The sequence below is a fragment of the Actinokineospora cianjurensis genome, assembly GCF_003663795.1.
GTDB lineage: Bacteria > Actinomycetota > Actinomycetes > Mycobacteriales > Pseudonocardiaceae > Actinokineospora > Actinokineospora terrae.
This window is the reverse complement of record NZ_RCDD01000002.1, coordinates 978,166-1,035,836: the sequence shown is the minus strand read 5'-3', so window position 1 is coordinate 1,035,836 and position 57,671 is coordinate 978,166. Positions and strand designations below refer to the sequence as shown.

At 71.5% G+C, this 57,671-nt stretch carries 49 protein-coding genes and 2 pseudogenes (2 of these 51 only partly in view); 33 read left to right on the top strand and 18 right to left on the bottom strand.

From position 1 onward, the window contains the following. Positions 1-2,520: the 5' portion of an alpha/beta fold hydrolase gene (locus CLV68_RS19100; protein WP_170224443.1), read on the bottom strand. The gene continues 342 nt to the left of window position 1, outside the view; only the first 2,520 of its 2,862 coding nucleotides appear in the window; its start codon is at positions 2,518-2,520; the stop codon falls past the left edge of the window. Between the two features lie 359 nt (positions 2,521-2,879). Here CLV68_RS19100 and CLV68_RS19095 point away from each other — a divergent pair, with 359 nt between their 5' ends. After that, the gene (locus CLV68_RS19095) at positions 2,880-3,947 is read left to right on the top strand and encodes a TerC family protein (protein ID WP_092780545.1); all 1,068 of its coding nucleotides are present in this window, start codon (positions 2,880-2,882) and stop codon (positions 3,945-3,947) included. A gap of 134 nt (positions 3,948-4,081) precedes the next feature. Next, complete coding sequence (locus tag CLV68_RS19090) at positions 4,082-6,055, top strand: S9 family peptidase (protein ID WP_121392160.1); 1,974 nt, start codon at positions 4,082-4,084, stop codon at positions 6,053-6,055. Positions 6,056-6,213: 158 nt separating this feature from the next. Here CLV68_RS19090 and CLV68_RS19085 read toward each other — a convergent pair whose 3' ends face one another. Further along, positions 6,214-6,867: an RES family NAD+ phosphorylase gene (locus tag CLV68_RS19085; RefSeq protein WP_121392159.1), complete on the bottom strand. Its 654-nt coding sequence runs from the start codon at positions 6,865-6,867 to the stop codon at positions 6,214-6,216. Positions 6,868-6,890: 23 nt separating this feature from the next. Further along, entirely contained in the window at positions 6,891-7,475 is a 585-nt protein-coding gene (locus tag CLV68_RS19080) for a DNA-binding protein (RefSeq protein ID WP_092780536.1), read from the bottom strand. Positions 7,476-7,619: 144 nt separating this feature from the next. Between CLV68_RS19080 and CLV68_RS19075 the strand changes: the two genes are divergently transcribed. Beyond that, entirely contained in the window at positions 7,620-9,470 is a 1,851-nt protein-coding gene (locus tag CLV68_RS19075) for a beta-propeller domain-containing protein (protein ID WP_121392158.1), read from the top strand. A gap of 125 nt (positions 9,471-9,595) precedes the next feature. On the opposite strand, the gene CLV68_RS19070 is transcribed toward CLV68_RS19075, so the two are convergent. Both CLV68_RS19070 and CLV68_RS19065 read right to left on the bottom strand, forming a co-directional pair. Continuing rightward, positions 9,596-11,026, bottom strand: coding sequence for a nitric oxide synthase oxygenase (locus CLV68_RS19070; RefSeq protein WP_281274675.1), 1,431 nt, complete (start codon positions 11,024-11,026; stop codon positions 9,596-9,598). Between the two features lie 786 nt (positions 11,027-11,812). Beyond that, positions 11,813-12,205 (bottom strand): SSI family serine proteinase inhibitor, encoded by a 393-nt coding sequence (locus CLV68_RS19065; protein WP_121392157.1) that lies wholly within the window; start codon positions 12,203-12,205, stop codon positions 11,813-11,815. 278 nt (positions 12,206-12,483) lie between these two features. Here CLV68_RS19065 and CLV68_RS19060 point away from each other — a divergent pair, with 278 nt between their 5' ends. The 5 genes from CLV68_RS19060 to CLV68_RS19040 all read left to right on the top strand — a co-directional run bounded on the left by CLV68_RS19060 (position 12,484) and on the right by CLV68_RS19040 (position 17,973). Then, positions 12,484-13,521 (top strand): transposase domain-containing protein, encoded by a 1,038-nt coding sequence (locus CLV68_RS19060; protein WP_121392156.1) that lies wholly within the window; start codon positions 12,484-12,486, stop codon positions 13,519-13,521. Between the two features lie 18 nt (positions 13,522-13,539). Then, positions 13,540-14,595 (top strand): Gfo/Idh/MocA family oxidoreductase, encoded by a 1,056-nt coding sequence (locus tag CLV68_RS19055; protein ID WP_121392155.1) that lies wholly within the window; start codon positions 13,540-13,542, stop codon positions 14,593-14,595. Positions 14,596-15,277: 682 nt separating this feature from the next. Next, positions 15,278-16,630: an MFS transporter gene (locus CLV68_RS19050; RefSeq protein ID WP_121392409.1), complete on the top strand. Its 1,353-nt coding sequence runs from the start codon at positions 15,278-15,280 to the stop codon at positions 16,628-16,630. A 99-nt stretch (positions 16,631-16,729) separates the two neighbouring features. Beyond that, positions 16,730-17,263, top strand: coding sequence for a hypothetical protein (locus tag CLV68_RS19045; protein ID WP_121392154.1), 534 nt, complete (start codon positions 16,730-16,732; stop codon positions 17,261-17,263). A gap of 23 nt (positions 17,264-17,286) precedes the next feature. Continuing rightward, the gene (locus CLV68_RS19040; protein ID WP_246009971.1) at positions 17,287-17,973 is read left to right on the top strand and encodes an alpha/beta fold hydrolase; all 687 of its coding nucleotides are present in this window, start codon (positions 17,287-17,289) and stop codon (positions 17,971-17,973) included. A 60-nt stretch (positions 17,974-18,033) separates the two neighbouring features. Here the strand turns inward: CLV68_RS19040 and CLV68_RS19035 are convergent, their stop codons facing one another. Both CLV68_RS19035 and CLV68_RS19030 read right to left on the bottom strand, forming a co-directional pair. Further along, the gene (locus CLV68_RS19035) at positions 18,034-18,408 is read right to left on the bottom strand and encodes an FKBP-type peptidyl-prolyl cis-trans isomerase (RefSeq protein WP_211346634.1); all 375 of its coding nucleotides are present in this window, start codon (positions 18,406-18,408) and stop codon (positions 18,034-18,036) included. Between the two features lie 81 nt (positions 18,409-18,489). Continuing rightward, a complete protein-coding gene (locus CLV68_RS19030) occupies positions 18,490-19,197 on the bottom strand; it encodes a GAF and ANTAR domain-containing protein (protein WP_170224442.1) in 708 nt (235 codons plus the stop codon). A 154-nt stretch (positions 19,198-19,351) separates the two neighbouring features. Between CLV68_RS19030 and CLV68_RS19025 the strand changes: the two genes are divergently transcribed. The 4 genes and pseudogenes from CLV68_RS19025 (at position 19,352) to CLV68_RS34785 (ending at position 22,764) form a co-directional block, all read left to right on the top strand. Then, positions 19,352-20,059, top strand: coding sequence for a response regulator transcription factor (locus CLV68_RS19025; RefSeq protein WP_121392151.1), 708 nt, complete (start codon positions 19,352-19,354; stop codon positions 20,057-20,059). Then, a complete protein-coding gene (locus CLV68_RS19020) occupies positions 20,059-21,219 on the top strand; it encodes a sensor histidine kinase (protein WP_147460064.1) in 1,161 nt (386 codons plus the stop codon). The genes CLV68_RS19025 and CLV68_RS19020 overlap by 1 nt, the downstream gene beginning before the upstream one ends. A gap of 306 nt (positions 21,220-21,525) precedes the next feature. Next, positions 21,526-21,975: pseudogene (locus CLV68_RS35265) on the top strand (DUF6359 domain-containing protein); the annotation flags it as partial. Continuing rightward, positions 21,964-22,764, top strand: coding sequence for an endonuclease I family protein (locus tag CLV68_RS34785; protein ID WP_425454868.1), 801 nt, complete (start codon positions 21,964-21,966; stop codon positions 22,762-22,764). The pseudogene CLV68_RS35265 and the gene CLV68_RS34785, both read left to right, overlap by 12 nt. A 42-nt stretch (positions 22,765-22,806) precedes the next feature. Here the strand turns inward: CLV68_RS34785 and CLV68_RS19010 are convergent, their stop codons facing one another. Genes CLV68_RS19010 through CLV68_RS19000 form a run of 3 tightly spaced genes read right to left on the bottom strand, consistent with a single transcriptional unit; the run spans position 22,807 to position 24,051 of the window. Then, positions 22,807-23,160 carry a DUF4180 domain-containing protein gene (locus tag CLV68_RS19010; RefSeq protein WP_121392148.1) on the bottom strand — a complete coding sequence of 118 codons (354 nt, stop codon included), beginning with the start codon at positions 23,158-23,160 and terminating at the stop codon, positions 22,807-22,809. Then, positions 23,157-23,573: a helix-turn-helix domain-containing protein gene (locus CLV68_RS19005; RefSeq protein ID WP_121392147.1), complete on the bottom strand. Its 417-nt coding sequence runs from the start codon at positions 23,571-23,573 to the stop codon at positions 23,157-23,159. The genes CLV68_RS19010 and CLV68_RS19005 overlap by 4 nt, the downstream gene beginning before the upstream one ends. A 40-nt stretch (positions 23,574-23,613) precedes the next feature. Further along, complete coding sequence (locus CLV68_RS19000) at positions 23,614-24,051, bottom strand: YdeI/OmpD-associated family protein (RefSeq protein WP_121392146.1); 438 nt, start codon at positions 24,049-24,051, stop codon at positions 23,614-23,616. 49 nt (positions 24,052-24,100) lie between these two features. Between CLV68_RS19000 and chrA the strand changes: the two genes are divergently transcribed. After that, the gene (gene chrA, locus CLV68_RS18995) at positions 24,101-25,213 is read left to right on the top strand and encodes a chromate efflux transporter (protein WP_121392145.1); all 1,113 of its coding nucleotides are present in this window, start codon (positions 24,101-24,103) and stop codon (positions 25,211-25,213) included. On the opposite strand, the gene CLV68_RS18990 is transcribed toward chrA, so the two are convergent. Continuing rightward, entirely contained in the window at positions 25,200-25,964 is a 765-nt protein-coding gene (locus tag CLV68_RS18990; RefSeq protein WP_121392144.1) for a TetR/AcrR family transcriptional regulator, read from the bottom strand. The genes chrA and CLV68_RS18990 overlap by 14 nt on opposite strands. Before the next feature lie 65 nt (positions 25,965-26,029). Here CLV68_RS18990 and CLV68_RS18985 point away from each other — a divergent pair, with 65 nt between their 5' ends. Then, positions 26,030-28,306 (top strand): excinuclease ABC subunit UvrA, encoded by a 2,277-nt coding sequence (locus CLV68_RS18985; protein WP_121392143.1) that lies wholly within the window; start codon positions 26,030-26,032, stop codon positions 28,304-28,306. A gap of 106 nt (positions 28,307-28,412) precedes the next feature. Continuing rightward, positions 28,413-29,450, top strand: a complete 1,038-nt coding sequence (locus CLV68_RS18980; protein WP_121392142.1) for a DUF4429 domain-containing protein — start codon at positions 28,413-28,415, stop codon at positions 29,448-29,450. Here CLV68_RS18980 and CLV68_RS18975 read toward each other — a convergent pair. From CLV68_RS18975 to CLV68_RS18965, 3 genes are all read right to left on the bottom strand, one after another. Further along, complete coding sequence (locus tag CLV68_RS18975; protein ID WP_246009970.1) at positions 29,416-30,687, bottom strand: alpha/beta fold hydrolase; 1,272 nt, start codon at positions 30,685-30,687, stop codon at positions 29,416-29,418. The genes CLV68_RS18980 and CLV68_RS18975 overlap by 35 nt on opposite strands. Beyond that, positions 30,663-31,439, bottom strand: a complete 777-nt coding sequence (locus tag CLV68_RS18970) for a DUF4262 domain-containing protein (RefSeq protein ID WP_281274680.1) — start codon at positions 31,437-31,439, stop codon at positions 30,663-30,665. Before CLV68_RS18970 ends, CLV68_RS18975 begins: the two co-directional genes overlap by 25 nt. 320 nt (positions 31,440-31,759) lie before the next feature. Further along, positions 31,760-32,437, bottom strand: a complete 678-nt coding sequence (locus CLV68_RS18965; RefSeq protein ID WP_121392140.1) for an MBL fold metallo-hydrolase — start codon at positions 32,435-32,437, stop codon at positions 31,760-31,762. 103 nt (positions 32,438-32,540) lie between these two features. Here CLV68_RS18965 and CLV68_RS18960 point away from each other — a divergent pair, with 103 nt between their 5' ends. After that, the gene (locus tag CLV68_RS18960) at positions 32,541-33,764 is read left to right on the top strand and encodes an acyltransferase family protein (protein WP_246009969.1); all 1,224 of its coding nucleotides are present in this window, start codon (positions 32,541-32,543) and stop codon (positions 33,762-33,764) included. On the opposite strand, the pseudogene CLV68_RS18955 reads toward CLV68_RS18960, so the two are convergent. Further along, positions 33,731-34,429: pseudogene (locus CLV68_RS18955) on the bottom strand (maleylpyruvate isomerase N-terminal domain-containing protein); the annotation flags it as partial. The gene CLV68_RS18960 and the pseudogene CLV68_RS18955 sit on opposite strands and share 34 nt — an antisense overlap. Positions 34,430-34,837: 408 nt before the next feature. Between CLV68_RS18955 and uvrA the strand changes: the two are divergent. The 4 genes from uvrA (at position 34,838) to CLV68_RS18935 (ending at position 41,696) form a co-directional block, all read left to right on the top strand. Next, on the top strand, positions 34,838-37,690 hold the full coding sequence (gene uvrA, locus CLV68_RS18950) for an excinuclease ABC subunit UvrA (protein ID WP_121392138.1): 2,853 nt from the start codon (positions 34,838-34,840) through the stop codon (positions 37,688-37,690). Between the two features lie 176 nt (positions 37,691-37,866). Then, positions 37,867-38,247 carry a hypothetical protein gene (locus CLV68_RS18945; RefSeq protein ID WP_121392137.1) on the top strand — a complete coding sequence of 127 codons (381 nt, stop codon included), beginning with the start codon at positions 37,867-37,869 and terminating at the stop codon, positions 38,245-38,247. Further along, the gene (locus tag CLV68_RS18940) at positions 38,237-40,342 is read left to right on the top strand and encodes a YcaO-like family protein (protein WP_121392136.1); all 2,106 of its coding nucleotides are present in this window, start codon (positions 38,237-38,239) and stop codon (positions 40,340-40,342) included. Before CLV68_RS18945 ends, CLV68_RS18940 begins: the two co-directional genes overlap by 11 nt. 112 nt (positions 40,343-40,454) lie before the next feature. Then, positions 40,455-41,696, top strand: coding sequence for a phytase (locus CLV68_RS18935; protein WP_121392135.1), 1,242 nt, complete (start codon positions 40,455-40,457; stop codon positions 41,694-41,696). On the opposite strand, the gene CLV68_RS18930 is transcribed toward CLV68_RS18935, so the two are convergent. From CLV68_RS18930 to CLV68_RS18920, 3 genes are all read right to left on the bottom strand, one after another. Then, the gene (locus CLV68_RS18930; protein ID WP_147460063.1) at positions 41,693-42,889 is read right to left on the bottom strand and encodes a hypothetical protein; all 1,197 of its coding nucleotides are present in this window, start codon (positions 42,887-42,889) and stop codon (positions 41,693-41,695) included. The genes CLV68_RS18935 and CLV68_RS18930 overlap by 4 nt on opposite strands. A gap of 116 nt (positions 42,890-43,005) precedes the next feature. Then, positions 43,006-44,430: a cation:dicarboxylate symporter family transporter gene (locus CLV68_RS18925; protein ID WP_246009968.1), complete on the bottom strand. Its 1,425-nt coding sequence runs from the start codon at positions 44,428-44,430 to the stop codon at positions 43,006-43,008. 81 nt (positions 44,431-44,511) lie between these two features. Next, positions 44,512-44,886 (bottom strand): DUF1844 domain-containing protein, encoded by a 375-nt coding sequence (locus CLV68_RS18920; RefSeq protein WP_092780448.1) that lies wholly within the window; start codon positions 44,884-44,886, stop codon positions 44,512-44,514. 365 nt (positions 44,887-45,251) lie between these two features. Between CLV68_RS18920 and infC the strand changes: the two genes are divergently transcribed. The 13 genes from infC to CLV68_RS18860 all read left to right on the top strand — a co-directional run. Then, the gene (gene infC / locus CLV68_RS18915) at positions 45,252-45,872 is read left to right on the top strand and encodes a translation initiation factor IF-3 (protein WP_281274679.1); all 621 of its coding nucleotides are present in this window, start codon (positions 45,252-45,254) and stop codon (positions 45,870-45,872) included. Positions 45,873-45,961: 89 nt separating this feature from the next. Further along, positions 45,962-46,156: a 50S ribosomal protein L35 gene (rpmI, locus tag CLV68_RS18910; RefSeq protein ID WP_092780442.1), complete on the top strand. Its 195-nt coding sequence runs from the start codon at positions 45,962-45,964 to the stop codon at positions 46,154-46,156. A gap of 63 nt (positions 46,157-46,219) precedes the next feature. Then, positions 46,220-46,597 carry a 50S ribosomal protein L20 gene (rplT, locus tag CLV68_RS18905; protein WP_121392133.1) on the top strand — a complete coding sequence of 126 codons (378 nt, stop codon included), beginning with the start codon at positions 46,220-46,222 and terminating at the stop codon, positions 46,595-46,597. Positions 46,598-46,623: 26 nt separating this feature from the next. Continuing rightward, entirely contained in the window at positions 46,624-47,424 is an 801-nt protein-coding gene (locus CLV68_RS18900; protein WP_246009966.1) for a TrmH family RNA methyltransferase, read from the top strand. Between the two features lie 385 nt (positions 47,425-47,809). Then, positions 47,810-49,054 (top strand): ATP-grasp domain-containing protein, encoded by a 1,245-nt coding sequence (locus tag CLV68_RS18895; RefSeq protein ID WP_121392132.1) that lies wholly within the window; start codon positions 47,810-47,812, stop codon positions 49,052-49,054. Continuing rightward, positions 49,051-49,845 carry a Rossmann-like domain-containing protein gene (locus CLV68_RS34780; RefSeq protein WP_211346632.1) on the top strand — a complete coding sequence of 265 codons (795 nt, stop codon included), beginning with the start codon at positions 49,051-49,053 and terminating at the stop codon, positions 49,843-49,845. The genes CLV68_RS18895 and CLV68_RS34780 overlap by 4 nt, the downstream gene beginning before the upstream one ends. Continuing rightward, the gene (locus CLV68_RS18890) at positions 49,842-50,882 is read left to right on the top strand and encodes a PLP-dependent cysteine synthase family protein (RefSeq protein ID WP_211346625.1); all 1,041 of its coding nucleotides are present in this window, start codon (positions 49,842-49,844) and stop codon (positions 50,880-50,882) included. The genes CLV68_RS34780 and CLV68_RS18890 overlap by 4 nt, the downstream gene beginning before the upstream one ends. Then, the gene (locus CLV68_RS18885; protein ID WP_121392130.1) at positions 50,879-51,865 is read left to right on the top strand and encodes an enolase C-terminal domain-like protein; all 987 of its coding nucleotides are present in this window, start codon (positions 50,879-50,881) and stop codon (positions 51,863-51,865) included. Before CLV68_RS18890 ends, CLV68_RS18885 begins: the two co-directional genes overlap by 4 nt. Continuing rightward, positions 51,862-53,037, top strand: a complete 1,176-nt coding sequence (locus CLV68_RS18880; RefSeq protein WP_121392129.1) for an MFS transporter — start codon at positions 51,862-51,864, stop codon at positions 53,035-53,037. The genes CLV68_RS18885 and CLV68_RS18880 overlap by 4 nt, the downstream gene beginning before the upstream one ends. Continuing rightward, a complete protein-coding gene (locus CLV68_RS18875; RefSeq protein WP_121392128.1) occupies positions 53,022-53,801 on the top strand; it encodes a class I SAM-dependent methyltransferase in 780 nt (259 codons plus the stop codon). The genes CLV68_RS18880 and CLV68_RS18875 overlap by 16 nt, the downstream gene beginning before the upstream one ends. Before the next feature lie 20 nt (positions 53,802-53,821). Then, positions 53,822-55,351: an ABC transporter substrate-binding protein gene (locus CLV68_RS18870; RefSeq protein ID WP_121392127.1), complete on the top strand. Its 1,530-nt coding sequence runs from the start codon at positions 53,822-53,824 to the stop codon at positions 55,349-55,351. Then, entirely contained in the window at positions 55,348-56,292 is a 945-nt protein-coding gene (locus CLV68_RS18865) for an ABC transporter permease (protein ID WP_121392403.1), read from the top strand. The genes CLV68_RS18870 and CLV68_RS18865 overlap by 4 nt, the downstream gene beginning before the upstream one ends. A 1,100-nt stretch (positions 56,293-57,392) precedes the next feature. After that, on the top strand, positions 57,393-57,671 hold the start of the coding sequence (locus tag CLV68_RS18860) for an ABC transporter permease subunit (RefSeq protein ID WP_246009965.1). The gene runs 459 nt beyond the window's last position; only the first 279 of its 738 coding nucleotides appear in the window; it begins with the start codon at positions 57,393-57,395; the stop codon falls past the right edge of the window.

The following is a 57,671-nucleotide window of genomic DNA, read 5'->3' as shown; positions in this document are numbered from 1 at the left end:
GCTCGACACCACCACGGTGCGCCCGGTCGCGGCGTAGCGGCGCAGCACCTCGCGCATCTGGTGGATCTGCGGCGGGTCGAGCCCGTTGGTCGGCTCGTCGAGCACCATCAGGTCCGGGAAGCCGAGCATCGCCTGCGCGATCGCCAGCCGCTGCCGCATGCCCTGGCTGTAGGTGCGGACCTTGCGCTCCACCGCGGTGCCGAGCCCGGCGATCTCCAACGCCTCGGCGAAGTGCGCGTGCTCCTGGGGCCGCCCGGTCGCGGCCCAGTACAGCTCCAGGTTCGCCCGCCCGGACAGGTGCGGCAGGAACCCCGCGCCCTCCACGAACGACCCGATCCGCGACAGCACCGGCGCGCCCGGGTGGATCTTGTGCCCGAACACCCTGATCGACCCCTCGGTCGGCTGGATCAGGCCCATCAGCATCCGCAGCGTGGTCGTCTTGCCCGCGCCGTTGGGGCCGAGCAGACCCAGCACCTGCCCGCTCTCCACCCGGAACGACAGCGTGTTCACCGCCTTGAGCCCACCGGGGTAGGACTTCGACAGCCCGTCGATCACCAGCGGCACGTCGGCGAGTGAGGCGTCCACGTCATCCTCGCGCCTGCGCCGCAGCAGACCCCACACCACGGCCAGCAGGACCACGCCCAACACGATGCCGATCCCGATCAGCGGACCCGCGGGCGGCGCGGAACTCGACCGCGACCCGGTCACCACCGGTACCGCCAACTCCGCGCCTGGCGCCAACGCGATCCGGTACGCGGCCGCCTCGACCGGCGTGGCGTATGCCTGGTCAGTGGTAGAGACAACGAGTTCCACGCGGTGGTCCGCCTCGACCGGTCGCACGATCGCAGGTAGCGACACCGAGAACTCCACCGCGGAGCCGTCCGCGGGAAGCGGGGGAGTGCGTAGTGCCGAGATCGCCGACCCCGGCAGCGTCCGCACCCCGTCCGGTCCGACGTCGTAGAGCTTCGCGAACAACACCGCGCCATCCGGGGCGCCACCGGTCGCGCTGGCAACCCGCAGACCGACGGTGCTCGCCCCCGCGATCAGCAACTGGCCCGTCATCGGCTCACTGCGGAACCGCGCCGCCTGACCCGGTAGGTCGATCGCGATCCGACCCGCCAGCCGCGACGAACTGCCCAGCACCGAACCCAACCCGGGCATGCTGCTGATCGACGCCGGGTTCCCACCCGGCGGGTTCACCACCGTCTGCTCCTGACCGGACAGCGCCAACTCGCGCCGTTCCGCCACCGCCGAGTCGCCAAGGCCGGGGTAAGAGCCGGTGCTGACAGTGCGCACAGACGGCGCTCCCTGTGCGCGCAACGCACCCTGCACCGCGTACTCGAAGCCGGTCCCGGGGTTCGTTCCCCGGCCGCGCAGGTGGAAGTCGAACCAGTCCGCGATCTCCCCGCGCAGCTCCGGGCCTGGCTTCCCGCCGTCGTGGCCACCGGTGTACCAGACGACCTTGACCGGGGCGCCCGCCGCGCTGACCTGGCGCGCCGTGGCGTCGGCCTGGTCGAGCCCGAACAGCGTGTCCTGCTCGCCCTGCACGATCATCGTCGGCTGGGTGACCTTCCCGGTCACCGACACCGGCGACACCCGGCGCAGCAGGTCCACCGTCGCCTGGTCGGCCCGCCCGGTCGTGGCCACCTGCGCATACGCCTCGCACACCTCGGCGGTGAACCGGCCGCACGGGTCGGCCGACCCGGACTGCGGCTGCCGCCCGCCCGACCCGCCGGACGGCTCCGGCACGGCCACGCCCGCGGTCGCCGAGTTCGACGCGTCGTCCTCGGTCCCCGGCTCCGACGCGTCACCGGTCGGGTCCGCCAACCCGGCCGCCCCCATGCCCGCGGCGAAGAAGATCCCCGCCCAGGACCGCTTGAACACCCCGTCCGCGCCGTACGGGTTCGCGGCCGCGGTCCGCGCCACCTGGCCGGTACCCGCCGAGTTCGGCAGCAGCGCCTGACCGAGGTCGTTGTAGGTGATGACCGGCGCGAGCGCGTCGACCCGCTTGTCCGACCCGGCGAGCAGCAACGACAGGGCGCCGCCGTAGGACCCGCCGGTCACCCCCACCTTCGGGTCGTCAGGACCGTCCTTGGTCACCTCTGGCAGCGTCGCCAGCCAGTCGACCAGCGCCCGCGCGTCGTTGACCTCGTAGTCCGGGTCGTTGAGCGCGATCTGACCCTCGCTGCGGCCGAACCCGCGCGCCGACCAGGCCAGCGCCACGAACCCGCGCTGGGCGAGTTCCCTGGCGTCGGAGTCGACGCTCTCCTTGCTGCCCCCGAAGCCGTGGGCGACGAGGACGGCGGGCGCGGGCGTGGTCTCCGGCAGGTACAGGGTCGTGTCGACCCGGACCGGCTCGGTCCGGTCGGGACCGCTCTGCAGCGTCAGGAAGGCGTCACGCGCGGTGACGTGCGGCGGCTCGTCCCCGGTGTTCAGCCAGACCAGGCCCCCGGCCGCCACGGCGACGACGACGAGGGCGGTGGCGATCTGGCGGGGCCGGGGCCGCGGGATGGAGGGCACGGACCGAACTTATTGGACTCTTCCTGAGAGTGCTCCCAGGGCGCCCCGGCGATCACCACCGGGTGACAGGGCCGCCGTGGGGTATCGCGTTCGGCCAGGTCAGGGCAGGCTGCCCCGGGGCGTCGGCGCCGAGGTCGGGGTGGTTGTGACCAATCCGACCTGGCCGGGGGCGTACCCCGACTGGTGCGCCGCGCCCGGACAGGGAAGAATCGGACACCGAATGTGTCGGAGGGGAGTATTCCTTCGCACCGGTGTCGTCAGCACGGACCCCAGCGTCCCGGGACCGGTGGCCGGACCATTTTCCGGCGGAAGAGACCTCCGGTTGTCGGCGCGCGCCCGTACACCGGAGGTTTGTTTACATGGTCGTCCCCACCTGGGCCTGGTTCGCCACGATCGGCGGGCTGCTCGTGCTGCTCGCGATCGACCTGTTCATCGTCGACCGCAAGCCGCACGAGGTCACCGTCGGCGAGGCCGGGCGGTGGGTCGCCTTCTACATCGGCTGCGCGATCGCCTTCGGCGGCGGGATCTGGGCGTTCTCCGGCGGCACCTACGCCGGTGAGTTCTTCGCCGGGTACATCACCGAGTACTCGCTGTCGGTGGACAACCTGTTCATCTTCCTGATCATCATGTCCGCGTTCTCGGTGCCCAGGATCCACCAGCACAAGGTGCTGCTGATCGGCATCGTGCTGGCGCTGGTCATGCGCGGGGCGTTCATCGCCGTCGGCGCGGTCGCGATCGCGAAGTTCAGCTGGGTGTTCTACCTGTTCGGCGCGTTCCTCATCTACACCGCGTGGAACCTCTCGCGCCAGGGCCTCGGCGAGGACGAGGAATACGAGGAGAACGCCCTCACCAAGGTCGCCCGCAAGATCTTCCCGGTGACCGACACCTACCACGGCGCGAACTCGTTCGTGCGCATCGACGGCAAGCGCTTCGTCACCCCGATGTTCATCGTGATGATCGCCATCGGCACCGCCGACCTGCTGTTCGCAGTGGACTCCATCCCGGCCATCTTCGGCCTGACCAAGGAACCATTCCTGGTCTTCACCGCCAACGCCTTCGCGCTCATGGGCCTGCGCCAGCTCTACTTCCTGCTCGGCGGGCTGCTCAAGAAGCTGGTCTACCTGTCCATCGGCCTCGCGGTGATCCTGGCCTTCATCGGCGTGAAGCTGGTGCTCGAGGCGCTGCACACCAACTCGCTGCCCTTCCTCAACGGCGGTGAGCCGCTGCCGGTGCCGGTGCCCAACATCGTGGTGTCGCTCGCGGTCATCGTCGGCGTACTGGCCATCACCACCATCGCCAGCCTGCTCAAGTCCAAGCGGGACGAAGCGCGGGTGATCGCCGGTGCCGCCGCCGATTCCCCGGTCGGGGAATCCCCCACCGGGGAATCCACCACCGAAACGGGTGAACCGGTCGACCACCGGCGCTGAACCAATCCCGGGCGGGCGCGCCGGGGCGAAGGGCGAAAAGCGGGCGTGCGAACCATGCACGTCCGCTTTTCTGTGGACGAGTGGGAATAATCGAGGGGTCCTGGGTTTAACGTGAACTCGGGTACGGTCGTCGCGTGCGCCCAGAGGACATCGAACTGGTGGCGGCGCCCGGCGCGCCCGCCCTCCGCGGGGACCTGCTGCTGGTCGGCCTCGCCACCCCTGATCTACCCACGAACTCCTACGCGGGCGGTCTGTACCGCGTGGGACTGGCGGGCGGCGAGGTGCGGGAGTTCACCAGGGGCCACCGCGACTCGGCGCCGGAGATCTCCCCGGACGGCACCCTGGTGGCGTTCCTGCGCACGGCGAAAGCGGGCGAACCGCCCCAACTGCACGTGATCCCGGTCGACGGCGGGGAGGCGCGCACCCTCACCGACCTGCCCCTCGGCGCGGGCGCCCCGGTCTGGTCGCCGGACTCGCGGCGGATCGCTTTCGTGGCACGGGTTCCCGAGCCCGGGCGCTACGGTGTGGCAGATGGCCGTGGCACTACGCCGGACGCCGGAGCCGAGGCACCGCGGGTGATCACCCGTCTGGAGTACCGGTTCGACGACATCGGGTTCCAGCACGACCGTCCACCCCAGTTGTTCGTCGTCGACGCCGCCGGTGTGACCGGTGTGGACAGTGCGGGGTCGGCGGATACAGCGAATTCGGGACCGCGCAGGCTCACCGAGGGCCTGGCCACCCCGTGCCACCCGGTGTGGACCCTGTCCGGTGAGCACGTCTTGGTCCGCGCCCAACGCGACTGGGGCGTCGAGGAAACACTGAACACCGACCTCTACGCGGTGCCCGCCGACGGTGGTGACCCCGTTCTCGTGGTCCGCAGCGCGGGCACCGTCGAGCACCCGGCGCCGCTGTCCGACGGCACGGTCGCGTTCCTGGGCGACGAATTCCCCGACACCCGTTGCGTCGCGCGCAACCTCGGCTTGTGGACGGTCCCGCTCGTGCTCGACGGCACCCCAGCCGAACCGCGCAGGCTCACCGACGCCGAGACCGTCGACGCCGAGATCACCGCCGGGCGGCCGGTGGAGACCGCGACCGGTGTCCTGGTGGCCGTGCGCAACCGGGGCGCGGTCGAACTGCGCAAGGTCCCGTTCACCGCTGACGGGGCCACCCTGGCCGAGCTCCCGCTGATCGCGGGCGACCAGGCCGCGGTCAAGGGCTTCGCCGCCAGCGGCGACCGGATCGTCTGCACCCTGTCCACATGGGACGCACCGGGCGAGGTGGTGCTGGTCGAGGACGAGACCACCACCCGGCTCACCGACTTCTCCGCCCGGCTGCGCGCCCGCGGTCTGCGCCAACCGGTCGAGGTCAAGGGTGTCGCACCCGACGGGTACGCCACGCACGGCTGGATCCTGCTGCCGGAAGGCGACGGGCCGCACCCGGTGCTGCTGTCGGTGCACGGCGGCCCGTTCATGTACTACGGCTGGGGTTTCAACGACGAGGCCCAGGCATACGCCGCGGCCGGGTACGCCGTCGTACTGCCCAACCCGCGTGGTTCGGCCGGGTACGGCGAGTCCCACGGTCGGTCCATCATCGGCGCAATGGGCACCGTCGACGTCGACGACGTGCTCTCGGTGCTCGACGCCGCCCTGGAGCGCCCGGACGTCGACGCCGACAACGTCGGTGTGATGGGCGGTTCCTACGGCGGCTGGATGACCGGCTGGCTCGCCGCCCACCACGGGCACCGGTTCCGCGCCGCGTGGAGCGAGCGCGCGGTGAACGCCTGGGACTCGTTCCTGGGCACCTCCGACATCGGCTGGTGGTTCGCCGAGGCGTACTGCGGCACCGACCCGGCCGACCTGGTGGCCAAGAGCCCGCTGACGCACGCGCACCGGATCACCATCCCGTTCGCGGTCGTCCACTCCGAACACGACTGGCGCTGCCCGGTCGAACAGGCGCAGCGGATGTACGTCGCGCTGCACCGCGCCGGGGTGGAGACCGAGCTCATCCTCTTCCCCGGCGAGGGTCACGAACTGACCCGCTCCGGCAAGCCCCGCCACCGCGAGCAACGTTTCCGCGAGGTATTGCGGTGGTGGTCACGGCACCTGTGAACCAGGTGCGGCCCGGGACGGCGTAGGGTCTCGGGCCGTTCGTAGCCGGTGGGCGAGGGCGTTCGCCCACCGGCTACGAACCGTGTGTCTCCTGCGCGATTCGCCGAATACCACTCGACGTGAGTTCTAGAGCTGAGTTCTGCTAGAGCCGAGTTCTGCTAGAGCAGGGTGTAGTTCAATTCCTCGCACACCCTGGCGAGCGGAAGATCGAGCCCCGGGTAGTCCAGCGGCAGCAGGACGTCCGGGGTTCGCGGTAACGCGCCACTGCCCGGCGGGTCCCACAGGCACACCGCGGGCTCGCCGCTGTCCATCGAGGACCGGTACCAGACGCCGTCGAGGTCGGGGTGCGCCTGGCGGATCGCCCGCGCCCAAGCCTGGGTGACGGCCTTGCTGCCGGTGCTCAACTCCTGCGATGCGCCTGCCCTGGTCGGCCACAAGCCGCACAGGTCGAGCAGCCGCAGCGTGCGCCGCGGCCGGAACACCACCATGTGCGGCTTGCGGGTGGTCCGGTCCACCACCGAGGTCTGCTGGTACACCTCGGCGATGCTGGTGCGCACGCTCAGTCCGAAGTAGAGCACGCCGTGCCCCGGCGCCGTCGCCGGTCCGCCGTCCTGGCCGAGCGGCTGCGGGTCGAACCGGGCGTGCGGGAGCGGACCGGTGTAGCGGAAGGAGTTCCACCGCTGGCGGTGCGCGCCCGCCGCGGCGAAGACCCGGACCAGGTGCGTGCCGCTGTGCAGCGCCACGACGTCCTCGTCGACGCGCAGCAGCGTTCGCAGATCGGCTGGGGCGGGCGGCTGGGGGAGCCGGGACATCTCGGTTCGTCGGCCTCGTCAGCTCAGGCCGGGGTGCCCAGCACCGCCGCCAGCGCGGCCACCCTGGCGGGCGAGCCGCCCGCGAGCAGCCACTGCCGGGGGGTGGCGGGCTGGTCGTCGACCCGCAGGTCCGGCTGGGGACTGGTCATGAACGCGGCCACCACCAGCGGCGGCTGGTCGTCGGGCACGGCGGCCAGCACGGCCTCCAGGCCGGGCAGCACCCCGGACGGGGCGAACTGCCAGGCGGGCAACCGCCACCCGCCGCGGTCCTTCCAGCCCGCGAGCCGACCGGCGGCCAACCGGTGCCGGATGCGGCTGGTGTCGACCCCGACCGCGTCCGCGGCGTCGGCCACGGTGAGCGCCGAGTCGCGCAGCACCGCCTGCGCGGCCACCGCGCGTGCCCGGGAGTCGACCTCGTCACCGCGCCGCGGCGTCAGGTCGAGCCCCACGTCGGTGAGCGCGTCGCGCTGGTCGGGGGAGAAGTAGTCAGCCGGGTCCGGGTTGGCCGGGGACAACCGCCGGGCCGCCTCCTCCACCAGCTCGAGGAACTCGACCGGGTTGACCCTCAGGCCCGCTTTCGCGAGCACGTGCTCCAACGCGACCGTCATGCGCCTAGGGTATCCCGGTTGTGCGGGTTCGTGCGCCTTTGTGGGAAAACTCACCTAGATCGACACGCACCGCACACGGTCAAACACCGACGGTTGTCCCACTGTAGTGCAACGGTTGGCCGGGGTTGGTACGTCCATCCGGGTATGAGAGCGAAGAGGCTCACCCTGGGGGCCGTGGTCGTGGCGAGTGCGTGCGTGGCGGGCGGCATCGTCTTCGCGCGGGAGCCGGTCGACGTCGCCGGTCCGGCGCCCTACGTGCCGTCCGTCCGGCTCGTCTCCTACGACTCCTGCGCCGACGTCGAGGCCGACCTGAAGAAGGCCGCGGCGGAGCGGGTGACCGAGTTCGGCCTGGACCCGCGGGTGTACGACGTCATCGCGATGCCCGCCGAGGGCGACGCCCCACCGGTCGCCCCGAAGGCGCCCACCCGCAACAGCTCCACCGCCAAGGACCACTCCAGCACCGGCGACCACTCCAGCACCAACAACCACGAGGCGGCCGCCGACGAACCGGACCTGGTCAAGACGGACGGGCGCCGGATCGTCACCGTCGCCGACGGCACCCTGCGGGTCGTCGACACCGCCACCCGCGAGCTGACCGCCAGCCTCGCCATGCCCGGCGGGGGGCTGGCCACGGCGCTGCTCCTCGACGGCGACCGGGCCCTGGTGGCGGTGCCGCGGTTCGACGCCGTGGACCGCGACGCGCGTTCCGGGGGGTCGATGACGACCTCGCTGGTCATGGTCGACCTCGCGGGCGGTGCCCGGGTGACCGGCACGCTGACGGTGGACGGGGACTACCTCGACGGCAGGCAGGTCGGGTCCGTCGCCAGGGTCGTGGCTCGGTCGCGGCCGCGCCTGGAGTTCCCCTACCCGTCGACGCTGCAACGGAACCGCGCGCTGATCGAGGACGCGCCGCTGGAGCGGTGGCTGCCGCGCGCGACCCTGGACCGCGACGGCTCGCGGGTCGAGTCGGCGGTCGGGTGCGGGTCGATCACCAGGCCGTCCGGCTACACGGGGACCGCGATGCTCACCGTGTACACGATCGACCTGCGCGCGCCGCTGGGATCCGGTGACCCGGTCTCGATCGCCGCGGACGGGGACACGCTCTACGGGACCGCGGGCAGCCTCTACATCGCCGACGACCAGTGGCAGCGCGCCGGGATCCTGCCCGCTGACGGACGGCCCGCGGCAGGCCACACGGACATCCACCAGTTCGACATCTCGGCGCCCGGCAAGCCGGTGTACGTGGCCTCGGGGTCGGTCGAGGGGTCGCTGGTCAACCAGTACGCGCTGTCGGAGTACGAGGGGAACCTGCGGGTCGCCACCACGACGGCCCAGGACAGCGCCGTCCACGTGCTGAACCGGCGCGGCCCCGGACTCGCCAGGATCGGCCGGGTCGGCGGGCTCGGGGTGGGGGAGCGCATCCAGTCGGTCCGCTACCTCGGTCCCACCGCGTACGTCGTCACCTTCCGCCGCACCGACCCGCTCTACACCGTCGACCTGAGCAACCCCACGGCCCCGCGCGTCACCGGCGAACTCAAGATCACCGGCTACTCGGCCTACCTGCACCCCCTGGGCGCAGGCCGCCTCCTCGGCGTCGGCCAGGAAGCCACCGAGCAGGGCCGGGCCACCGGCACCCAGGTCTCCCTCTTCGACACCACGACCACCCCCGTGCGCCGCCTCACCCAGTTCCACCTACCCGGCACCACCTCAGAAGCCGAGTTCGACGCCCACGCCTTCCTCTCCTGGCCCGACAAGAACCTCGTGGTGATCCCGATCGACACGGCCCGGGGCTCCGGCGCCGTCCTGGCCCTGCGCGTGACCGGCGACCAGATCACCGAACTCGCGACCCTGCGCCACCCCACCCCCTCGGTCACCGATACCCGGATCCGCCGATCCCTGGTAGCCGCCGACACCCTGTGGACCCTGTCGTCCGCCGGAATCCAAGCCACCACCCTCGACACCATGACCCCCACCGCCTGGATCCCGTTCGCCTGACCCGCGGCGCCGCCCTCGCCCGGCTTGGAACTGGTCGGGCGAGGGGTGGACGGCACACGTGTTCGGCCGTACCCCACAGCCCAGACCAGGCGCCTGCGTGGGGCGGACAGGTGGCCTTGCTCGGATCAGGTCGCGGGGGTGCGGGTGGCGCGGAGGTAGGACCACAGCGGCGGGCCCTGTTCGGGGCCCGTGGGCAGGACCGGCGGCGTGCCCTCAAGGGCGGCGCTGGTGGCCGACGGGTCGGAGTGGAACTCGGGGCGGAGGTGGTCTGTGTCGTAGTAGCGGTGGAAGACGGGGGTCTGGGCTGCGGACATCGGGGGGACTATCCAGCTCCAGTCGGCGGGGCAGGGGCGGCCCGCCTTGGTCTCGCGGTCGATGTGCTTGAGGAAGCGGGCCGACTCGGTGTGGTGGTCGCTGATCGTCATGCCCGCCTCGGCGAAGGAGTGCAGGACGGCGATGTTCAGCTCCACCAGCGCCCGGTCGCGCCACAGCGTGGTCTCGCGGGAGGTGTCGAGGCCGAGGCGCGCGGCCACCACCGGCAGCAGGTCGTAGCGGTCCTGGTCGGCGAGGTTGCGGGCGCCGATCTCGGTGCCCAGGTACCAGCCGTTGAACGGGGCAGCGGGGTAGTCGACGCCGCCGACCCGCAGGCGCATGGAGCTGATGGTGGGCACCGCGTGCCAGCGCAGGCCCAGGTCGGCGAACCACGGGTGCTCCGGGTGCGTCAGCTCGACCTCCGCGACCGCGTCCGGCGGCAGCGTGAACAGCCGCGGCCTGCCGTCCGGGCCGGACACCACCAGCGGCAGCACGTCGAACGGGCCCGGCCGCGCGGGCGGGCGCCACCCCAGCGCGGTGACCGCGGCGGTGAACCCGGCGTAGCGCGGATCACCGACCGGGCGACCACCGTCCGCCGCCGGGTAGCCCGCGTAGCGGATGAGCTGCTCGTTCCAGATCCGGGGACCGGGCCGCCCCGGCGCGTCCGGCGCGAAGACGGTGATCAACGGCCGGATTCGACCACCGTTGGTCGCCAGCCGCAGGTGTTGCTCACACTGCTGGGCGACCTCGACCGGGTGATGAACGGCCCGCATGTCCCGGACGCGCATGCTCCGCCAGTACAACCGCCCGATGCAGCGCGCGCTGTTGCGCCACGCGACCCGCGCCCCGTGCGCCAACTCCGCGCTCGTGTGCCGGTACGTGCCGGTCAGCTCGATCTCGGCCCGCACCCACGCGATCCGGTTCGCCGCCGGGCCCGCCTCGGGGTTCTCGGCGTGGAACAACTCCAGGAACTCCACCGCCTCGTCGACGTCGGCCACACCGTCCCCGACTCCCGCGACCACCTCGGCGGGCGGCGCCCAGGTCGGGGGCAGCGACGACTGGGTCGGCAGCACGGGGACCGGCAGTTGGGCGGGCAGCACGGGACACACCGGCGGCCTGAGCGCGGACTGACCGTGCGCGCCGACCACCGAGGGCAGCACGGGCGCCACCGCCTGCTCGCTCGTGCCGGACATCGCGGGCACGCGGTGCGCGGACAGCGCCGGAGGCTGGCTCGTGGCGGACATCGCGGGCTGGCCGAGACCGGGTCGACCCTGCGCGGACGGGGATGCGGACTGGCCGAACACAGGCGCCACCGGAGGTCGTCGCGGTGCCGCCGACCCGGGGGCGAGCGGCACGGAAGTCGGAACAGCGGACAAGACCGACGCGGCAGCCGGTACCGGGCCGTCGTCGGACGAGGTGGGCTGCGCGCCCGTGGCCGAGCCGGGCGATGTCTGTGGGTCCGCCGGGAGTGCCGCCGCCCGCGGATGTGCGGCAGGCTCGGGAGGCATCGCCGGGTGAGCGGCTGAGACCTGGGCGGACGACATCGCCCGAGTGGGGGGCGAAGCGGAGTGCACCGGCGGGCTGGTGGGTGCCGCGGAGGGCGCCGGCGGGTCGGTGGGTAGAGCGGAAGACGCCGTCGGGCGGGCTGGCGGTGCCCAGGTCGGACCGGTCACCCGGCAGAACCTACCCGTCCGCTCGGGTGACCCCGGCAAGTCTCACTCGATCGGGTCACAGGGTAAAGCCATAAGGCAGAATCGGGCGGCGTCGGTCCGGCGGCGTGGCCGCAATGCGTTCCGTGTGCGGGCCGCGCCGCCGAACCCACGGGCGGTAAGGCCATTCGGTCGAGCTGTGGTGGCGGTGGTCACCTCCGGGAATACCGGAGCGGACAGTAGGCAATTCCGGCACCACTCATTCGATCCCGTGCCACCCGATGAGGTGAATGATGACGGTTAGTGGAAGCCGCCGTGAACTACTCATCGGTCTGGTCCCGCATTGCCGGGCCGGGTGCGCGCGGTCCGGCGGTGGCGGTCTCAGATGGCGAACACGCTGCCGGTCGCCACGCGCAGCGCGCAGCCGTTGCCGAACACCTGGCGGTAGTGCACCGGCTTGCGGCCCCACCAGCCGTACGCGGTCACCGTCACCGGGTCGTACTCCAGCGTGCACATCGAGTCCGGCCGCACGTTGAGCTTCTCGAACCTGCCGTTGACCTGCGAGAGCTGCGCGCACGCGGTACGCGCCTCGAGGTGGGTGCCGCCGTCGGGCGCGCACTGCAGCACCGCGAGTCTGGGTAGTTCACCCGCGCGCTGGACGGTCAGTACGAAGCCTGCGCTGACCGGGGCTATGGTCGCGTCGGCGGTCGTCGCGGGAGCCAGCGCGGCCACCGCGGCGCACACAGCCGCGACAGCGAGGGACTTTGCGGACATGTCGGATCACTCCTTCTCGGCGGCCTGGTTAACCCGCCGAATGGGTGTAGGGAAAACGCGGCCCGGCCCGAGGTCGACGAACCGGGCGATTCCGAGGGTAGGTCTTCCGGAATTGTCTCGCGGTCCGGGGCCTCTGGCGCTCGGGTGCTCCCCGATGCTATTCATGTCGCCGCACTCGTCGACAAGATCGACTGGTCGTTACTTCCTTAAGTAGGCTTGGGTGAGGGGTCCTTTCTGTGGGCGGAATTACACGTGCGGCTAAGGCGTCGCGGGACCGTTTGTCCGACCGGGTCGCGATCGGCATGCTGCTCAAGGCGTTCCCGCCCGAGGAGGTCGACGCCGCGATCGACGCGGCAGGCGCGCGCGAACAGCGCTCCCGCGCCCTGCCCGCGCGGACAATGGTCTACTTCACCCTCGCCTTATGGCTGTTCGGCGGCGCCGGGTACGACGCGGTGCTGGCCAGGCTGACCGCGGGCATGCGGTGGGCGGGCGTGGCCACCGGCACCCGGTCGGCGCCGAGCACCGGGTCGATCACCAAGGCCCGCAAGCGGCTCGGCCCCGACGTGATGCGCAGGCTGTTCCTCGGCCGCGCCGCCGCCGACCGGGCCGAGGCGGCGCGCTGGCGCGGCATGCGGGTCTGCACCCTCGACGCGGGCGTCGTCGACATCCCCGACACCGCGGCCAACCTCGCCGCGTTCGACCACTCCAAGGTCCGGGTGTCGGTGCTGGCGGGCCACGACACCGGGTCGCTGCTCGACGTCGCCGTCGGCTCGCCGCGCGAGGAGCTCGGCGCGCGGGTGCTCGACACGATCAGCCCGGGCACGCTGGTGGTCGCGCACCGCAGCGCCGGCGAGCAGGACCTGTGGCGCGCGGCGGCCAACCGGGGCGCTGACCTGCTGTGGCGGGCGCGCGCGCCGATCACGTTGCCCCGGCTGCACGTGCTGCCGGACGGCTCGTTCCTGTCCAGGATGCTCGCCGACGGCGACCCGGTGACCGACTCGCTGGCGGTGCGCGTGCTCCAGTCACCGGACGCCGTATTGGTCACCACGCTGCTCGACCCCGACCAGGCGCCCGCCGCGGAGCTCGCGGCGCTGCACCGCACCAGGTGGCGGTTCGAGGCGCTGTTCGAATCGCTGGAGGCCGGGCCGGTCGCGCTGCGGTCGCAGGATCCGCACGGCGTGGCGCAAGAGCTGTGGGCGATGCTCTGCGTGTACCAAGCTGTGCACCCGTGGCGTCGTAAGGAAGCGGCCATGCGGGGTGTGTCGGCAGGCAGTGGCGGGTTTGGGATGCCCCCGCGGCGCGGTACCCACCAGTAACCGGCGGGAGGAACGCGGATGTCGACCGAGGCGAGGGTGGCCCTGATCGGGTACGGGTTGGCGGGCAGTGCGTTTCACGCCCCGTTCGTCGCCGCGGCGCCGGGCCTGCGGTTGGCGGCGGTAGTCACGGGGGACGAAGGCAGGGCTGCCGCCGTGAGGCAGCGCTACCCGGACACCGATGTGATCGAGTCGACGGATGACCTGTGGCAGCGGGCCGGCGACTACGACCTCGCGGTGGTCGCGTCACCGAACCGGTACCACTACGACCAGGCCACGACCGCGTTGACCGCCGGGCTCTCGGTCGTCGTCGACAAGCCCGCCGCCGCGACCGGTCAGCAGGTCCGGGACCTGGCCGCCACCGCGCGCCGCGTCGGCCGGGTGTTCACCACCTTCCAGAACCGGCGCTGGGACGGCGACTTCCGCACCGTCCGGCGGCTGGTCGAGTCCGGTGAGCTGGCCGGTGCGACCCGCTTCGAGTCCCGCTTCGAACGCGCGGCGGCCCCCGTGAAGTCCGGCTGGAAGGGCAGCGCCGACCCGGCCGACCTCGCCGACATCCGCTACGACCTGGGCAGCCACCTCGTCGACCAGGCCATCGTCCTGTTCGGCCGCCCCCACACCGTCTACGCCGACGTCCACGCGACCCGCCCGGGCGCGCCCGCCCCGGAGGACGCGACGATCCTGCTCACCCACCCCTCGGGCGTCCGCTCCTACCTGCGCGTCAGCAAGGCATCCGCCCCCGTCGGCCCCCGCTTCGCCGTCGCGACCCCGGACGCCGGCTACCACTGCTGGGGCCTGGACCCCCAGGAAGCGGCCTCCCGCGCAGGCCACGCCCCGACCGACCCCGGCTTCGGCGTGTACCCGGAGCCGCAGTGGGGCACCCTGACCACCGCCTCGGGCGACACCCGAATCCCCACCCTCGACGGCGACTACCTGGGCTTCTACACAGCCCTCGCCACCTGCCTCCACGGCGAGGGCCCCAACCCCGTCCCCCCAACCCACACCGCCGACGTAGCCGACGTCATCGAGGCCACCTTCGCCTCAGCCGAACGCGGCCTCCCGGTCCACCTGCCCTGAGCCCGCTGGCCCTTGTTCGGCCTGCCTGCCCCGATGCTTCCGCTCGGCCCGCCTGCCCCGCTCGGCCTGCCTGCTCTGAGGTTTCCGCCCGAGTCTGCCTGTTCTGGCCACCCCACCCGCCTCGGGCTCCCGCTCCCGCGCGGCCCCACCTGCCTCGGGCTCGCCGCCCGCCCGCTCCGGCTGCCTCGCTCGCCCCCAGATCACGACAGCGCCCCCACCTGCCGCTACCCCGCCACCCTCTAACCGCCGCCGAGCCCTCTAACCCCAGACCTGCCCTCAAACCGCCGCCCAGCCCTCTAGCAGCCGCCGAGCCCTCTAATCGCCCCTCGCGCACGCGGTCCCGACCCTGCCCAGCCCCCACCCACTCCGGGGGGCGTCCCTGTGCCAGTCTATCGGTACCCCCCGACAGGCGATCGTGGAACCAGCACCCCGAAGATCCACATGTGGATAACTTCTGTCCCTGAACCGGGTGAATGTCCCGGCGGCGCGCAACACAAAGCGCCTGGTCAAAGCCCCGCCAGCCCAAAGGCGACCCCGCCCAGGGCCCGCCACCAAGCAAGTCGCGCCAAACCAAGCGCAGGAGCGTTGTGCAGGGGCGACAAGAGAGGGGTAGGACGATGGGGTGACTGACCCCGATCCCCGGCGGTGGCGGGCGCTTGCGGTGACGCAGGCCGCTGGGTTCATGAGTTTGCTCGACGTGAGCATCGTCAATGTCGCGTTGCCGTCCATGCAGGCTGATCTCGGGGCGGGGGCGGGTGGGATCCAGTGGGTCGTCTCCGGCTACGCGCTGACCTTCGGGCTCTCCCTGGTCGCGGGCGGCAGGTTGGGTGACGCGTTGGGCAGGCGGCGGATGTTCTTGGTCGCGTTGTCGGTGTTCGTGCTGACCAGCGCGTTGGCGGGTGCGGCGCCGAACCTCACCTGGTTGGTGCTGGCGAGGCTCGCGCAGGGCCTCGCGGGTGGTCTGCTCACCCCGCAGAACTCCGGGCTCATCCAGGACCTCTTCCAAGGCGCCGAGCGCGGTAAGGCGTTCGGAGTGCTGGGCGCGACGATCGGCGTCTCCACCGCTGTGGGCCCTATCGCGGGCGGGTTGATCCTCGCCTGGTTCGGCGATCCCCAAGGCTGGCCCTGGGTGTTCTACGTCAACCTGCCCATCGGTGTCGTCGCCTTGGTCCTGGCCATGCGCCTGCTGCCCAAGGATCGCCCCACCGGCCGGGTCGACATCGATCTGGTGGGCGCCCTGCTCCTCGGCGCGACCGTCCTGGCCGTGCTCCTTCCCCTGGTCAGAGCGGACAGCGGCGGGCTGACCAGCCTGTGGTGGCTGTTCCCCCTCGCTGTCGCGCTGGGGTGGCTGTTCCTCCGCTGGGAGCGACACCTGGTGCGCCGCGGGAGGGCGCCGCTGCTCGACCTGAGGCTGTTCACCGAGACCCCCGGTTACGTCGCGGGCGCCGGGATCGGGCTCGCGTACTTCTGCGGGTTCTCCGGGATCTGGCTGGTGTTCGCCGTGTTCTTCCAGGCGGGGCTCGGGTACACGCCGCTGGAGTCCGGGCTGGCCGTCACGCCGTTCGCGATCGGGTCCGCGGTGGCCGCCGCCGTCGCGGGCCGGGTGGTGGACCGGTGGGGGCGGCTGATCACGGTGCTGGGGCTCACCGCGGTCGGGGTCGGGCTGGCGGCGGTGGCGGTCGTGCTGCTGGTGGTGCCCGGGAACGCGGCCGGGGCGTGGATCGCGGTCCCGATGGTGCTCGCGGGCGTCGGGGGAGGGGCGGTGATCTCCCCGAACACGACGCTGACGCTCACTTCGGTGCCCAACCGGCTGGCAGGCGTCGCGGGCGGGGTGCTGCAGACCGGTCAGCGGATCGGCACCGCGGTGGGCACGGCGACCCTCGCGGCGGTGTTCTACGCCGTCCTCGGCGGGACCGGCCGCTACCCGGCGGCGATCGCGGTGGCGCTGTTCGCCGCCGTTGCCCTCGTCGCCGTCGCGTTCGTGCTGGCGGTGCGCGACCTGCGGATGGCGGAACGGGTGCCGCAAGGCGGCTGAGTGGGAAAGTTTCCGTACACCTGCTGGGTTTTCCCGTCGGTGACTATTACGCTACCCGCTGGAGTTGATCATTCCCCAGTCCCCGGCGAAAGGTCCCCCATGCGCGTTCTCGCCCGTGCCGCCGCCGTCCTGGCCGCGACCGCCACCGCCCTGCTCCTGGCCACCACCGCGAGCGCCCAGCCCACCGCGGAGCACGACCCGATCTCGACGCCTGCCGCCGCGACCGCCTCGGCGCTGGTCACCAAGCTCTCGCACAGCGACGCCGCCTCCCGGCTGCGGTCGTCGAACATCACCTGGTCCTCCAGCGGTGGCTGCAGCGACCGGACCAGGCCGAACTGCACCTCGTTCGAGCAGGTCAACCTCGCCACCATCCAGGGCGCCCAGACCCTCAAGAGCGCCACCGGCTGCGCCCTCAACGTCACCGGCGGCACCGAGGTCGGCCACGCCAGCGGCACCTACAGCCACTACAACGGCTACAAGCTCGACTTCGCCCTGAGCGGCTGCCTCACCAACTACATCAAGGGCACCTTCACCTCGATCGGCGGCAACCAGTGGCGTTCGGGCAGCGGCAACGTCTACTTCTTGGAAAGCAATCACTGGGATGTCACCTTTTACAACTGCGGCGGTTGCTGATCCCGTAGGGCAAGATCGGGGCCGTGACTGAACACCCGACCCTGGTCCTGCTGCACGGCCTGGCGGGCAGCGGCGCGCTGTGGGACGGCCTGGACGCGGCCACCCAGTGGGACGGTCCGGTCGTCGCACCCGATCTCGCGGGTCACGGCGCGGCCGCCCCGCTGGAGCGCTACAGCTTCGGCGCGCTGGCCGCCCGCGTCGCCGCCGATCTCGACCCCGACCGGCCCGTCGCGGTGCTCGGTCACTCCCTGGGTGGAGTGGTTGCCCTGGCGCTGGCGTCGGGCTGGTTCGGGATCAGGGTGGAGTCGGTGGTCGCCCTCGGGGTGAAGCTCAGCTGGTCGCCGGACGATTTGGCCAAGGGCAGGGCGCTGGGCGGCAAACCGCCGAAGGTGTTCGAGACCCGCGCCGAGGCCGAGTCGTGGGCCGGGAAACTCGCCGGGCTCCCCGCGGGCCTCGCGGTCGAGGCGGGCGGCGGGTGGCGCGCGGCGGTTGACCAGCGGGCGTTCGCGGTCGGACGGCCGGACCTGCCCGGTCTGCTCGCGGCCGCGCGGGCGAGGGTCACGTTGGCGGCGGGGGAGCAGGACGCGATGTCGCCGGTCGAGCACCTGCGGACCCTCGTGCCCGACCCGGTGGTGCTGCCCGGCGTGGGGCACAACGCGCACGTGGAGGACCCGGCGGCGGTCGCGGTGCTGCTGGAGTACTTGCGCTAGCGGTGGATCCCCCGCCCGGCACCGGTGACGTCCCGGTGCCGGACGGGGAGGTGCTGGTGCTCAGCCGACGCCGAGCAGGTCCACCACGAAGATCAACGTCTCGCCCGGCTTGATCAGCGCGCCCGCGCCGCGGTCGCCGTAGCCCAGGTGCGGCGGGATGACCAGCCTGCGCCTGCCGCCCACGCGCATGCCCGCCACGCCCCGGTCCCAGCCCGCGATGACCCGGCCCGCGCCGAGCGGGAAGGCGAAGGTGTCGCCGCGGTTCCAGGACGCGTCGAACTCCTCGCCGGTGGAGTGGGCGACACCGACGTAGTGCACCGACACCAACTGGCCGGGGGTGGCCTCGGGGCCGTCACCGACGGTGATGTCGTGCACCTCCAGGTCGGCGGGTGCGGCACCCTCGATCGGGTCGACCTCGGGCTTCTGCAGAGCCATGCGTGCTCCTCGTCTTCGACGTGCTCGGTCCCGGTCATCCTCTCCTGACCGCTCACGCGCTGCGCGACGACCCCGTTCGGCTCAACCGCGGGCCGAGAGCCTGCTCAGCGCCGCGCTGCGCACGACCTCCTCGGCGACCTGGGCGATCTTGAGGTTGTGCGAGCGCGACAGCGACCGCAGCTCGCGGAACGACTCGGACACGTGCTGGTGGTGCCGCTCGGCGAGCACGCCCTTGGCCTGCTCGATCAGGACCCGGCTCGACAGCGCGGCCTGGAGCTGGTCGGCCAGGGTCTGCCGGTGCCGGACCGCGCGCTCGGCGTTGATCCCCACCGCGGCCATGTCGGCAGCGGCCTGCACGGCGGCGACCTCGTCGGCGTCGAACGGCCGGTCGGCCACCCGGTACAGGCACACCGCGCCCAGGGGCGCGCCGCGCAGCCGCATCGGGACGGCGTGCGCCTGCCGGAACCCGGCCGCGGTGGCGGCGCCTGCGAGCCCGGACCACCGGGTCACGGGACCGCCGGTGGCCGTCGCGGTGCCGAACGCGATCCCGCCCGGGCCGTGCGCGTGGTGCCGGTCGAACAGCTCGGCCAGCCGCTCGTCGCCCGTGTGGGGGTCCGTCGAGCGAAGGGCGCCGTCGCTGTCGGCGAGGAGCACCGCCGCGGTGTCGGCCACCCCGAGATCGGCGCAGTGGTCGGTGAGACGCCGCAGGTAGGACAGCAGGTCGAAATCCGACCCCAGCGTGTCGGAAAGGTCGATCAGCACATCGGCAAGCCGTGCTCGCGTAGCCATGGTTTCGCGCCTCGCTCGCATTTCTGGAAAGGATCTCAGGTTATGACCCGATCGGTTGTCACCCGAGGACTGCGTGGTGTGTTCTCCCAGTGATACCGTCCTGCCTTGGCCACGCTGTCTGCGGAAGTTCAACGTTTCGTCAACGGGGCGGGGAGTGGAATCCGAGACCCGATCCGACCGGCCCGCGGTCGTGCTCGTCGAGGACGAGCCCGATCTCGCCGCGATGGCCAGGGATTTCCTGGTCCGCGAGGGGTTCCTGGTGCTGCCCGCGGCCGATGTGCGCGCCGGGCTGCGGTTGCTGGAGACCGAGCACGTCGACTTGGTCGTCCTCGACCTCGGCTTACCCGACGGCAACGGGCTCGACCTGCTGCGCGCCGTGCGCGGGCGCGACAACCCGTTGCCGGTGATCGTGGTGACCGGCCGCGGCGAGGAGGCCGACCGGGTCGTCGGGCTCGAGCTCGGCGCCGACGACTACGTCGTGAAGCCCTACTCGCAACGGGAACTGGCCGCGAGGATCCGCGCCGTGCTGCGCCGCAGCACCGCACCGCCGCCCGCGGCGACCGCGATCAGGGTCGGCGGCCTGGTGATCGATACCGGGGCCAGGGAGGTCCGCCGCGCGGGCACCCCCATCGCTCTTACACCGCGCGAGTACGGGCTGGTGGAGTTCCTCGCGAGCGCCCCCGGCCACACCTTCTCCCGCGAACAGCTGCTCGACCACGTGTGGGGCTCGTCGTCGCGCTGGCAGGCACCGACCACAGTGGACGAACACGTCTACCGGGTGCGCCGCAAACTGCTCGCCGCCGGGGTCACCGAGCCCAGGATCACGACCGTGCGCGGTTTCGGCTACCGGCTGGACTCGTGATGGACTTCCGGCTGCTGTTCGAGAGCACGCCATCGCCGTATCTCGTGATCGGCCCCGACCTGGTCATCGTCGAGGTGAATCCCGCGTACCTGGCCGCGACCGCGAAGAAACGCGCGGAACTGGTCGGCACGCACATCTTCACCGCGTTCCCGGACAATCCCGACCTGCTCACCGCGGACGGCGTGCGCAACCTGCGGCGTTCGCTGGAAACGGTGCTCGCGACCGGGCAGCCCGACACCATGCCCATCCAGCGCTACGACATCCCGGTCGGCCCGGACGGCGCGTTCGAGGAACGGCACTGGAGTCCGGTCAACACGCCGGTGACCGGCCCGGACGGCGACATCCGCTGCATTCTGCACCGGGCCGAGGACGTCACCGAGCTGGTCGCCGCCCACCCGCCCGACGAGCGGCTGGAACGGCTGGAGGTCGACCTGTTCGTCCGCTCCCGCGAACTCAAGGCGGCCAACGACCGGCTCGCCGAGGCCGGGGCGGCGCTGCGGCGCGAGCACCAGGCCAAGGACCGGTTCTTCGCCGCGGTCGCGCACGACCTGCGCACGCCGTTGAGCGCGTTGCGCGCCGCGGCCGAGGTGCTGTCCCTCGACGTCGCCGAGCACAGGGCGCTCGGGGTGCTCGACCGCCAGGTCGCCGCGCTGACCCGGATGACCGACGACCTGCTCGACGCGGGTCGGGTGATCACCGGGAACCTGCGGGTCGACCCGCGGCCGCTGGACCTGCGCGAGGTCGTGGCCGACGCGGTGGGGCCGCCGGGGCTGCACGGCCGGGAGGTGCTGGTGTCCGTGCCCGACGAGCCCGTCGTGGTGCTCGGCGACCGGGTGCGGCTGGGCCAGGCCGTCGGCAACCTGCTGTCGAACGCGGTGCGGTACAGCTCGGCGGGGACCCCGGTGCGGGTGGGGCTGGTGGTGGCCGCGGGCACGGCCGAGGTGGCCGTGGTGGACAGCGGGATCGGCTTCGACCCGGCGCTCGCCGAGGTGTTGTTCCAGGACTTCACCCGGGTGGCCGATACCAGGACCGGCGGACTCGGGTTGGGCCTGGCCATCGCGCGTGGGGTGGTCTCGGCACACGGGGGCACGGTGACCGCGCACAGCGACGGAGCGGGCACCGGTGCCCGGTTCGCGCTGCGCCTTCCGCTGTTCGGGTGACACAGTCCATTGCGGAACGCGCTCGGTGTCGTCGCGTCCACACGAGTCGGTAACACCCACAGGGCCTGCGGCGACTACACCATCGCGGCCCTGTCACCCCCCGACGGCAGGGCCGCCTCTTCTTTTCCCGGGTCTGCCTGCCCCTGCTCGACCGGCGCCCGGCACGCGCACCGCCATCACGTCGCCATCGCGAGGCTCCACCACGTTCATGCTTTAGTTGGTTGAAACATGGCAGTCTTCACTCGAAAGTGAAACCAGAGTCACGCTCTGTCGACTTTGGTCACCGTCGGGGAGAGGACATCGCCCATGCGAGCCAGTCGCTGGTCCCTGTTAGCCCTCCTGGCCTCGGTCGCCACCGCCGTGGTGGTACCGCAGGTCGGGTCCGCCGCCGCCGCACCGAGCAGCACTGCCACCGCACCGCAGAGCGCCGCCGCACCGCAGAGCGCTGCCGCCTCGATCACCGTCGCGGCCGCCATCGGCGCCCAGAACGGGTCGTCGGCCACCGTCCGCGGTTACGTCGTCGGCCAGCCCACCGCGACCACCACCGTGGTCCGGTCGAACTACCCGTCCGACTACGCGCTGGCGCTCGCCGACTCCGCCGCCGAGACCAACCACACGCGCATGGTCTACGTGCAGATCACGACCTCGTTCCGGTCGGCCTACGGGCTCAAGACGAACCCGTCACTGCTGGGCGCCCAACTCGACGTCACCGGCTCGCTCAGCGCGTACTTCAGCCACGCGGGCCTGACCTCGACCACCGCCTTCTCGCGCGTCGACACGGTTCCGACCACCACCACTGCGCCGACGACGACCACGGTCCCGCCGACCACCACGGTGCCGCCGACGACCACCGCGCCGTCGGACGCCTACTACCAGGCGGCCATCGGCAAGACCGGCCCCCAGCTCAAGGCCGCGCTGAACCAGATCATCCGGGTCGGCGACAAGCTCAACTACGACCAGGTGTGGACCGCGCTCAAGGCCACCGACCAGGACCCGAACAACGCCAACAACGTCATCCTGCTCTACAGCGGACGTTCGCAGAGCAAGTCGACCAACGGCGGTGGCGCCAACGACTGGAACCGCGAGCACGTGTGGGCCAAGTCCCACGGTGACTTCGGCACCGCCACCGGCCCCGGCACCGACCTGCACCACCTGCGCCCCGAGGACGTCTCGGTCAACTCCAACCGCGGCAACAAGGACTTCGACACCGGCGGCTCGCCCGCGGCCGAGGCGCCGGGCAACTACACCGACGCCGACTCCTGGGAGCCCAGGGACGCGGTCAAGGGCGACGTCGCCCGGATGATCCTCTACATGGACGTCCGCTACGAGGGCGGCGACGGGTACGTCGACCTCGACGTCAACGACAGCGTCAACAACGGCACCCAGCCGCACCACGGCAAGCTGTCCACGCTGCTGCGCTGGCACGCCCAGGACCCGCCGGACGCCTTCGAGAAGCGCCGCAACCAGGTGATCTACGACAGCTACCAGCACAACCGCAACCCGTTCATCGACCACCCGGAGTGGGTGGCCTCGATCTGGGGCTAGGCGTCACCAGGGGCCGCCCGCGTGCCGGGCGGCCCCCGCGCGTCAGAACCTCGAGGCGACCTCGTCGGCGGTGTCGAGCAGCCAGAACTGCCTGCCCTGGTTGGTCTCCTGGCGGAACGCGCGCAGCGGCTCGCTGCGCTCCAGGTGCGCGGAGATGTCGCCGACCACGGCCAGCGGTATCCGGTAGTTCACGAACTTGGCCACGAACGCGCCGAGGAAGCCGCTGCTCAGCGCGAAGAAGCTCGGGTCGAGCCGCTCGGCGGGGAGCACCACCGCGCTCGCCTGCGCGCCCCACGCCTCCCCGATGATGTCGAGGGCGTCCTGCTCACCGGTGAGGACCGGGCCGTCTGCCGCGCAGTGCAGCACCGTCTCGGCGCCGATCCGGGTGACCGTCATTCGCTTGCCCCTCCCTGGTTGGTGACCGCGTCGACCAGCCGCAGCAGCTCGGCGGTGGTGATAAGACCACCGAGCAGCATCACGGTCAGGCTCCCGCGCTCTTCGTCGTAGGAGAGCTGCACCCGCACCCGGTCGCCTGCGGTCCCCGATCCAGCTGCGGCGGTGAGGAGGGTCGCGACCCGGTCCATGTCACCGCGACTGATCGCGTCAACTCGTACCGTTGTCGCTACCTCCACGTGCCGGTGTCTGCGCACGGGAGGCGCGCCTGTCACCGCGTCGAGGTCGGTCCGCGCGATCCGGTACTGCTTCCCGATGCGGACGGCCTTGAGCTTCCCGTCGCGCACGTAGTTGCGCACGGTCCGCACATGTAGTCCGAGCTCCTCGGCGACCTGCTCGACCGACAGCCACTCCATGTTCCCCAAAGTACCGTATGGAGCGGAGCGATAGGGAAGTTTACGGAGTAGTGAGCGCGGTAACGACCTTCTCGACGCGCCGTTGCCGGGTCGCGTCCGTCTTGGCGTCGGTCACCGACAGCACGTGGGCGCGCTGGTGGGAGTACGACAGCTTGTCGAACGCCGCCCGTCCGCCCGCCGCCGCCAACGCCGCCGCCAGGTCTTCCGGCACCTCGACCACGCGCGGCTCGTCGTCGACCTCGATGTCGACCGTCACCGCGTCCCCCGCGGCCACGCCCGCGGCCTTCCGGTTCTCGGCGCTGAGAGGCACGAAGTACCCGTCGCCGTACGGTCCTACCGTCGTCCGGTAGCTGTGACCGCCGACGGTGATCTTTACCGGCAGCCGCTTCTTGGTGCTCAGCGCGGCCACGACCTCCTCGGGCACTCTCAACCCGGTGGCGTTCTTGCCGCCCAACTCGACGCTCGTCTCGAATCGCATGCCGAGAGTATTAACCGGCCGGACGCCCTGGGCGTGGAGGATGCCCGGCATGGACAGCGTCGGACTCGGCACCATCGCCCGCGAGTGGGGCCGGATCGGGTGCATCGGATTCGGTGGCCCGCCCGCGCACATCGCGTTGCTGCGTGACCTGTGCGTCGTACGGCGCCGGTGGCTCAGCGACGCCGAGTTCGAGGACGGTGTCGCGGTCACGAACCTGCTGCCCGGGCCTGCCTCCACCCAGCTCGCCATCCTGTGCGCGTGGCGGCTGCGGGGCGCGGCGGGGGCGATCGTCGGCGGCGTGTGCTTCATCGTCCCGGGCCTGGTCCTGATCATCGCCCTGGCCGTGCTGCTGCTCTCCGAGCACGCGCCCGCGTGGGTGCTCGGCGCCGCCGCGGGCGCCGGGGCCGCGGTGCCCGCCGTTGCCGCGCACGCCGCGTACGGGCTCGTCCCCGGGAGTTGGAAACGGGTCGGCGCGGCGACCGCTGCCAGGGTCCGGTGGATCGCGTACCTGGTGCTCGGCGGGGTGGCGGCAGCGCTGACAGGGCCGTGGCTGGTGTTGGTGCTGGTCGCCGCCGGGGTGGTCGAGATGTCGGTGCGGGTGCCGTCGGACCGGCAGGTGGCGTGGCCGGTGCTCGCGGCGATGCCCGCCGGTGGGGGACTGGTGTGGGTGGCGGCCAAGGTCGGCGCACTGTCTTACGGCGGGGGGTTCGTGATCATCCCGCTGATGCGCGAGGACGCCGTCCACACCTACGGCTGGATGACCGACTCCGAGTTCCTCAACGCTGTCGCGCTCGGTCAGATCACCCCGGGTCCGGTTGTGCAGACCATCGCCGTTGTCGGCTACGCGGCCGCTGGTATCGCCGGAGCCCTCTTGGCCGCTGCCGCCGCGTTCGCCCCATCGTTCGCGTTCGTCCTGCTGGGCGGCCCACGCCTGGAACGCCTCCGCGACAACAAGCGCGCCCAGGCGTTCCTCACCGGAGCGGGCGCCGCCGCGATCGGCGCTATCGCGGGTTCGGTCGTCCCGCTCGCTCTAGCCCTGTCGCAATGGTGGCAGTTCGCGCTGCTCGCTGCCGCGGGCGTGTGGCTGCTCCTGCTGCGCCGAGGCGTTGTCGCCGCGTTGATCGGCTCGGGTGTGGTGGGGGCGTTGGTCAGCCTGCTCTGACGGCGATCCCGTCCAGCAGCACGCCGAGGCCGACCTCGAAGCTCACGCGCGCCTCGTGCTCCATGTACGGCACCGTCTCGTTCGGCTCCTTGTCCGTCTCCAGCCACGTGAGCAGTGGGTACCGGCCGTCGAACCTCGGCGCTACATCGGTCAGTTCCGCCGAGCGCGCGTACCACCACACATCGTCGGTTTGCCCTGTCTCACGGGCGGCCCGCCGGGAGTCGTTGACCATTGCCGCCGCGCCCTGCACGAGATAGGTCAGGCTGCTCACGACCCCCCGCGCTACCGGGGCGCTCAGACCGGCAGGCTTGAGCACGCGCAACAGCCGTTCGGTCGAGTCCAGCTCGTTAGGCCCCAGAACCGGTCGCGCCATCGACACGTGCAAGACCCACGGGTGGCGCAGGTAGAACTCCCACCGCTCCTCGGCCCAGGCCGTGATCCCGGCCCGCCAGTCGTCGACGACATCGGCGGTCAGCTCGCCGTGCACGTGGTCGTACATGAGGTCGAGCAGCTCGGCCTTGTCCGCGACGTAGGTGTAGAGCGCCATCGCGGTGCGGCCGAGGCGTTCGCCGACCGCGCGCATGGACAACCCGGCCATGCCCTCCTCGTCGGCGACCGCCACCGCGGCCTCGATGACCGCCTCCACGGTCAACGTCGGCCGCGGTCCAGGGCGCACCGGGGCGGCGGCCTGGCCGCGCCAGAGCAGGGCCATCGTCCGACGGGGATCGCCCTGTGCGGCGAACACCACCACGCACCATCTCCTTATAGCGTAAAGTGACCGGGCCGACCTTAGTTTACCGCGTAAGGAATCACCGCATGCAGCACGTTCACCCCGCGGACAGCCACGACGTCATCCAGGTCAGGGGGGCACGGGAGAACAACCTCGCCGACATCTCCCTCGACCTGCCCAAGCGCAGGCTCACCGTGTTCACCGGCGTGTCCGGCTCCGGCAAGTCGTCGCTGGTGTTCGGCACCATCGCCGCCGAGTCCCAGCGCATGATCAACGAGACCTACCCCGCGTTCGTCCAGTCGTTCATGCCCAGCCAGGGCAGGCCGGACGTGGACGCGCTGCACAACCTCAGCGCCGCGATCATCGTCGACCAGGAGCGGATGGGCGCCAACGCCCGCTCCACCGTCGGCACCGCCACCGACGCGTTCACCATGGTGCGGATCCTGTTCTCCCGCCTGGGCACCCCGCACATCGGCGGCGCGGGCGCGTTCAGCTTCAACGGGCCCGAGGGCATGTGCCCGGAGTGCGAGGGCCTCGGCCGGGTGTCCGCGATCGACATCGACGAGCTCGTCGACCGCGACCTGTCGCTCAACGAGGGCGCGATCACCGCGCCCAACTTCGCCGTCGACTCCTGGTACTGGCAGGCGTTCGTCCAGTCCGGCCTGCTCGACGCCGACAAGAAGGTCCGCGACTACACCGCGACCGAGCTGGCCGACTTCCTGCACAAGCCCGCCACGAAGATCAAGACCGGCACGATGAACCTCACCTACGAGGGCCTGGTCGTCAAGGTGCAGCGGCTCTACCTGAGCAAGGAACGCGACTCGATGCAGTCGCACATCCGCGCCTTCGTCGACCGCGCGGCCACCTTCGCCACCTGCGGGGCCTGCCACGGCGCCCGGCTCAACCCCGCCGCGCTCTCGGTCACCATCGACGGCCGCACCATCGCCGACTGCGCCGCGATGCAGATCAGCGACCTCGCCGCGTTCGTCGGCAAGGTCGAAGACCCGTCGGTCGGGCCGCTGCTCGCCGTGCTGCGCGGCACGCTCGACTCCCTTGTCGAGATCGGGTTGGGCTACCTGAGCCTGGATCGCGAATCGGGCACCCTCTCCGGCGGCGAGTCGCAGCGCGTGAAGATGGTGCGGCACCTCGGGTCCAGCCTCACCGACGTCACCTACGTGTTCGACGAGCCCACCGTGGGCCTGCACCCGCACGACATCGCCAGGATGAACGACCTGCTGCTGCGGTTGCGCGACAAGGGCAACACGGTGCTGGTCGTCGAGCACAAGCCCGAGGTCATCCGGATCGCCGACCACGTCGTCGACCTCGGCCCCGGCGCGGGCACCAACGGCGGCACCCTCTGCTACAGCGGCGACTTCGCGGGCCTGACCACCTCCGACACCCTCACCGGCCGCCACCTCGGGCACCGCGCGCGCCTGCGCCCGACCCCGCGTACCGCGACCGGCCAGATCCCGATCCGCGGCGCCAGTACGCACAACCTGGACAACGTCGACGTGGACGTCCCCCTCGGCGTGCTCACCGTCGTCACGGGTGTGGCCGGGTCCGGCAAGAGCTCGCTCATCCACGGCTCGCTGTCCAAGCGGCCCGGGGTGGTCGTGGTCGACCAGTCCGCCATCCGCGGCTCCCGGCGCAGCAACCCGGCCACCTACACCGGCCTGCTCGACCCGATCCGCACCGCGTTCGCCAAGGCCAACGGCGTCAAACCCGCCCTGTTCAGCGCCAACTCCGAGGGCGCGTGCCCGACCTGCAAGGGCATCGGGCTGGTGTACACCGACCTGGCGATGATGGCCGGGGTCGCCTCGGTGTGCGAGGACTGCGACGGCAGGCGGTTCACCCCGCAGGTGTTGGCGCACAAGCTCGACGGCCGCTCGATCAGCGACGTCCTGGCCATGTCCATCGCCGAGGCGCACGACTTCCTCACGGTGCCCGCGGGCCGCAGGATCCTGGACCGGCTCGTCGACGTCGGCCTCGGCTACCTCAGCCTCGGCCAACCGCTGACCACCCTGTCCGGCGGCGAGCGGCAGCGGCTCAAGCTCGCGATCCGCATGGCGGAGAAGGGATCCACCTACGTGCTCGACGAGCCGACCACCGGCCTGCACCTCGCCGACGTCGACCAACTGCTCGGGCTGCTCGACCGGCTGGTCGACGACGGCAACACGGTCGTGGTCATCGAGCACCACCAGGCGGTGATGGCGCACGCCGACTGGATCATCGACCTCGGGCCGGGCGCCGGGCACGACGGCGGCCGGGTCGTGTTCACCGGCACCCCCGCCCAGCTCGTCGACAGCGCGGACACGCTGACCGCCCGGCACCTGCGCGAGTACGTGACCACTGTGGCCTGCTGACCCGCACAGGCCCGCCAGCCCCTTACGGTGGACCGGTCAGGTGAGCCTGCCGGTGGCCTGGACCCGGTGCGTACCATGGGAAGGGGCCCAGGGCGAGGAGGCGCGCGTGGACGGCATCGGCATCTCCGTGACGCTCGACGGGGGCCACCTGTCGGTCACCCCGACCAACGCCGTCGGCAGGCTGGCGCTGGGCGGCGGGCCGCTCACCGTCGACCTGCGCGACATCGCGGCGGTCACCGTGCACGAGGCGGGGCCGCTGCGCAACGGTCGGCTCGACCTGCGGCTGCGCGACGGCCGCAGCTACCAGTTGGCGTTCACCCGGGCGCACCAGGACGATTTCGCCCGTCTGCAAGGCATCCTCGTCGCGCGACGGGGGCCGCAGGTTCCGTTGCCCCGTGCGGCGGACCTAGCGCCTCCGTTGCGCGGGCACGGTTTCTTCAACGTGCCGGTGTTAGAGGAGACCGCGGTGGTTCGCGCCCTCTGTGGTCCCGCGCCGACGGGGGAGAGGGCCTCCGAGGCGGAGCTGCGACTTCGGGACGACCACGTGCAGGTCTTGGTCGAGGGCTACGCGGTGGGAGTCCTGTCGACAGCGGCCGCTTATGCCTACCGGGTCCCGCTGGAGCGCGTCGGCGGCTCTGGTCGGTGCCGTGTTCGATTGTGGTGGACTCGGGAGCACCCCGAGTTCGCCTGTTCGGTGGCGCTCGACCTCGCCGAGCCGGAGTTCGCGCTGCCGCTCAACACCGTCGACCCGCTCGCGCCGCACCTGCCGCCCGGTCGGCCGTTCCAGCTGACCGGGGAGCGCGAGCACCTCGACGTGCTGGTGCCGCTGATGGACTCGGCCTACCTGCCCGGCAAGGCGCTGGTGGTCGCGAGCCTGCACCTGGTCGAGCGGGCCGGGCCGCGCTCGACCAGCGTGGTGGTGGCGCTGCGGGTGGACGGGCGCGACATCGGCGAGCTGGGCAGGCAGACCTCGGGGCGGTTCCGGCCGCTGGTCGGCCCGCTGGAGGAGGCGGGCCTGCCCTGCCACGCGGACGTGGTGCTCGTCGGCAACGCCATCGCGGTCGAGGGCAAGGCGCTGCTCACCCCGCCCGAGGAGCTGCCGGACGAGTTCATCCAGCGTGTCCGGGGCCTTCTTCGCGCCTGAGCATGGTGATCAACCGGTCCAGGACCGCGCCGTCGCTGACCCGCAGCCCGTCGTGCTCGTACTCGGCGGTGAGCCAGGACCGGGTGCCCGCGATCGTGCGCGCGGTGTCCAGCGACAGCTCACGCGCCACGTACATGTCGTCGTTGTAGACCGCGGCCGCGACCGGGACGGTGTTCGCCTTGAGCCGGTCGATGTCGTAGAGCTGCGGCCAGGTGTCTTCGGCCGCGACGAGGTGCGCGGCGTCGCGGAACGGCTCTAGCGCGGGATCGCTGTCGAACAGGGCCGGGTACACCATCTCGCCGGTGAACAGCAGCGGGTCGTCGTTGCCGAACTCGGGGAACTCTTGCCGTACCCGCTGCGCGGACCACTGTGTGGCGCCATGACCGCGGGCGTAAGAGGCTTCGTGCAGCAGGAAGTACAACGGTGCTGTGCTGGCCCAGGAGAGCTCGCGTTCGACATCGGTGAGGAACGCGTCCGCGAGGTGGTTGCCGTCGAAGGGTGCTTCCAGCAGGTAGTGCAGACGGCTGCTTCCCGTTGATGAGCCAAGGAGATTTCCCAGCCCCTGGAAGGCTTCTACCGTAAGAGGGCGCCCGGTGGGGAGGAGGACGGTGTTGTCCTTGAGGAAGCGTGCGACCGTGCTGGCTCGTTCGACGTCTTCGGGGAAGCGCTTGTAGTGCGCGATGTTCTTGCCTACGACTGTCTTGTAGAGCATGCGGTAGATCTCGTCCGCTGTGGACTCCAGTGGGGGGAGGCCACCGGTGATGAGGACTTCCGCGAGTGCCTCTGGCGCGAACGAGAGGTACGTGACGGCGCAGTAGCCGCCGAAGCTCTGGCCGAGGACACTCCACCGGTCGACCGCAAGCGCTTGCCGGATGGCTTCGGCGTCCTTGACGATGGAGTCGGCGCGGAAGTGCTTGAGGTAGTCGACCTGCTGCCTAGGGCTGCCTTGTAGCGCAAGGGAATGCCGGGTGACCGGAGTGGACCTACCGGTGCCGCGCTGGTCTAGCAGCAAGAGGCGGTACTCGGCCAAGGCCCGTGTGATCCAGCCTTCGCCGCCCAGCGGCCGCGGTGAGGGGAAGCCGGGGCCGCCGTTGAGGTAGAGAAGGTAAGGGAGGTCTGTGCGGCCTCTGATGACCTCTCGCGCGTAGAGCTCGATTGTGGGGCCGCTGGGGTTCGCGTGGTCTAGCGGGACCGTGAAGGTGCGGTCGATGTTCATGCCGTGCCCGCGCTCTGCCACGCGGCCACACTGGCGGCCGTCTGCTCGCGCGTTCGGCCTACCTTGGTCCAGCCGCTGTCTGTCGCTAGAGCCGCCTCGTCGTCGCCCAGGTCGGCGGCGCCGGTGAGAGCGGGGTAGCGGGTGGTGAGGTCGCCGAGGTAGGCGAGAACCAGGTCGTCCGCTTCGTAACCACGCTCGTCGAGGACGTCGTAGAGGCCCTCACCCCTGGCGACCACCAGCGGCGCGCGCCTGTTGTCCACAATGGACTGCGTGGTGAGCGTCCACGCGTCCGGGCTGACCGGGAACGGGTAGTCCGCCCCGAGTTCGCCGACCAGCCGCCAGGCCCCCGCGGGCTGCTCCCCGACCGGCGCCCACCCCCGCGGCTGCGACACCCGCACGTCCTCGTCGGCGCCCTCGTCCCACGGCCACCGCCCCTCGCCATCCGGCCACACCAACTGCGACACCGGCACCGTCTCCCCGTAGAAGTGCCGCGCCGCCCCGAACACCCCCGCGAACCACGACCCGTCCATCGCCCGCAACCGAGTGGGGACCCCATCGATCACCCCGCCGAACTCCCCCTCCGGCCACCCCCGCTCCAGCCCGAGCTCGACACACCGCCCCACCCACTCCAGCATGTCCTCCCCGTCGAGCCCGAACATCGCGACCTCGGCCACCCCCACACTGTGCCGAAGCCCCACCGTGTGCACGATGTCGAACTGAGCCCCCGAAACCCCGACAACCCCCCACCCAAACTCCTCGACGGCCGCCAACACCTCGGAGAACGACTCATCCCGTTCCCCCACGCACAACTGACACCGACACTCCACGCCCGGACTGTACCGACCCCCACCCCCACCGACCCCGTTCCCGCTTGCCAGTCCACCCCGGCAGCCCTGCGCACGCCCCAACTACGCTCGGTGCCCACGAAGGTCGTCAGCGCCTAGGACCTCCCCAGCACCCGCGCCGCGCCCGTTGTCTCAGGCATTCCCCATATCCCCGGAAGTGAGCCGAAGGCTGGTTCGAGCCCCTGGGGGACGCCGCGCGAATGCCGATGGGGCCGCCTGAGAAACTCGGGCGGCCCCATCGGGGATTTTCACCAGCCGCGCGAGCGCCACTCGGTCAGGTGTGGGCGTTGTTCGCCCAGTGTCGAGTCGTCGCCGTGGCCTGGGTAGAACCAGGTTGAGTCCGGGAGTTCGGCGAAGACGCGGGATTCTACGTCGTCGAGCAGTGAGGTGAAGTTCTCCGGGGTGGACGTCTTGCCGACGCCGCCTGGGAAGAGGGAGTCGCCGGTGAAGAGGTGGGCGGTGCCGGTTGGGTCGCGGTAGAGGAGGGCGATGGAGCCGGGGGTGTGGCCGCGGAGGTGGATGACCTCGAGGGTGACCTCGCCCACTGGAATCGTGTCGCCGTGTTCGACGAGGACGTCCGGTGGTACTGGCAGGGGGTCGGCGTCGAGGGGGTGAGCGATGGTGTTGGCTCCGAAAGCGCCCGCGGTGGCGCCGAGGCCCTGCCAGTGATCGGCGTGCTGGTGGGTGGTGACGATGGTGCGCAGCGTCGGGCGGTCCTGGCCGTAGCCGATCAGGTCCGACAGGCGTTGCGGGTCGTTGGCCGCGTCCACCAGGAGTGCCTCGCGCGTGGCGCGGCAGGTGAGGAGGTAGGCGTTGTTGTCCATCGGGCCGACCGAGAGCTTCGTGATGGTCAGCGCGGGGAGGGTGCGCCTGCTGGCTGCACCGCCGGGCTCGACGTGCCCGGTGTAGTCGTCGACGAGGTCCACGGGCGCCGACGGTACCTCCTCCGGCAGTCCCGGGTACCGCCCCTTATCCTGTTATCAGAGCGTGACCTGAAACCGACCCCTGTCGCCGGAAACCTGTGAGCTCGTGCTGACACCTGAGACAGCGAACCAGAAGCGGTCCCCGCGCAAGATCAGCTGGGACGTGCTGCGCGTGGTGGCCGTGTACACGGTCGTCGTCCAGCACATCACCCACCAGTCGCCGATCAACCACGCGGAACTCGGGCCGTACCCCTTCGTGCTCCCGTTGCAGTTCGGCGCGAGCACCCTGTTGGTGATCTCCGCGTTCTTCGTCTGCGTGACCGTACGCCGCGGGGCCACCAAGCGCTGGTTGTGGAACCGCGTCTCGCGTCTGCTCCCGGCCTACCTCGTCGCGGTAGTCATCACCTACGCCGTCTCCCGGGCTGTCGCCACCTCGTTCGGTTGGTACCTACCGACCCACACCGACCTGGTCGCGAACTTACTTCTTATCCAAGCCTGGGCACCGGATTTCCACTGGGTGGACGCCTCTTACTGGACGTTGCCCGTGCAGCTCATGTCGTTCCTGATCGCCGCGCTGCTGTGGCCGAGGGGCCTGATGCGCGGCAAGGCCATCCCGGTCACGTTGTGGTCGCTGGTCGTGGTCCCGCTCGTGATCCGCTTCGTGTGGCGCCACGACGACGCCGCGCAGTGGGTCAAGTCCCTGTTCGACGGGCTGGCGCTGCACCGGGTCGCGCTCTTCGGGGTCGGTGTGGCGATCTGGCTGTGGACCCGGCACCGGATGTCCGGCGCGCACCTCGCGGCCTACCTGGTCGCGGTGCTCGTCGCCCAGGACGCGCACTCCTACTTCGTCGACACCCCGTCCACGATCGCCTTCGGTGTGGTCCTGGTGGGCATCGTCGCGGCCGCCGGCGGGCCGGACTGGGCGATCCTCAACGGCCTGGGCAGGCCGATCCGCTGGCTCGCGGGGATCTCCTTCGGTGTGTACCTCGTGCACCAGGAGCTCGGCTTCGTGCTGGCCAGGTACCTGCTCGACAAGGGCATCGGACCGTGGGGTCGCCTGCTGGCCTGCGTGGCGATGGCGCTGCTGCTCGGCTGGGCGATCACCAAGCTGGTCGAGCAGCCCGCGCACCGCTGGCTCACCACCAGGGGGCCGACCGCGTGGGCGTGGCTGCGCGCCCGGCCTCAGCCCCAGGAGCCCAGCTCCGGCGGCGTCCCGGTCAGCCCGCTGCCGTCGGACCTGCCCGCCAGCCACCCCAGGACCGCGGGCGCGGGCCCGGTGACCTCCCGCGAGCTCGAGTGGGTGGCGATGGCCAGCTCCCAGGTGCGCTGACGCCCGTCCGGCAGGTCCGCGACCAGCCGCAGCGGGAGGCCGTCGGTGTGCGCCCGGTACGGCCGGACCGCCAGGTCCAGCAGCCGGTCGAGGTGACCGGCGGGGATGTCGGCGTACCCGGTGCCCGCGTCCAGGTCGACCAGGTGGTTCCACGCCTCGAACAGCGCGAGCTCGGGGACCTCCGCCGCGGGCAGCGTCCGGCCGGAGGGGTGGACGACGATCGCGGCCCAGTCGCCCTCACCCAGACGAGCGATGGCGGTGTGGAATCGGTCACACGCGGCGTAGAGGTCCTCGCGGATCACCTGCGCGACCCTGGTCGAGCCGTCCTCGATGTCGGCGTCCCGGTCGGCGCGGCTGGTGTACGCCGGGTGCTCCACCCCGGTCCGCGCCCAGGTCAGCAGGTTGACCAGCGCGTCGGCGTTGCGCGCGAGGTGGCTGACCACGTGCGCCCTGCTCCAGCCGGGCAGCAGGCTGGGCTCGCGGAACGCCGGGTCGGGCAGGTCGGCCACCACCCGGTGCAGCACCGCCCACGCCTCGCGGACGCCCTGGTGCGCGGCCTGCGCCCGGCCGACCCCGTCGGATCGGCGCTGACCAGGCAGTCCGGGCTGTTCGGTGCCGGCTCCAGCGGTCTCGGTCGTGCTCGTGGACGTGTTGGACACGGTCATACCCACCCCCGACTGGTGCTGCTGGTGTGATCGGAGCAACGCGCTCCGGCCTCCAGCGTAAGCCGGTCCGCTACCGCTGGGTACCTCCGTCGCGGGTGCACGGGCGAGGTCGGTCCGCGAGAATTGTCGGTGCCCCCGTCTAGCATCCCCAACGCCACTTCCGTAACCATCGCTCTAGGGTTGTTCCGCAGGTCGAGCACGGTCCGTGCCCGGTGCTTCCACGCCACCGGGTGGCGTCGGCCGCGACGACCGCGGGTACACCGGGCGAGGCGGCGGGGGCCGCGCGCAGCGGTGCGATGGCACGAGCAGTTGACCCACCAGTGACACACCCACCAGCAGTTGACCCATGAGCAGTGCGCCAGTGCCGTTCGCCCGGCGCCGCCGCTCAGCACTACCGAAGGGACCTCAGTGGCCGACCGCCTCGTCGTTCGCGGCGCCCGGGAGCACAACCTGCGCGGCGTGGACATCGACCTGCCCCGCGACAGCCTCGTGGTGTTCACCGGGCTCTCCGGCTCGGGCAAGTCCAGCCTCGCGTTCGACACGATCTTCGCCGAGGGCCAGCGCCGCTACGTCGAGTCGCTCTCGGCCTACGCCAGGCAGTTCCTCGGCCAGATGGACAAGCCGGACGTCGACTTCATCGAGGGCCTCTCGCCAGCGGTGTCGATCGACCAGAAGTCGACCAGCCGCAACCCGCGTTCCACCGTCGGCACCATCACCGAGGTCTACGACTACCTGCGCCTGCTCTACGCGCGCGCGGGCAAGCCGCACTGCCCGACCTGCGGTGAGCCGATCAGCAAGCAGACCCCGCAGCAGATCGTCGACCAGGTGCTGGCGATGGAGTCGGGGGTCCGGTTCCAGGTCCTCGCCCCGGTCGTGCGCGGCCGCAAGGGCGAGTACGTCGACCTCTTCGCGAACCTGCAGACCCAGGGCTACTCGCGCGCGCTGGTCGACGGGGCGGTGCACCAGCTGACCGACCCGCCGAAGCTCAAGAAGCAGGAGAAGCACCACATCTCGGTGATCATCGACCGGTTGGCGGTGAAGGCGAGCTCCAAGCAGCGGCTGACCGACTCGGTCGAGACCGCGCTGCGGCTGGCCGACGGCCTGGTCGAGCTGGAGTTCGTCGACCTGCCCGACAACGACCCGCACCGCATCCGCGGCTTCTCCGAGCACCTGGCCTGCCCCAACGGCCACCCGCTCGGCGTCGAGGACCTGGAGCCGAGGTCGTTCTCGTTCAACTCGCCCTACGGCGCGTGCCCGGAGTGCACCGGCATCGGCGTGAAGAAGGAGGTCGACCCGGAGCTGGTCGTCCCCGACGACGAGCTGTCGCTGGCCGACGGCGCCATCGCGCCCTGGGCGGGCGGGCAGACCGCGGAGTACTTCGTGCGGCTGCTCACCTCGCTGGCCGAGACCATCGGGTTCCGGATGGACACCCCGTGGCGCAGGCTCACCGCGAAGGCACAGAAAGCGGTGCTGCACGGGGTAAGCGACCAGGTGCACGTCCGCTACAAGAACCGCTACGGCCGTGAGCGCTCGTACTACGCCGCGTACGAGGGCGTGATCCCGTTCCTTGAGCGGCGCCAGGAACAGACCGACTCCGAGTACATGCGCGAGAAGTACGAGGGCTACATGCGGGAGGTGCCCTGCCCGTCGTGCCGGGGCACCCGGCTCAAGCCGGAGATCCTCGCGGTGACCCTCGCGCACGGCACCGAGGGCGACAAGTCCATCGCCGAGGTGTCGAACATGTCCATCGGGGAGTGCTCGGCGTTCCTCGACGGGCTCAAGCTGGGCAGGCGCGAGTCGATGATCGCGGGCGCCGTGCTCAAGGAGATCCAGGCCCGGCTCCGGTTCCTGCTCGACGTCGGCCTCGACTACCTCTCCCTCGACCGCGCCTCCGGCACCCTCTCCGGCGGCGAGGCGCAGCGCATCCGGCTGGCGACCCAGATCGGGTCCGGCCTGGTCGGCGTGCTCTACGTCCTCGACGAGCCCTCGATCGGCCTGCACCAGCGCGACAACCACCGGCTGATCGAGACGCTGACCCGGCTGCGCGACCTGGGCAACACGCTGATCGTCGTCGAGCACGACGAGGACACCATCCGCGCCTCGGACTGGGTGGTCGACATCGGACCGGGCGCGGGCGAGCACGGCGGCAAGGTCGTGCACAGCGGCACGTTCAAGGAGCTGCTGAAGAACAAGGAGTCGCTGACCGGCGCCTACCTGTCCGGCCGCAGCGAGATCCCGATGCCCGCGATCCGCCGCGCGATCGACAAGAAGCGGCAGCTGACCGTTGTCGGCGCGCGTGAGCACAACCTGCGCGGTATCGACGTGTCGTTCCCCCTAGGCGCGCTCGTGTCGGTCACCGGTGTCTCCGGTTCGGGTAAGAGCACGCTGGTGAACGACATCCTGGCCACGGTCCTGGCGAACAAGCTCAACGGCGCCCGCCAGGTGCCCGGCAGGCACACCAGGATCAAGGGCCTGGAGCACGTGGACAAGCTGGTCCAGGTGGACCAGTCGCCGATCGGCCGCACCCCGCGGTCCAACGCGGCCACCTACACCGGCGTGTTCGACCACATGCGCAAGCTGTTCGCCTCGACGACGGAGGCCAAGGTCCGCGGCTACCAGCCGGGCCGGTTCTCCTTCAACGTCAAGGGCGGCCGCTGCGAGGCGTGCGCTGGCGACGGCACCATCAAGATCGAGATGAACTTCCTGCCGGACGTGTACGTGCCGTGCGAGGTGTGCAAGGGCGCCCGGTACAACCGGGAGACCCTGGAGGTGCACTACAAGGGCAAGACGATCGCCGAGATCCTGGACATGCCGATCGAGGAGGCGGCCGCCTTCTTCGAGCCGATCAAGGCGATCCACCGACACCTGGCGACCCTGGTCGACGTGGGTCTCGGCTACGTCCGGCTCGGCCAGCCTGCGCCGACCCTGTCCGGCGGCGAGGCGCAACGGGTGAAACTGGCCAGCGAGCTGCAGAAGCGCTCCACCGGCCGCACCGTCTACATCCTCGACGAGCCCACCACCGGCCTGCACTTCGAGGACATCCGCAAGCTGCTCGGCGTGATCAACGGCCTGGTCGACAAGGGCAACTCGGTGATCGTCATCGAGCACAACCTGGACGTCATCAAGGGTTCGGACTGGATCGTCGACATGGGACCCGAGGGCGGCTCCGGCGGCGGCACGGTGGTGGCGGAGGGCACACCCGAGGACGTGGTGAAGGCCGACGGCAGCTACACCGGGGAGTTCCTCGCGCACGTGATGTGATCGAAACGGGTGCCGCCGGTGGCCTGGGTCACCGGCGGCGACTACCGCCGGAGTTCACTCGGAGACGTGCGGTAACCAGCGGAAACGACATCTGGACATGGTGTATCCCGGTCGCGGATGCTGACTCCTACCTCGTAGCCGCGACTGCTGTCGCGGGTCGTGCGAGGAGGACAGCAGTGTTCGAGACAACGGAACTCGAGGCCAGAGTCGTGCAGCCGCGCCGGGTCACCGCAGCCTCGCTCGCCCTCGTCGACGGCGGCGCGGGCGTGCGCGCGTGGGATGGCCTCAAGGGCATCACCGCCCCCGCCGACTTCCGCCTGCTCTCCCGCGGCCGCCACCACGCCCGCACGGACCCCGGTCAGCGCACGGGTCTCGGCCCGCACACCGGTCCCGGCCAGCGTTCCGGTCTCGGTCAGGCCACCGCTGTCGGTCGGATAACCGGTCTCGGCCAGGCAACCGGTCTCGGTCAGGCCACTGGTGAGCAGCGCATGCGGCTGGCCGTCGTGCCGACCGGACGGACGGGCACCGACCGCCGGGGGCCAGTGCGTGCCGGGTGACACGGACAACCGCATCGACGACCCCACGCGGGTGACCCCGGGCCGAGTCGCGTCCGGGGCCACAGTGGACGAACCGACCCAGGTGACCTCACGGGCGGGCATCCTCAGCGTGGACGAACTGACCCAGGTGACCACAACGCGCGCACTCGCCGCCGAGGTCGTCGCCGCCGTTGACGCTGCCGCCGCCGTAGAGGCTGCCGCCGTTCGCCCTGCCCGCGCTACCTCTGTTCAGCCCGCCGCCGATGCGGCGCTGCCGGGGGACGAGACGACCAAGATGGTGGTCGTCCCCAAGGTCGTCGAGGCGCCCGGTGAGCGTGCCGTGAGCGTGCGGGAGTGGGACCGGCACCTGCGGGACTGCCTGCGCCAGGAGTTCGGGCCGAAGGTCACCGTGTCCGGTGAGCCGTTGGTGCAGGGGGCGCGGCTTGCCGTCGTGCGCGGTGAGGATCCCGCGTTCGAGCGGCGCGCGCGGGTCGCGAAGCTGCGGGTGTTGACCGTGACCGCCGCCGACGGCGTGGTGGAGCTCGGGCCGTTGGCGGTGCCGGGGGAGCCGGGGTGTGCGGCGTGCGCGAGGGGCAGGCGGCTCGGGGCGGCCGCGGCGACGGTGGACGAGCGCGATCCCGATGCCACCGCGGTAGTGCGGGAGCGCGACATCCCCGCTGAGGCGATCGCCGTCGTGGACCAGATGCTGCGGGCCGCGGTGCAGGGCGACAAGGCGCTCGTCGGGTACGTCGTCGAGGTCGGGTCGGGTGAACCGCTGTGGCACAAGGTGATCCCGCTGCCGGACTGCGACCTGTGCGGCGGCGCTGACGGCATCGCGACGGTCGGCATCCCCGAGGACGAGGACGATCCCGAGGCGTTGCTCCAGGCGCTGGCTGGTTGGGTCGACCCTCTTACCGGTGTCATCCCGTGGGTCTCGGTGAGTGAACCGCTGACCGGTGGCCCCTACGTAGGCACCGCGGCTCCGCCGCATCTAGTGGTCGGCGGCGAGGTCCGGTCGATGCCGATCGGCTGGGGTAAGGGCATGACCAGGCACGCCGCGATCGTGTCGGCGGTAGGGGAGGCCATCGAGCGGTACTCGGCGTCCCTGCCTGACCCGGACAGGGTGGTGTGGGCGCGTGCGGCTGACCTCGACGGGGAAGTGCTCGATCCGCGCGAGTTCCCCCTCTATGAACCAGAGCAGTACGCGGCGCGCGGCTTCCCTTACGTTGCCTACGACCGGCGCATCGATCACCCGTGGGTGCGCGGTAGCTGGCTCGGCACAGACAAGGCTGTCTGGGTACCCGCGGTGTTCAGCTACCTCGCGATGGGCCTGCTGCCCGAGCACCTGATCGCCCAGGGCACCTCCAACGGACTCGCCGCGGGCACCGACGCCGATAGCGCCGCCGTGTGCGCCACCCTCGAACTGGTCGAGCGCGACGCGATGATGTGCGCGTGGCTGTCCGGCGCCAAGGGCCGGTTCGTCGAACTGGACGACACCCTCGACATCGAGGTCGCCGACGTCGTCGAGGCGCTGCGCGAGGCGGGCCCCGCGGTCGAGGTGTACGTGCTGCCGACCTCCGCCTACGGCACCACCGCCATCGCCCTCGCGATCGGCGACGGCAGGCGCTGGCCCGCGATCTCCCTCGGCCTCGGCTCCGACCGGTCCCCCCGCGCCGCCATCCGCGCCGCCGTCCTCGAACTCGCCCAGACCGCCCCCCACCTGGCCGCCCTCCTGCGCGACGGCCACCGCGCCCCCCGGCACGCGGGCGAGGTCAGGGAGATGCTCGACCACGCCGCCTTCTACTTCCCGCCCGCGCGCATGGAAGCCTTCGACCGCCTCCGCTGCGGCGGCACCTCCCGCCTGGCCGACCTCCCCGAACCCGCTTTCGACACCTCGGTCGCCGACCTGGCTGGCCACCTCGGCACCGCGGGCATCCGAGTAGCCGTCGTTGACGTGACCAGCGCCGACGTGGCCACCAGCCCCTTCCGCGTCGTCCGCGCCGTGAGCCCGGACCTGCAACCCATCAGCTACGGCCACGGCGTCCACCGAGCCCCCGTCTCCCGCCTCCGCCACCGCGGCGCCCCCATCCGCAGACTGGTGCACCCCATCTGGTGACGTGGGCGCCGGTCTTGGGCACCGACGGGGTGTTGATCCGCCGGCTGGCGCACGTGGGCTGGTGGTTCGGTGTTCACCGGGTGGACAGGGTGGGCGGGCAGGATCTTCGCGCATGCGTACCGCGGCCGTTGTCGGCTCCTTGGTCTTGATCCCGTTGCTCGCGTTACCCGCCGCCGCCGGCCTTCCTGAGGTCAGGGCGACGGTGGAGACGCAGCCCTACTACGACGACGAGGGTGCTGACGCCGACGACCCGGCGGTGTGGGTCGATCACGCTCGGCCGGAGCGGAGTCGGGTGGTCGGCACGCTCAAGAACGGCGGGCTCGCCGTGTTCGACCTGCGTGGTGCCCAGGTCCAGCACATCGCGACCCCGCCTGCGCCGACCCCGGACGCCGAGGCGGGGCGGTTCAACAACGTCGACGTCGTGCAGGGTGCCCGGGTCGGGCGGCGGGTGCTCGATCTCGCCGTCGTTTCCGACCGGGGGCGGGACCGCATCCGGGTCTACGCGATCGACCGCGCCGGTGTCCTGACCGATGTCACCACCGAGGCGCCGCCGCGGGCGTTCAGCGCCACCGAGGCCGAGGTCGACGAGCAGCGCACCGCCTACGGCCTCACCGTCGTGCCGGATCCGGACGGTGGCGCGCCCTGGGTCGTCGTCAGCAGGCGCCACGACACCCGGCTCGGTGTGTTCCGCCTCGCCGACGACGGTCGCGGTCGCGTCACCTACCGCCGCGTCGACACGGTCGACCTGCCCGCCGCGTTCACCGTCCCGGGCGGCACCTGGTCGCCGTGCCTGGAGCCGGGGGAGGGGCCGCAGGTCGAGGGCATGGTCTTCGACCCGACCGACGGCACCCTCTACGCCGCCCAGGAGGACGTCGGCATCTGGCGGATCCCCGTGCGCGCCGGCCACTTCGGCCATCCCACCCTGGTCGACAAGGTCCGCGAGTTCGGCAGGCCCGCCACCTACGATCCGGCCACCGAGGAGTGCGCCTTCACCGGCCCGCCTTCCCCCGCCGCAGGCCGTTACCTCACCGCTGACGCCGAGGGCCTCGCCATCGCTTACGGCAAGAGGGGCCAGAAGCAGCTCCTAGCCTCCAGCCAGGGCGACAGCACCTTCGTCACCTACGACATCACCCGCGGCCTCCCGAAGCACACCGGCGGCTTCACCATCGCCGACTCCTCCACAGTGGACGGCGTGCAGCACAGTGACGGCGCTGCCGTCATCACCACCCCGCTCGGCCGGGACTACCCTCACGGCCTGCTCGTCGTCCACGACGGCGAGAACAGCCCGGGGGAGCGCGAGAGCACCAACTTCAAGTTCGTCCGCTGGGAGCGAGTCCCCGGCTCTATCCGCTAGACCGAGACCAGGGTGGGTGACTTCGGCGCATAGCGCTCCAAGGCCGCACCGGTAGCCACGAGTGCCGCGGACGCCACCAGCGCCAGAGTCACCCACCAGGTCGGGTGGTTGTTGTCCAACAGACCGTTGCCCAGCCCTAGATCCCCCAAAGGTCCAGCCTGCGCTCCCACCAGCCCCAGCACTACAACCACCACCAACGGCGCGTCACCGCACCGCTCAGCCGCAACAGCGCCAGACAGCACAACCAGTCCCACACCAACCGCGAGCAGTGCCAACGCATACCCGGCTCCGTCGCCAACGAACACGGGTAGTACCAACGCCGCCGCAGTCGCCGCAACGGTGAACAGCAACGCACGCGCCGCGCTCAGCCCAAGAGCAGCGAAAACCAACACGCCCCCCACCAGAGCCACCCAGGCGAGCAGACTCGGCCGCGCCCCCAACGGGTGCCCATCGAGGCGAATCCCGGCGCGCACCAACGCGATCCCCACCACCGCGACCACGACCAGCGCGGTCGCCTCCAAAGTCGCACGCACCGCCGTCAGCGCCCCTACGACGATCAGCCCCACCACCGACACGAGCCGCAGCCGCTCGTCCAACGCGGGCAGCGCGCTCACCGCCACAGCCAGCACCCCGGCCGCGAGAACCCAGGGCGGTCCGGCGGGTGCCCGAGCGTCCCGCCGACTGATCAGCACCGCGGCCGCCGCCCCCGCGACAGCGAGCCCCGCCGCCACGAACGGCACCAGGTCCCAGATAGAGGGCTCGAACCGCGACCGGGCCAACGGCCCACTCACCGCGTACGCCCCCACCGCGATCCCGGCCAACGCTGACCCATGAGCCCGATGTCCCACCGCGAGCAGCCGACCCGCACCGCCGAGAGCGCCCAAGACGAGCAACACCGCGGCCGAGGACGTCACCACCGACACCACCCGCAGCCGGACCGCCTCGTCGACCCCCGCGGGCAACGGCCAGTTGTCCACCCACAGCACGGCGTCGGCGGTGCTCAGCGCGCCGCCGACCACCAGCACCCACGGCCACGCCCGGCCGGGGAACCGCCACAGCGCGACCAGCGCGGCGATCGCGGCGACCGGGACCAGCCAGCCCCAGCCGCCCACGGCCCCCGGTGGCGCGGGGTGGCGCAGCAGCAGCGCGCCGGTGGTGGCGAGGGCGGCGACGAAGGCCCACCGAGAGGTCATGATCGCCACCGTACAGCGCACGAACAACGCCGGGTGGCCGCTACGCCGAACCGCCCGCACCGGGGGCATCGGTCGCGGGCGGCTCACGCGGTACAACGAACGACAGCGCGGCCAGGCTACGCCTCACGCGCGCTTTCCCGTGCGTTCGCCCGTGCGGACGAGTCGGGCGCGGCGCTCGGCGGTGACTCCCGCGTAGCGTCACCACCCGGTGCGTCCGGTCGGGTCGCCTCGTCAAACGGTTGGCGGCCCGCGAGCACCGCGACGGCCCGGTCGTGGTCGAGCTCCCGGGTCCACGCCCCGATCACGACGGTCGCCACCGCGTTGCCCGCGAAGTTGGTCAGCGCCCGCGCTTCCGACATGAACCGGTCGATGCCCACGATCAGCCCGACCCCGTCCACCAGGTCCGGCCGGTGCGACTGGAGTCCGCCCGCCAGCGTCGCCAGCCCGGCCCCGCTCACCCCGGCTGCCCCCTTCGCGGCGATGATCATGAAGGCCAGCAACGAGAACTGCTCGCCGAGCGAGAGCGGCGACCCGGTCGCGTTGGCCACGAACAACGTCGCCATGGTCAGGTAGATCGCGGTCCCGTCGAGGTTGAACGAGTACCCGGTCGGCACCGCGATCCCCACGACCGGCTTGCTGACGCCCAAATGCTCCATCTTCGCGATCAGCCGAGGTAGTGCTACCTCCGACGACGACGTCGACAGGATCAACAGGAACTCCCGGCCTAGGTAGCGCAGCAAGGAAAAGACGTTGAGCCGCGTCACCGCCCACAGCAGCAAACCCAGCACTACCACCACAAACAGCACGCACGTGGCATAGAACCCCAGCATGATCACCGCGAGGCTCTTGAGCGCTCCGGCGCCGGTAGCCCCAACGACCGCGGCGATTGCTCCGAACGCGCCGATCGGTGCCGCCCACATGATCATGGCCAGGATCCGGAACACCAACCGCTGCACGTGCCCGACCCCGCGCAGCCCCGGCTCGCCGGACGGCCCCATCAACTGCAGCGCGAACCCGACCAGCAGGGCAACCAGGAGCGTCTGCAGCACCTGCCCCTCGGTCAACGACGACAGCAGCGAGGTCGGGATCAGCCCGAGCAGGAACTCCGTTGTCGACTCGCCGCCCTTGACCTGCGCCGCACCGGTCGCGCGCACCGCGTCGGTGAGCCGCAGCCCGTCGCCGGGGTGCAGCAGGTTGCCGACCAGCAGCCCGATGCCCAGCGCCACCGTCGACATCACCAGGAAGTAGCCGAGCGCCAGCCCGCCGACCCGACCGACCCGGCTCGCCTTGGCCACCGAGCCGACGCCCAGCACGATCGTGCAGAAGATGATGGGGCTGATCATCATCTTGACCAGCGCCACGAACGCCGCGCCCAGCGGCGCCAAACCCTTGGCGGTGGCCGGGAACAGCAGTCCGACCAGCACGCCGAGCGCGACGGCCGCGATCACCGCCAGGTACAGCAGGTGGGTGCGGTCGCGTCGCCTCGGCCGCTCAGCGGGCTCGGCCTGGTGCGGGGGTGGGATCGGGGCGGAACCGGCCACTGCTGCCTCCCTGGGGGTCCAGGGGGTCCACCTTCCTCCCGGGTGTGGCCGCGGTCACGCTTGTGGTCGTAGAGTTCGCGATCAGTAGACCGGTCCGGTGAACTTCTCACCGGGGCCCTGGCCCGGCTCGTCCGGGAACGCGGAGTACTCGCGGAAAGCCTTCTGCAGCGACTGCAACCCGTCGCGGATCGGCGCGGCGTGCGGGCCGAGGTACTCCACCGAGGCGGTCACCAACCCGGCCAGCGCGGTGATCAGCCTGCGCGCCTCGTCCAGGTCGCGGCGGGGGCTGGTGGCGGGGTCCTCGTCGGCGAGGCCGAGCCGCTCCGCGGCGGCGGACATCAGCATGACCGCGGCCCGGCTGATCACCTCGACGCTGGGAATGTCGGCGAGTTCGCGCGCGTTGTCGAGGGTGTCGTCCGAGGTGGCGGGGCCGGGTGCGGCGGAAGCGTCGTTCATGGTCTGCTACCCTTGCACGTGCGACCAGCCCCCGTCAGCGCGGGGGCGGCAAAGTGGAGCCCCCGCTCCCACCCAGGCCACCGCGAGGTAGCTGGGTCCGGTTGCCGCGGACCGCCAGGTTCTGACCCGGTGGTCTTGTGGTGTGTCCTGACGCCTGTCGTCGGGCAATCGGTTGGAAGCGGGCCCCGGCGTGCCACCTGGCACCACGGGGTCCGAGCTGTTTTTGGGGACCTCACGTGCCGTGCACGTCGCGAGTTGGACGTGCCACGTCCGCCCACCTGGGCGGGCGGGGAACGCAACCGGCAGGGTGGTCCCGTCTTCTCGGGTGGCCCCGCCGGACAGCATTACCGGACCAAGGAGGCCCCATCAGCACGGAGACACGCATCAACGACCGCATCCGCGTGCCGGAGGTCCGACTCGTCGGACCCAACGGCGAACAGGTCGGGATCGTCCGCATCGAGGACGCGCTCCGCCTGGCGCAGGAAGCGGATCTTGATCTCGTCGAGGTCGCCCCCACGGCGCGCCCGCCGGTCTGCAAGCTCATGGACTTCGGCAAGTTCAAGTACGAGAGCGCGCAGAAGGCCCGCGAGTCCCGGCGCAACCAGGTGCTCACCGTCATCAAGGAGCAGAAGCTCCGGCCGAAGATCGACTCCCACGACTACGAGACCAAGAAGCGCAATGTCGTGCGCTTCCTCGAGCACGGGAACAAGGTCAAGGTCACCATCATGTTCCGCGGCCGCGAGCAGTCCCGCCCCGAGTTGGGCTTCCGACTGCTCAAGCGGCTCGCCGAGGACGTGCAGGACCTCGGCTTCGTCGAGTCGTCGGCCAAGCAGGACGGCCGCAACATGATCATGGTGCTCGCGCCGCACAAGAACCTGAAGCCGAAGCCGAAGTCGACCTCGGCGAACCCCGACGACGAAGCAGGTGCCGAGGTGGCCGTCGAGCTGCCGATCGAGGCACCCGCCGACAACGTCGCGCAGGACTGACCCGACCGGGACGACCGGTCGGCGCACAACCCCCGAAGGCCGCCCGCGGGCCTCACCGCCCGCGGGCGGCACGACGACGAGGATCGAACATGCCGAAGATGAAGACCCACTCCGGTACCGCCAAGCGCGTGCGGATCACCGGCAAGGGCAAGCTTCGCCGCCAGCAGGCTGGTCTGCGCCACAAGCTGGAGAAGAAGTCCAGCGCGCTCACCCGCAGGCTCTCCGGCACCGAAGAGGTCGCCAAGCCCGACGTGCGCCGCCTGAACCGCCTTCTGGCCCGCTAGGTCGACCCCACCCCCTTGACCACCGGGCGCCTCGGCGCCCACTAGATCGACAGGACGGACCCCGTGGCACGCGTCAAGCGGGCGGTCAACGCCCAAAAGAAGCGCCGGACCACCCTCGAGCTCGCCAGCGGCTACCGCGGCCAGCGCTCGCGGCTGTACCGCAAGGCCAAGGAGCAGGTGCTCCACTCGCTCAACTACGCCTACCGGGACCGTCGCGCCCGCAAGGGCGACTTCCGCAAGCTGTGGATCCAGCGGATCAACGCCGCCGCCAGGCAGAACGGCATGAGCTACAACCGCTTCATCGAGGGCCTGCGCGTCGCCGGTGTCGAGGTCGACCGCAAGATCCTCGCCGAGCTCGCCGTGAGCGACCCCACCGCGTTCACCGCCCTGGTCGAGATCGCCCGCGTCAACGCGGGCACCCAGGGCAAGGCCGCTTCCTGAGCACGCGCGTCCAACGACCCGGGGCAGTGCCGTTCACCGAACGCACCCCCCGGGTCGTTGCCGCTCGGGCCCTGACCCGCCGCCAGGCCCGCGACAAGGCGGGCCGCTTCCTCGCCGAAGGCGCCCAAGCCGTCCGCGAGGCCCTGGCGTTCGGTGAGGTCCACGAGCTGTTCGTGACCGAGTTCGCCGCCGCCCGCAACGAGGACCTGCTGACCCTCGCGGTCGAGTCCGGGGTCCCGGTCTCGGAGATCACCGAGAAGGCCGCGGCCGGGCTGTCGGAAACCGTGACACCCCAGGGCCTGGTGGCCGTCTGCTCCCTTGTGGACCAACCGGTGGCCTCAGCCCTCGCCGCGTCGCCGTCGTTGGTGGCGGTGCTGGTCGGGGTCGCGGACCCGGGCAACGCCGGAACCGTGACCCGCGTGGCCGACGCCGCCGGTGCCGGGGCCGTGCTGTTCGCCGGGGACACGGTGGACCCGCACAACGGCAAGTGCGTCCGCGCGTCGACCGGGAGCGTGTTCCACCTCCCCGTCGGGCGCTCACGGGACGTGCCCGAGGTGCTGAGCGCCTGCCGATCCGCCGGTCTGCGCCTGGTGGCAGCCGACGGACACGCCTCCCTGGACCTCGACGACGCCGCCGACGCGGGCGACCTGTCGGTCCCCACGGCCTGGATCTTCGGCAGCGAGGCCCACGGCCTCGACCCGGCCGTCCTGTCCCTTGTGGACGACACCATCAAGGTCCCCCTCCACGGCCACGCCGAAAGCCTCAACCTGGCCACCGCCGCCGCCGTCTGCCTCTACGCCAGCGCCCGCGCCCAGCGCCGCCGCTAACCCCTGTAGTTCACGGCGCCCACCCTCCGCCGCACCTCCCCGAACGCCCGACGCCGTGACCGCCGCAGTTGCCCACAGCCCCCACCGCTCGTGGACCCGTTTTGTCGGTACCTCTCGGTAAGCTGTATATCGGGGGCTGCTCCGCACGGTTTGATCTTGTGGCCGCCGTGCCGACCCCTTAGCGCTCCGACGCCGTCGCGTGGGCGAACCCACTCGCCGCGCACGTTCCGCAGGACGGCCATCTTCCAGCACGGCGCCCACGTCCTACCGGGCTGCCCCGGTCCAGTCCACAAGCGACATATGCGTGGATCTGATCTATACGGAACTTGTCGACAATGGTTATCGTTGGCGGTCGGTGTGGGTCGGGTTGGGGTGAGGAGTGTTGGTGGGGCACCTGGTGCTGGTGGAGAGCTGGGTCGGGGCGATGAGCGCGTTGCTGCCCAGGGCGGTGCGGGAGGCGGGGCACCGGTTCAGTTTCGTGACCAGGGATGTGCAGCACTACCTGCGGTCGCACCCGGGTCCCGGGCCGCATCCGTTGCTGGCGGCGGACAACGTGCTCGCCGCCGAGACCAATGATGTCGAGTCACTGGTCGCCCACGTCGGCAAGCTGCACCGGGCGCTCCGGTTCGACGGGGTGGTCAGTTCGTGTGACTACTACCTGCCCGCGGTGGCGGTGCTGGCGGAGCGGCTCGGGTGGGCCGGTCCGTCGCCGGACGCGGTCGAGCGGGCCTGTCGGAAGGATCTCGCGCGGGTGGCGCTGAAAGGCGTGCCCGGGCCCGAGTTCGCGGTGGTGCACGGCTGGGACGAGGCCGTCACGGCGGCGCGGGGGATCGGGTTTCCGTTGGTGGTGAAGCCGGTTGACCTGTGCGCGGGCATGTTCGTGCGGGTGGTGCACAACGAGACCGAGCTCGGGGACGCGGTCAGGGCACTGGCGGGCTTCCCGGTCAACGCGCGCCACCAGGTGCGAAACCCCGCCGTACTCCTGGAAGAGCTGCTCGTCGGACCCGAGGTGAGCGTCGAGACGGTCACTGTGGACGGTCGGACGACGGTGGTCGGGGTGACCGACAAGTCCATTGTGGGCGCACCGTGGTTCGTCGAAAGTGGACACATGTTCCCGGCCGCGCTCACCGGGGCCGAGTACAAGGCGGTCACCGAGGTCGCGGTCGCCGCGATCGAGGCGTTGGGCCTCGACCGCGTGGTCGGGCACACCGAGGTCAAGCTGACCGCCACCGGCCCGAGGATCGTCGAGGTCAACCCCAGGCCGGCGGGGAACCGGATCACCGAGCTGGTCCGCAGGACGACCGGTGTCGACCTGCCGATGCTGCACGTCCGGTTGGCCCTCGGCGAGACACCGGAGATCACCGCGACCCCCACCGGCGCGCGCAGTGCCGCCGTCGGGTTCCTCCTGCCCGCCCACCGGGGCGTGGTCGCGGAGATCGACGGGGTGGACGCCCTCGCCGCCGCCGATGTCGTGGAGTGGGCGGTGAAACCGGCCGGGCACGCGGCGGGCGACCCGACCAGCAACAACGCCTACCTCGGCCACGTCATGGTCGTCGACCGGGCCGGGCTCGGCGCGCGGGCTCGGGTCGAGGAACTGGTCGCGGGCCTCAAGGTCAGGTACGCCGGATGAGCGCGGTCGTGGCCGACCTGGTCGACCAGGTCCGGGGCGGCGCGTTCGGCCTGCCCACCGACAACGAGGTCAGCGTCGGGTTCACCACCCGGCAGGCGGTCCGGCACGACACCAGGGGGACCGGCTACCGCAACGAGGTCCTCAGCCTGCGGGTCGGCCGCGCGGTCGGGTCGTGCGCGGTCGAACCCGGCACCGTTGACGACGACCTGGTCTACGACTGCATCGGCGCGCCCGTCGACGCACTGTTCGACCACCCGGTGCCCGCGGTGCGAGTGGCGGCGTTGGACGCGTACCTGATGGCCGCCCGGCCGCACGAAGAGCACGCGGACGACAACGTTCGGATCGACCAGGGCACGTCGCTGGAGAAGTCACTCGTGCGCGCCGGTCACGTCATCGATCTGCTCGGTGCGATGCCGGGGCAGCGGGTGCTCGTCGTCGGCGTCGTGAACTCACTGTTGCACCACCTCCGCGACCGGGGCATCCACTACCGGCCGTGCGATCTGCGCGGCGGCCGGACCGAATGGGGCGAGCGGATCAGCAACGATGCGGACCTCACCGGGTGCGATGCGGTCCTGGCGACCGGGATGACCCTCGGCAACGGCTCGTTCGAAACGTTGCGCGCCACGGCCGTTGCGGCAGGCGTCCCGCTGGTGATGTTCGCGCAGACCGGCAGCGCGGTGCTGCCCTGCCTGCTCGGCACCGGCGTCACGGCCGTCTGCGCGGAGCCGTACCCCTTCTTCTGGCTCGACGGCGGTCCCACCGTGCTGCACCGCTACCGGGAGGCCCGGTGAGACCCGAACTGCTCGACCTGGTCGGCGGCACCCCGCTGGCCAGGGTCACCACCCCGCTGCCGCACCAGCACGCCGGGTTCTGGGCCAAGCTGGAGTGCCTCGGCGCTGGCGGGATGAAGGCGCGCGCCGCGGTGTCGATGCTCATGGCCGCCCGCGCCGACGGCAGGCTCGCCCCCGGCGCCCCGGTCGTGGAGTCCACCAGCGGCACCCTCGGCCTCGGCCTGGCCTTCGCCGGTCAGGCCCTGGGCCACCCGGTGGTCCTGGTGGTCGACGACGAGCTCGAACCGGTGATGCGCGCCCTGCTCACCGCGCACGGCGCCCGCCTCGAGGTCGTCACCCGGCCGCACCCGACCGGCGGCTGGCAACGCGCCAGGCTCGACCGGCTGCACGCGGTGCTGGCCGAGCTCCCCGGCGCCCACTGGCCCGACCAGTACGACAACCCGGCCAACCCGACCGGGTACGCCGCGCTCGCGCGGGAACTGCTCGACCAGCTCGACCGCATCGACGTGCTGGTGTGCAGCGTCGGCACCGGCGGCCACAGCGCGGGCGTCGCGGGGGAGCTGCGCAGGCACCGGCCCGGTCTGCGGCTGATCGGGGTCGACTCGGTCGGCTCGACGATCTTCGGCCTGCCCGCGCTGCCCAGGGTGATGCGCGGGCTCGGCAGCAGCATCCACCCGCGCAACGTTGCGTACCGCGAGTTCGACGAAGTGCACTGGCTCGGCCCGGTGGAGGTCGTTGCGGCCTGCCGCGCGTTGGCCCGGGACGGGTTCGTCAGCGGCGGTTGGAGCACGGGCGCGGTGGCCACGGTCGCCGCCTGGGTGGCCAGGGTCGAGCCGGGCGCGGTCGTGGTCACCGTGTTCCCCGACGGCGTGCACCGGTACCTGGACACGATCTTCGACGACGGGTTCTGCCGGGCGAGGGGCCTGCTCGGCCGCCCGTCCGACCACCCGGTCGAGGTCGCCGACCCGGCCGCGGCGCCGCTGAGCCGCTGGTCGCGGTGCACCGTCGTCACTGATCCGCTGGGGGTCCCGGCATGAGGCTGGCCTGGACCCGCTCGACCCTGCGCCTGGCCGAGCCGCTGCGCATCTCCCGGTCGGTGATGGTCGAGCGCGAGGCGGTCGAGGTCACACTTACCGACCACGGCGACGTCGGCCGTGGCGAGATCATCACCAGTGTCTACTACGGACTGGACGCGGCGGAGATCGCCAAGCAGCTCACCGTGGTCGCCGACGCGTTACCCGATATCGGCGAAGACCTGCTCGCCGGTCTCCATCCCGGTGTGCGGGCCGGGGTGGACGCCGCGCTGTGGGAGTTGGCCGCCGTGCGCACCGGAGTGCCCGCGCACGAGCTGTTCGGACATCCACAGTGGACGGATGTGCCGACCGCGCGCACCATCGGTCTCGGCGTGCCCGCGGGAAAGGCCGCCGAGGCACTGGTGGGCCAGGGCTTCACCGTCCTGAAGGTCAAGGCCGGTTCGCCGGACGACGTCGCCAGGGTCGCCGAGGTGCGGGCGGCGGCACCGCGAGCGCGGATCATGCTCGACCCCAACGGCGGCTGGACCCCGGACGAGGCGGTGCGGACCTTGGAGTTGATGGCACCGTCCCAAGTGGAGATGGTCGAGCAGCCGATCGCGCCGGGGCAGCGGGCGCGACTGGCCTGGGTCACCGCGCGCTCGCCGATCCCGGTCGTCGCCGACGAGGACGTCGAGACGGTCGACGACGTGGCCGACCTCGCCGGGGTGGTCGACGGGGTCAACATCAAGCTGGCCAAGTTCGGCGGCCCCACCCAGGCGCTCGCCGCGATCGAGGCGGCGCGGTCGGCCTGCCTGGACGTGCTGCTCGGCTGCCTGGTGTCCAGTTCGCTGGGCATCGCGCCCGCCGTGCACCTGAGCGGGCACGCCCGCTGGGTCGACCTCGACGGCCACCTGCTGCTCGCCGCCGACCCGTGGACCGGGCTCGGCGGGGTCGACGGCACGCTGCGGCTGCGCGGCGGCCCCGGCTGGGGCCTGGTGCGGCGGTGAGGTCGTTCCCCCTCCCGGTGCGCGTGCTGCTGGTCAACCAGTTCGGCGTCAACACCGGGTTCTACCTGCTGATCCCGTACCTGGCGACGCACATGACCGAGGACCTCGGCCTCTCCGCCGCGCTGGCCGGGGTCGTGCTCGGCGTGCGCAACCTGAGCCAGCAAGGGCTCTTCCTGCTCGGCGGCACCGCGGCCGACCGGCTCGGCGTGCGCGGCGTGATCATCGCGGGCTGCGCCTTCCGCACCGTCGGGTTCGGGCTGTTCGCCCTCGGCGACGCGCCCGCGGTGCTGCTGGCGGCGGCGGTGCTCAGCGGCGTGGCCGGTGCGTTGTTCAACCCCGCGGTGCGCGCCTACATCTCGGTCGAGACACCGTTGCCGCGGCGGGCCGAGGCGTTCGCCCTGTTCGCGGTCTACGGGCAGACCGGCGCCCTCGTCGGGCCGGTGCTCGGGAGCGTGCTGCTGCTGGTCGACTTCCGGCTGTCGGCGACCGTCGCGGCGGGCATCTTCGCGGTGCTGACCGTCGTCCAGGCGCTCGTCCTGCCCGCACGGGCCGTGCCTGCCGCACCGACCTCGGTGTTCGCCGACATCAGGGCGTGCTTGGCGAACCGGCCGTTCCTGGTCTTCAGCGCGGCCGCCGCGGGCTTGTTCACGTTGCAGAACCAGCTGTACCTGGTGCTGCCGTTCGAGGCCACCCGCGCGACCGGCTGGGCGGGGAGCGTCGCCGGGGTGTTCGTGCTGTCCACTGTGGTCACCCTGGTCGGGCAGGTGCGGATCACCAAGGCGCTCAGGGACATGCCGCGTCGGCGGACCGTCGCGGTCGGGCTTGGCTTGATGGGCCTGGGTTTCCTCGCTCCGGCCGCGTCCTACGCGTGGCCAGCGCTCTCGATCGCCGCCGTGGTCGTCGCTGTTCTCGGGCTGGCCGTCGGGTGCATGGTGGCGCAGCCGTTCGTCTACGAGCTGGTCCCCGCGTTCGGCGAGGAGCAGGTCACCGGCACCTACTTCGGCGTCTTCTACCTCGTCTCCGGCGCGCTGGCCGCGGTGACGACGGTGGTCGTGGGCTGGGTGAGCGACCTCGGCGGCTGGCTGGCGTGCCTGGTGTGCGCGGCGGTCGGGCTGGTGTGCGCGGTGTGCGTGCGGATTCCGGAGAGGACGGCGACATGGGCAACTTCCTGACCGACAACCCCGAACTCTACGAACGCCGGTTCCCGGATCCCGACCACCGCGCCGCCCGGTTCGCGCACGACGTGATCGGCCGCTTCGGCGGCGGCACCCGGGTGCTCGACATCGGCTGCGGGACCGGCCGTGACGCCGGGTACCTGGCGCGCCTGGGCTACGAGGTCACCGCGGTCGACCTGTCCCGCTCGATGCTGGCGTTCGCCGCGGCCCGGCACAACGCGGTCGACTTCCAGCACGGCGACATGCGCGCGTTCGACATCGGTCGCACCGTTGACGTCGTCACGTGCCTGGACAGCACCATGCTCTACTGCCACACCGATGCGGACCTGCGCGCGTTCCTCGACAACTGCCACGCCCACCTCGCACCGGGTGGTCTGCTGATCGCCGAGATGCGCAACGGTGCGTTCTTCCTGGGCAACACCGAACTGCTCAACGAGGTCACCGTCCGCACGGTCGCGTGGGACGGGATCGCCTACACCGCGCGCACCCGGCTGTGGATCGACCACGCCAACCAGTTGTTGCGCAGGCACCGGATCTGGACCTGGGCCGAACTGGCCGACCCGGTGGTCGAGGAGACCGCGTGGCGGCTGCTGTTCCCCTTGGAGTTGCGCGCGCACCTGGCAGCGGCGGGGTTCGACGTGCTCGCCCTGTTCGACGAACCCGGCCCGCGCACCGACGTGCGGTGGGCCCCCGACGCCGTGCTGTCCACCGCGTTGTCCGGCGACCGGTTGCACCTGGTCGCCCGCTCCCGTCCCCGCTAGTCCCTTCCCGGAGGATCACCATGTCCGACCCGTTCCCCACCCTGCGCCGACGCGGCTTCCTCACCCTGGCCGGTGGTCTTGCCCTAGCGGGGTGCGCGGCCGGTCCCGGGCAGTCCGCCCCGCGCTCGGGAGGCAGGGTGCGGGCCGCTTTCGCCGGTGGCGGTGCGAAGGAGGTGCTCGACCCGCACATGGCGAGCCTGTTCGTGGAGGCGGCGCGGTCCAAGGCGCTCTACGACAAGCTCGCCGACTTCGGCGACGACCTGACCCCGGTGCCCCGGCTCGCCGAGAAGTGGGAGTCCAACGCGGACGCCACGGTCTGGCGGATCTCGTTGCGCCAGGCCACGTTCCACGACGGGCGGCCGGTGCGGGCCGCTGACGTGCTGTCGAGCTACGCGCGCATCCTCGATCCGAAGCGCGCGTTCCGGGCCAGGGCCAGCCTCGCGGTGATCGACCTGACGGCCAGTCGCGCGGTGGACGACCGGACCGTCGAGTTCGCGCTGACCCGGCCCTACGTCGAGTTCCCGAACGCCCTGGCGACTTTCTCCGCCTACGTCATCCCGGAGTCCACTGAGGACTTCGCCAGGCCGGTCGGGTCCGGGCCGTTCTCGTTCTCCTCGTTCACCCCTGGTCGGTCCACTGTGGTCAAGCGGTACGCCGACCACTGGGACGGCGCCGCCAAGCTGGACGAGCTGGAGTTCGTGCTGGCCAACGAGGAATCGGCGCGGGTCAACGCCCTGCTGGCCGGTCAGGTCGAGTACGCGCACGACCTGTCACCGGTCACCGCCCGTGCGCACGAGGCGGGTGGTCGGGTGCGGATCCTGCGCTCGCCCAACAGCGGGATCCAGGCGTTCGCGATGAAGGTCGACCGGCCGCCGTTCGACGACCGCGACCTGCGTGAGGCGATGTTCCTGCTGGTGGACCGCCCGCAGTTGGTCGAGTCGGTGCTGTCGGGGTCCGGCCAGGTGGCCAATGACCTGTACGGCAAGGGTTATCGGCACTACGCGGACGGCATCCCGCAACGGGTCCGCGATCTGGACAAGGCGAAGTTCCTGATCAAGCGGGCGGGCGCCGAGGGGCTCAGGGTCGCGCTGAACACCTCGGAGGCGGCGACCGGGTTCGTCGAGGCGGCGACCGTGCTGGCCGACCAGGCGCGGCAGGCGGGGATCACGCTCGAGGTCACCGTCGGCGACAAGGACACGTTCTGGTCGGACACGCTGAAGAACGGCTCCCTGTCCAGCTTCCGCTCCGGGGCGATGCCGATCGAGTCGCACCTGTCCCAGCGGCTGCTGTCGAAGTCCACCACCAACGTGACCAAGTGGGCGCGGCCCGAGTTCGACGCGCTCTACGACAAGGCGGTGTCCACTGTGGATCCAGGTGCTCGTGACTCGGTGTACCAGGAGATGCAGCGGACTCTGCACGCCGAGGGCGGCTACCTGGTGTGGGGCTTCGCGGACTGGGTCGTTGGTACGTCTCCGAGTGTTGACGGTGTGGGGACGGCGCCCGCGAACACCCTCGGCTGGGCCCGGTTCGACCGCGTGTGGCTGCGGTGACCCTGGGGCGGTACGCGTCCCGCCGGGTGGCGTTGGGGCTCGTCCAGGTGCTCGTGGTGCTGGTGGCGGTGTTCCTGCTGGTCGAGGCGCTGCCGGGGGACGCAGCTGTCGCACTGGCTGGCGACAACCCCGATCCCGCGCGGGTGGCCGCGATCCGCGCGTCGATGGGGTTGGACCAGTCCGCTGTGGAGCGCTTTGTCGGCTGGCTCGGCGGGGTGGTCACCGGCGACCTCGGGACGTCCCTGGTGTCCGGACGACCGGTGGCGGAGTTCATCGCGGCTGGGTTGCCGACAACGTTGCTCCTGGCAGGGGTGACGTTGCTGCTCCTGGTGCCGTCTTCGGTGCTGCTCGGGGTGTTCGCGGCCTGCCGCGCTGGTCGCGGGCTCGACCGGGTGATCACGGCTGCCACGATCGGGTTGCACGCGGTCCCGGAGTTCGCCCTGGCGATCGTCCTGGTCGCGCTGTTCGGCGTCACCCTGGGTTGGCTGCCACCGACCGCGCTGGGCGCCGACCCGGTGGCCGACCCGCTCGTGCTGGTGCTGCCCGTGATCGTCCTGCTGGCCCGACCGCTCTGCGCGCTGACCCGCCTCGTCCGCGCCGCCATGATCGACGCCCTCGCCTCGGACTACGTCCGCCACGCCCGCCGCCTCGGCCTGAGCCGAACCCGGGTCGACTACCGGCACGCGCTGCCGAACGCCTTGGCGCCCGCGGTGCAGCAGTTGGCGCGCACGACGGACTGGCTGCTGGGCGGGGTGATCGTCGTGGAGGCGGTGTTCGTGATCCCCGGCCTGGGGACCTCGCTGGTGGACGCGGTCGCCGGGCGCGACATGCCGGTCGTCCAGGGCTTGGCCGTCCTGTTCGGCGTGACGACGGTCTTGGTGAACCTCGCCGCCGACCTGCTCGCCTTCCGCCTGGCTCCTCGCGCCGGAACCGCCGCGTGACGACGACTGAGCTGGGTCGGCGGGAGCGCTGTGGGTGCGGCGGGATCGCCGCGCTGGTGCTCGCCTCAAGCGCTGGACTGGCGGCGCGGTGGGGTTTCCGGGCACGCGGTCAAGATCGAACCGGCCTGAGCAGCCCCCGATATACAGCCTACCGGGAAGGGCCGACAAGACGGGGTGGACGGCGGTGCGGCTGTGGACAACTCGGTGGGTCGTGCTGAGCAGCCCCCAATACACAGCCTAGTGGAGGGGGACGACGTGGTTGGGCTGGTGCGGGTGGGGGCTGTGGACAGGTGGACGGTTGGGGATGGACTGGGGGAGCGCGGCGGGCGGGGTGTGATGGGTGGCTCGATGGCGCCGCGGTGGCGCGAGCGGCCGCATGGCGGTTTGTGCGTGGCCGTTGGGAGGTGGGGGTTGTGGACATGTGGACAGTTGGGGATGGACTGGGGGAGCGCGGCGGGCGGGGTGTGGTGGGGAGGCTCGATGGCGCCGGGGTGGCGCGGGCGGCGGGCGGGCCGCGTGGCGGTTTGTGCGTGGGCGTTGGGAGGTGGGGTTGTGGATATGTGGACGGTTGGGGATGGCGTGGGGGAGTGCGGTGGGTTGGGGGAGTGGGGTGGCGCGAGCGGCGGGCGGGTCGCATGGCGGTTTGTGGTGGTGCGAGGTGCGTAGGCATTAGGAGGTGAGGTTGTGGACAAGTGGATGGATGGGGACGGAGTGAGGGAGCGCGGCGGATGGGGTGGCTCGAGCGGCGGGCGGGCTGCGTGGCGGTCTGTGGGTGGTGCGTGGGCGTTGGGACGTGGGGCTGTGGACAGGTGGACATTTGGGGATGGCGTGGGGGAGTGCGGTGGGTCGGGAGAGTGGGGTGGCGCGAGCGGCGGGCGGGCCGCATGGCGGTTTGTGCGAGGTGCGAGGTGCGAGGTGCGAGGTGCGTGGGCGTTGGGAGGTGGGGGTGTGGACAGGTGGATGGATAGGGATGGAGTGAGGGAGCGCGGCGGACGGGGTGGCTCGATGGTGGTGGGTGGGGCGGGCGGTAGGTCGTTGCCGGGTGGTGGGTTTTTGGGTGGTGCGGGGTGAGGGGGCGTTGGGGGGTGGGGGTTGGGGGTGTGTTGTTGGTGGTGCCGTTGGTGATCGCCGTGGTGGGGCCCTGGTTCGTGGGGGAGGTGGCGCGGGGGCGGGCGTTCGTGGGGAGTGGGGTGCTGGGGACGGACTTCGTGGGGCGGGACGTCCTGCAGCAGGTGTTGTTGGGTGGGCGGTCGGTGGTGGGGGTCGCCGTGGTGGCGACTGGGGTGTCGTACGCGGTGGGGGTGCCGCTGGCGTTGGTGGCGGCCATGGCGCGGCGGCGGTGGGTGGACGAGGTGGTGATGCGGCCGTTGGACGTGGTG

Coding starts and splice junctions, on each gene's coding strand:
- CLV68_RS18875 (WP_121392128.1), top strand. CDS start 53,022: ATGGGCAACTTCCTGACCGACAACCCCGAACTCTACGAACGCCGGTTC.
- CLV68_RS18930 (WP_147460063.1), bottom strand. CDS start 42,889: ATGACCTCTCGGTGGGCCTTCGTCGCCGCCCTCGCCACCACCGGCGCG.
- CLV68_RS19065 (WP_121392157.1), bottom strand. CDS start 12,205: ATGTCCGCAAAGTCCCTCGCTGTCGCGGCTGTGTGCGCCGCGGTGGCC.
- chrA (WP_121392145.1), top strand. CDS start 24,101: ATGGACAGCGTCGGACTCGGCACCATCGCCCGCGAGTGGGGCCGGATC.
- CLV68_RS19070 (WP_281274675.1), bottom strand. CDS start 11,026: ATGTCCGCCACGAGCCAGCCTCCGGCGCTGTCCGCGCACCGCGTGCCC.
- CLV68_RS19055 (WP_121392155.1), top strand. CDS start 13,540: ATGTCGACCGAGGCGAGGGTGGCCCTGATCGGGTACGGGTTGGCGGGC.
- CLV68_RS19005 (WP_121392147.1), bottom strand. CDS start 23,573: ATGGAGTGGCTGTCGGTCGAGCAGGTCGCCGAGGAGCTCGGACTACAT.
- CLV68_RS19000 (WP_121392146.1), bottom strand. CDS start 24,051: ATGCGATTCGAGACGAGCGTCGAGTTGGGCGGCAAGAACGCCACCGGG.
- CLV68_RS19075 (WP_121392158.1), top strand. CDS start 7,620: ATGAGAGCGAAGAGGCTCACCCTGGGGGCCGTGGTCGTGGCGAGTGCG.
- rpmI (WP_092780442.1), top strand. CDS start 45,962: ATGCCGAAGATGAAGACCCACTCCGGTACCGCCAAGCGCGTGCGGATC.
- CLV68_RS19045 (WP_121392154.1), top strand. CDS start 16,730: ATGCGCGTTCTCGCCCGTGCCGCCGCCGTCCTGGCCGCGACCGCCACC.
- CLV68_RS19010 (WP_121392148.1), bottom strand. CDS start 23,160: ATGACGGTCACCCGGATCGGCGCCGAGACGGTGCTGCACTGCGCGGCA.
- CLV68_RS19095 (WP_092780545.1), top strand. CDS start 2,880: ATGGTCGTCCCCACCTGGGCCTGGTTCGCCACGATCGGCGGGCTGCTC.
- CLV68_RS18885 (WP_121392130.1), top strand. CDS start 50,879: ATGAGGCTGGCCTGGACCCGCTCGACCCTGCGCCTGGCCGAGCCGCTG.
- CLV68_RS18935 (WP_121392135.1), top strand. CDS start 40,455: ATGCGTACCGCGGCCGTTGTCGGCTCCTTGGTCTTGATCCCGTTGCTC.
- CLV68_RS18870 (WP_121392127.1), top strand. CDS start 53,822: ATGTCCGACCCGTTCCCCACCCTGCGCCGACGCGGCTTCCTCACCCTG.
- CLV68_RS19080 (WP_092780536.1), bottom strand. CDS start 7,475: ATGACGGTCGCGTTGGAGCACGTGCTCGCGAAAGCGGGCCTGAGGGTC.
- CLV68_RS19050 (WP_121392409.1), top strand. CDS start 15,278: ATGAGTTTGCTCGACGTGAGCATCGTCAATGTCGCGTTGCCGTCCATG.
- CLV68_RS19030 (WP_170224442.1), bottom strand. CDS start 19,197: ATGGCTACGCGAGCACGGCTTGCCGATGTGCTGATCGACCTTTCCGAC.
- CLV68_RS18920 (WP_092780448.1), bottom strand. CDS start 44,886: ATGAACGACGCTTCCGCCGCACCCGGCCCCGCCACCTCGGACGACACC.
- CLV68_RS18985 (WP_121392143.1), top strand. CDS start 26,030: ATGCAGCACGTTCACCCCGCGGACAGCCACGACGTCATCCAGGTCAGG.
- CLV68_RS19035 (WP_211346634.1), bottom strand. CDS start 18,408: ATGGCTCTGCAGAAGCCCGAGGTCGACCCGATCGAGGGTGCCGCACCC.
- CLV68_RS19085 (WP_121392159.1), bottom strand. CDS start 6,867: ATGTCCCGGCTCCCCCAGCCGCCCGCCCCAGCCGATCTGCGAACGCTG.
- CLV68_RS19020 (WP_147460064.1), top strand. CDS start 20,059: ATGGACTTCCGGCTGCTGTTCGAGAGCACGCCATCGCCGTATCTCGTG.
- CLV68_RS34780 (WP_211346632.1), top strand. CDS start 49,051: ATGAGCGCGGTCGTGGCCGACCTGGTCGACCAGGTCCGGGGCGGCGCG.